Source organism: Agrobacterium sp. (assembly GCF_059499945.1).
Window position 1 is genome coordinate 57,455 of record NZ_JCABZP010000015.1, and the last position, 54,985, is coordinate 112,439.

General features: G+C 60.3%; 59 protein-coding genes (1 of these 59 only partly in view). 32 read left to right on the forward strand and 27 right to left on the reverse strand.

Features of this window, described 5'->3' with window-relative positions; translation table 11 throughout:
- Window positions 1–8: 8 nt before the first annotated feature.
- The 5 genes from AC5I5B_RS17800 to AC5I5B_RS17820 all read right to left on the reverse strand — a co-directional run bounded on the left by AC5I5B_RS17800 (window position 9) and on the right by AC5I5B_RS17820 (window position 5,471).
- Complete coding sequence (locus AC5I5B_RS17800) at window positions 9–2,012, reverse strand: acetyl-CoA carboxylase biotin carboxylase subunit (RefSeq protein ID WP_099087383.1); 2,004 nt, start codon at window positions 2,010–2,012, stop codon at window positions 9–11.
- Window positions 2,013–2,016: 4 nt separating this feature from the next.
- A complete protein-coding gene (locus tag AC5I5B_RS17805) occupies window positions 2,017–2,418 on the reverse strand; it encodes a hypothetical protein (RefSeq protein WP_003509580.1) in 402 nt (133 codons plus the stop codon).
- A gap of 39 nt (window positions 2,419–2,457) precedes the next feature.
- Window positions 2,458–2,835, reverse strand: a complete 378-nt coding sequence (locus tag AC5I5B_RS17810) for a hypothetical protein (protein ID WP_003509581.1) — start codon at window positions 2,833–2,835, stop codon at window positions 2,458–2,460.
- Between the two features lie 104 nt (window positions 2,836–2,939).
- Window positions 2,940–3,836 carry a glutathione-dependent disulfide-bond oxidoreductase gene (gene yghU, locus AC5I5B_RS17815; protein WP_495752775.1) on the reverse strand — a complete coding sequence of 299 codons (897 nt, stop codon included), beginning with the start codon at window positions 3,834–3,836 and terminating at the stop codon, window positions 2,940–2,942.
- Between the two features lie 102 nt (window positions 3,837–3,938).
- Window positions 3,939–5,471, reverse strand: coding sequence for an acyl-CoA carboxylase subunit beta (locus AC5I5B_RS17820; protein WP_080864779.1), 1,533 nt, complete (start codon window positions 5,469–5,471; stop codon window positions 3,939–3,941).
- Window positions 5,472–5,590: 119 nt separating this feature from the next.
- Here AC5I5B_RS17820 and AC5I5B_RS17825 point away from each other — a divergent pair, with 119 nt between their 5' ends.
- Complete coding sequence (locus tag AC5I5B_RS17825) at window positions 5,591–7,009, forward strand: helix-turn-helix domain-containing protein (protein WP_003509584.1); 1,419 nt, start codon at window positions 5,591–5,593, stop codon at window positions 7,007–7,009.
- Window positions 7,010–7,022: 13 nt separating this feature from the next.
- Here the strand turns inward: AC5I5B_RS17825 and AC5I5B_RS17830 are convergent, their stop codons facing one another.
- Complete coding sequence (locus tag AC5I5B_RS17830; protein WP_162695481.1) at window positions 7,023–7,679, reverse strand: DNA-3-methyladenine glycosylase family protein; 657 nt, start codon at window positions 7,677–7,679, stop codon at window positions 7,023–7,025.
- A gap of 39 nt (window positions 7,680–7,718) precedes the next feature.
- On the opposite strand from AC5I5B_RS17830, the gene gluQRS reads away from it, so the two are divergent.
- Window positions 7,719–8,618, forward strand: coding sequence for a tRNA glutamyl-Q(34) synthetase GluQRS (gene gluQRS / locus AC5I5B_RS17835; RefSeq protein WP_111833914.1), 900 nt, complete (start codon window positions 7,719–7,721; stop codon window positions 8,616–8,618).
- On the opposite strand, the gene AC5I5B_RS17840 is transcribed toward gluQRS, so the two are convergent.
- A complete protein-coding gene (locus tag AC5I5B_RS17840; RefSeq protein ID WP_003509587.1) occupies window positions 8,586–9,503 on the reverse strand; it encodes a YihY/virulence factor BrkB family protein in 918 nt (305 codons plus the stop codon). The genes gluQRS and AC5I5B_RS17840 overlap by 33 nt on opposite strands.
- 180 nt (window positions 9,504–9,683) lie before the next feature.
- Here AC5I5B_RS17840 and AC5I5B_RS17845 point away from each other — a divergent pair, with 180 nt between their 5' ends.
- From AC5I5B_RS17845 to AC5I5B_RS17875, 7 genes are all read left to right on the forward strand, one after another.
- Entirely contained in the window at window positions 9,684–10,517 is an 834-nt protein-coding gene (locus tag AC5I5B_RS17845) for an SDR family oxidoreductase (RefSeq protein WP_111780484.1), read from the forward strand.
- Window positions 10,518–10,533: 16 nt separating this feature from the next.
- Complete coding sequence (locus tag AC5I5B_RS17850) at window positions 10,534–10,731, forward strand: twin transmembrane helix small protein (protein ID WP_020812918.1); 198 nt, start codon at window positions 10,534–10,536, stop codon at window positions 10,729–10,731.
- Window position 10,732: 1 nt separating this feature from the next.
- A complete protein-coding gene (locus tag AC5I5B_RS17855) occupies window positions 10,733–11,311 on the forward strand; it encodes a cob(I)yrinic acid a,c-diamide adenosyltransferase (RefSeq protein ID WP_020812917.1) in 579 nt (192 codons plus the stop codon).
- A 32-nt stretch (window positions 11,312–11,343) separates the two neighbouring features.
- Window positions 11,344–12,117, forward strand: coding sequence for a rhomboid family intramembrane serine protease (locus AC5I5B_RS17860; RefSeq protein WP_020012151.1), 774 nt, complete (start codon window positions 11,344–11,346; stop codon window positions 12,115–12,117).
- A gap of 184 nt (window positions 12,118–12,301) precedes the next feature.
- Complete coding sequence (locus AC5I5B_RS17865; RefSeq protein WP_020812916.1) at window positions 12,302–13,048, forward strand: electron transfer flavoprotein subunit beta/FixA family protein; 747 nt, start codon at window positions 12,302–12,304, stop codon at window positions 13,046–13,048.
- 25 nt (window positions 13,049–13,073) lie between these two features.
- Complete coding sequence (locus tag AC5I5B_RS17870; RefSeq protein WP_495752776.1) at window positions 13,074–14,003, forward strand: electron transfer flavoprotein subunit alpha/FixB family protein; 930 nt, start codon at window positions 13,074–13,076, stop codon at window positions 14,001–14,003.
- A 116-nt stretch (window positions 14,004–14,119) separates the two neighbouring features.
- Window positions 14,120–15,001 carry a 3-hydroxybutyryl-CoA dehydrogenase gene (locus tag AC5I5B_RS17875; protein ID WP_003509938.1) on the forward strand — a complete coding sequence of 294 codons (882 nt, stop codon included), beginning with the start codon at window positions 14,120–14,122 and terminating at the stop codon, window positions 14,999–15,001.
- Window positions 15,002–15,038: 37 nt separating this feature from the next.
- On the opposite strand, the gene AC5I5B_RS17880 is transcribed toward AC5I5B_RS17875, so the two are convergent.
- Together AC5I5B_RS17880 and tlpA are read right to left on the reverse strand one after the other, a co-directional pair.
- Window positions 15,039–16,286 (reverse strand): MgtC/SapB family protein, encoded by a 1,248-nt coding sequence (locus tag AC5I5B_RS17880; RefSeq protein WP_087745919.1) that lies wholly within the window; start codon window positions 16,284–16,286, stop codon window positions 15,039–15,041.
- A gap of 133 nt (window positions 16,287–16,419) precedes the next feature.
- Window positions 16,420–17,088: a thiol:disulfide interchange protein TlpA gene (tlpA, locus tag AC5I5B_RS17885; RefSeq protein WP_087745921.1), complete on the reverse strand. Its 669-nt coding sequence runs from the start codon at window positions 17,086–17,088 to the stop codon at window positions 16,420–16,422.
- A 22-nt stretch (window positions 17,089–17,110) separates the two neighbouring features.
- Between tlpA and argH the strand changes: the two genes are divergently transcribed.
- From argH to AC5I5B_RS17905, 4 genes are all read left to right on the forward strand, one after another.
- Window positions 17,111–18,511, forward strand: coding sequence for an argininosuccinate lyase (argH, locus tag AC5I5B_RS17890; protein ID WP_087745924.1), 1,401 nt, complete (start codon window positions 17,111–17,113; stop codon window positions 18,509–18,511).
- Between the two features lie 94 nt (window positions 18,512–18,605).
- Window positions 18,606–18,809 (forward strand): LPS translocon maturation chaperone LptM, encoded by a 204-nt coding sequence (gene lptM, locus AC5I5B_RS17895; protein ID WP_020012158.1) that lies wholly within the window; start codon window positions 18,606–18,608, stop codon window positions 18,807–18,809.
- 13 nt (window positions 18,810–18,822) lie between these two features.
- Window positions 18,823–20,091, forward strand: coding sequence for a diaminopimelate decarboxylase (lysA, locus tag AC5I5B_RS17900; protein ID WP_111833916.1), 1,269 nt, complete (start codon window positions 18,823–18,825; stop codon window positions 20,089–20,091).
- 179 nt (window positions 20,092–20,270) lie between these two features.
- A complete protein-coding gene (locus tag AC5I5B_RS17905; protein ID WP_111833917.1) occupies window positions 20,271–22,970 on the forward strand; it encodes a TIGR02302 family protein in 2,700 nt (899 codons plus the stop codon).
- Window positions 22,971–23,234: 264 nt separating this feature from the next.
- On the opposite strand, the gene AC5I5B_RS17910 is transcribed toward AC5I5B_RS17905, so the two are convergent.
- The 3 genes from AC5I5B_RS17910 to AC5I5B_RS17920 form a co-directional block, all read right to left on the reverse strand.
- The gene (locus AC5I5B_RS17910; protein WP_003509924.1) at window positions 23,235–23,594 is read right to left on the reverse strand and encodes a response regulator; all 360 of its coding nucleotides are present in this window, start codon (window positions 23,592–23,594) and stop codon (window positions 23,235–23,237) included.
- A gap of 142 nt (window positions 23,595–23,736) precedes the next feature.
- Window positions 23,737–24,279 (reverse strand): hypoxanthine phosphoribosyltransferase, encoded by a 543-nt coding sequence (gene hpt, locus AC5I5B_RS17915; protein WP_080864771.1) that lies wholly within the window; start codon window positions 24,277–24,279, stop codon window positions 23,737–23,739.
- A gap of 68 nt (window positions 24,280–24,347) precedes the next feature.
- A complete protein-coding gene (locus AC5I5B_RS17920) occupies window positions 24,348–25,019 on the reverse strand; it encodes a DUF3426 domain-containing protein (RefSeq protein ID WP_065695115.1) in 672 nt (223 codons plus the stop codon).
- A gap of 199 nt (window positions 25,020–25,218) precedes the next feature.
- On the opposite strand from AC5I5B_RS17920, the gene ftsE reads away from it, so the two are divergent.
- The 4 genes from ftsE (at window position 25,219) to AC5I5B_RS17940 (ending at window position 28,633) form a co-directional block, all read left to right on the forward strand.
- A complete protein-coding gene (gene ftsE / locus AC5I5B_RS17925) occupies window positions 25,219–25,878 on the forward strand; it encodes a cell division ATP-binding protein FtsE (RefSeq protein ID WP_003497447.1) in 660 nt (219 codons plus the stop codon).
- Window positions 25,871–26,878, forward strand: coding sequence for a cell division protein FtsX (locus AC5I5B_RS17930; protein WP_003509918.1), 1,008 nt, complete (start codon window positions 25,871–25,873; stop codon window positions 26,876–26,878). Before ftsE ends, AC5I5B_RS17930 begins: the two co-directional genes overlap by 8 nt.
- A gap of 127 nt (window positions 26,879–27,005) precedes the next feature.
- Window positions 27,006–27,722: a YdcF family protein gene (locus AC5I5B_RS17935; RefSeq protein ID WP_003509916.1), complete on the forward strand. Its 717-nt coding sequence runs from the start codon at window positions 27,006–27,008 to the stop codon at window positions 27,720–27,722.
- Window positions 27,723–27,835: 113 nt separating this feature from the next.
- Window positions 27,836–28,633: a lysophospholipid acyltransferase family protein gene (locus tag AC5I5B_RS17940; RefSeq protein WP_003509902.1), complete on the forward strand. Its 798-nt coding sequence runs from the start codon at window positions 27,836–27,838 to the stop codon at window positions 28,631–28,633.
- Here the strand turns inward: AC5I5B_RS17940 and AC5I5B_RS17945 are convergent.
- Window positions 28,606–29,157: a gamma-glutamylcyclotransferase gene (locus tag AC5I5B_RS17945; RefSeq protein WP_003509900.1), complete on the reverse strand. Its 552-nt coding sequence runs from the start codon at window positions 29,155–29,157 to the stop codon at window positions 28,606–28,608. The genes AC5I5B_RS17940 and AC5I5B_RS17945 overlap by 28 nt on opposite strands.
- 49 nt (window positions 29,158–29,206) lie before the next feature.
- Between AC5I5B_RS17945 and AC5I5B_RS17950 the strand changes: the two genes are divergently transcribed.
- A complete protein-coding gene (locus tag AC5I5B_RS17950; RefSeq protein WP_080866936.1) occupies window positions 29,207–30,208 on the forward strand; it encodes a DUF2125 domain-containing protein in 1,002 nt (333 codons plus the stop codon).
- 171 nt (window positions 30,209–30,379) lie between these two features.
- Here the strand turns inward: AC5I5B_RS17950 and AC5I5B_RS17955 are convergent, their stop codons facing one another.
- From AC5I5B_RS17955 to AC5I5B_RS17970, 4 genes are all read right to left on the reverse strand, one after another.
- Window positions 30,380–31,309 carry a prephenate/arogenate dehydrogenase family protein gene (locus AC5I5B_RS17955; protein ID WP_111833918.1) on the reverse strand — a complete coding sequence of 310 codons (930 nt, stop codon included), beginning with the start codon at window positions 31,307–31,309 and terminating at the stop codon, window positions 30,380–30,382.
- Window positions 31,309–32,415 (reverse strand): histidinol-phosphate transaminase, encoded by a 1,107-nt coding sequence (hisC, locus tag AC5I5B_RS17960; RefSeq protein ID WP_003509893.1) that lies wholly within the window; start codon window positions 32,413–32,415, stop codon window positions 31,309–31,311. The genes AC5I5B_RS17955 and hisC (AC5I5B_RS17960) overlap by 1 nt, the downstream gene beginning before the upstream one ends.
- A gap of 149 nt (window positions 32,416–32,564) precedes the next feature.
- A complete protein-coding gene (gene hisC, locus AC5I5B_RS17965) occupies window positions 32,565–33,671 on the reverse strand; it encodes a histidinol-phosphate transaminase (protein WP_111833919.1) in 1,107 nt (368 codons plus the stop codon).
- An 83-nt stretch (window positions 33,672–33,754) separates the two neighbouring features.
- Window positions 33,755–34,516 (reverse strand): class I SAM-dependent methyltransferase, encoded by a 762-nt coding sequence (locus AC5I5B_RS17970; RefSeq protein WP_003509892.1) that lies wholly within the window; start codon window positions 34,514–34,516, stop codon window positions 33,755–33,757.
- Window positions 34,517–34,621: 105 nt separating this feature from the next.
- On the opposite strand from AC5I5B_RS17970, the gene gloB reads away from it, so the two are divergent.
- Together gloB and AC5I5B_RS17980 are read left to right on the forward strand one after the other, a co-directional pair.
- Window positions 34,622–35,392, forward strand: coding sequence for a hydroxyacylglutathione hydrolase (gene gloB, locus AC5I5B_RS17975; RefSeq protein ID WP_003509891.1), 771 nt, complete (start codon window positions 34,622–34,624; stop codon window positions 35,390–35,392).
- The gene (locus AC5I5B_RS17980) at window positions 35,392–35,832 is read left to right on the forward strand and encodes a cupin domain-containing protein (RefSeq protein ID WP_020012174.1); all 441 of its coding nucleotides are present in this window, start codon (window positions 35,392–35,394) and stop codon (window positions 35,830–35,832) included. The genes gloB and AC5I5B_RS17980 overlap by 1 nt, the downstream gene beginning before the upstream one ends.
- Before the next feature lie 207 nt (window positions 35,833–36,039).
- On the opposite strand, the gene AC5I5B_RS17985 is transcribed toward AC5I5B_RS17980, so the two are convergent.
- Complete coding sequence (locus AC5I5B_RS17985) at window positions 36,040–36,813, reverse strand: DUF3108 domain-containing protein (protein ID WP_003509889.1); 774 nt, start codon at window positions 36,811–36,813, stop codon at window positions 36,040–36,042.
- Between the two features lie 35 nt (window positions 36,814–36,848).
- On the reverse strand, window positions 36,849–37,067 hold the full coding sequence (locus AC5I5B_RS17990) for a hypothetical protein (protein ID WP_162695482.1): 219 nt from the start codon (window positions 37,065–37,067) through the stop codon (window positions 36,849–36,851).
- Here AC5I5B_RS17990 and rpmB point away from each other — a divergent pair.
- The 3 genes from rpmB to AC5I5B_RS18005 all read left to right on the forward strand — a co-directional run bounded on the left by rpmB (window position 37,066) and on the right by AC5I5B_RS18005 (window position 38,608).
- Window positions 37,066–37,356, forward strand: a complete 291-nt coding sequence (gene rpmB, locus AC5I5B_RS17995) for a 50S ribosomal protein L28 (RefSeq protein ID WP_003509888.1) — start codon at window positions 37,066–37,068, stop codon at window positions 37,354–37,356. The genes AC5I5B_RS17990 and rpmB overlap by 2 nt on opposite strands.
- 164 nt (window positions 37,357–37,520) lie before the next feature.
- Complete coding sequence (locus tag AC5I5B_RS18000) at window positions 37,521–38,159, forward strand: queuosine precursor transporter (protein WP_003509887.1); 639 nt, start codon at window positions 37,521–37,523, stop codon at window positions 38,157–38,159.
- 113 nt (window positions 38,160–38,272) lie between these two features.
- Window positions 38,273–38,608: a pentapeptide repeat-containing protein gene (locus AC5I5B_RS18005; protein ID WP_020811446.1), complete on the forward strand. Its 336-nt coding sequence runs from the start codon at window positions 38,273–38,275 to the stop codon at window positions 38,606–38,608.
- Window positions 38,609–38,611: 3 nt separating this feature from the next.
- On the opposite strand, the gene AC5I5B_RS18010 is transcribed toward AC5I5B_RS18005, so the two are convergent.
- From AC5I5B_RS18010 to AC5I5B_RS18025, 4 genes are all read right to left on the reverse strand, one after another.
- Complete coding sequence (locus AC5I5B_RS18010; RefSeq protein WP_031234115.1) at window positions 38,612–39,589, reverse strand: esterase-like activity of phytase family protein; 978 nt, start codon at window positions 39,587–39,589, stop codon at window positions 38,612–38,614.
- Window positions 39,590–39,626: 37 nt separating this feature from the next.
- The gene (gene cobT / locus AC5I5B_RS18015; RefSeq protein WP_003509876.1) at window positions 39,627–41,531 is read right to left on the reverse strand and encodes a cobaltochelatase subunit CobT; all 1,905 of its coding nucleotides are present in this window, start codon (window positions 41,529–41,531) and stop codon (window positions 39,627–39,629) included.
- Between the two features lie 106 nt (window positions 41,532–41,637).
- Complete coding sequence (gene cobS / locus AC5I5B_RS18020) at window positions 41,638–42,627, reverse strand: cobaltochelatase subunit CobS (RefSeq protein WP_003509875.1); 990 nt, start codon at window positions 42,625–42,627, stop codon at window positions 41,638–41,640.
- A 68-nt stretch (window positions 42,628–42,695) separates the two neighbouring features.
- Window positions 42,696–43,331 carry a J domain-containing protein gene (locus AC5I5B_RS18025; RefSeq protein ID WP_020012181.1) on the reverse strand — a complete coding sequence of 212 codons (636 nt, stop codon included), beginning with the start codon at window positions 43,329–43,331 and terminating at the stop codon, window positions 42,696–42,698.
- Window positions 43,332–43,445: 114 nt separating this feature from the next.
- On the opposite strand from AC5I5B_RS18025, the gene AC5I5B_RS18030 reads away from it, so the two are divergent.
- Both AC5I5B_RS18030 and AC5I5B_RS18035 read left to right on the forward strand, forming a co-directional pair.
- Window positions 43,446–43,727, forward strand: coding sequence for a BolA family protein (locus AC5I5B_RS18030; RefSeq protein ID WP_003509873.1), 282 nt, complete (start codon window positions 43,446–43,448; stop codon window positions 43,725–43,727).
- A gap of 102 nt (window positions 43,728–43,829) precedes the next feature.
- Window positions 43,830–44,363 (forward strand): P-loop NTPase family protein, encoded by a 534-nt coding sequence (locus AC5I5B_RS18035; RefSeq protein WP_003509872.1) that lies wholly within the window; start codon window positions 43,830–43,832, stop codon window positions 44,361–44,363.
- 21 nt (window positions 44,364–44,384) lie between these two features.
- Here AC5I5B_RS18035 and aroB read toward each other — a convergent pair whose 3' ends face one another.
- Together aroB and AC5I5B_RS18045 are read right to left on the reverse strand one after the other, a co-directional pair.
- Window positions 44,385–45,518 (reverse strand): 3-dehydroquinate synthase, encoded by a 1,134-nt coding sequence (gene aroB / locus AC5I5B_RS18040; RefSeq protein ID WP_003509871.1) that lies wholly within the window; start codon window positions 45,516–45,518, stop codon window positions 44,385–44,387.
- Window positions 45,519–45,522: 4 nt separating this feature from the next.
- A complete protein-coding gene (locus AC5I5B_RS18045; RefSeq protein WP_003509869.1) occupies window positions 45,523–46,104 on the reverse strand; it encodes a shikimate kinase in 582 nt (193 codons plus the stop codon).
- Window positions 46,105–46,292: 188 nt separating this feature from the next.
- Between AC5I5B_RS18045 and AC5I5B_RS18050 the strand changes: the two genes are divergently transcribed.
- The 5 genes from AC5I5B_RS18050 to AC5I5B_RS18070 all read left to right on the forward strand — a co-directional run bounded on the left by AC5I5B_RS18050 (window position 46,293) and on the right by AC5I5B_RS18070 (window position 50,201).
- The gene (locus AC5I5B_RS18050) at window positions 46,293–46,466 is read left to right on the forward strand and encodes a histidine kinase (protein WP_111833920.1); all 174 of its coding nucleotides are present in this window, start codon (window positions 46,293–46,295) and stop codon (window positions 46,464–46,466) included.
- Window positions 46,463–47,449: a site-specific tyrosine recombinase XerD gene (gene xerD, locus AC5I5B_RS18055; protein ID WP_111833921.1), complete on the forward strand. Its 987-nt coding sequence runs from the start codon at window positions 46,463–46,465 to the stop codon at window positions 47,447–47,449. The genes AC5I5B_RS18050 and xerD overlap by 4 nt, the downstream gene beginning before the upstream one ends.
- A gap of 62 nt (window positions 47,450–47,511) precedes the next feature.
- Window positions 47,512–48,465, forward strand: a complete 954-nt coding sequence (locus AC5I5B_RS18060) for an acetyl-CoA carboxylase carboxyltransferase subunit alpha (RefSeq protein ID WP_080864766.1) — start codon at window positions 47,512–47,514, stop codon at window positions 48,463–48,465.
- A 192-nt stretch (window positions 48,466–48,657) separates the two neighbouring features.
- On the forward strand, window positions 48,658–49,956 hold the full coding sequence (locus tag AC5I5B_RS18065) for a L,D-transpeptidase family protein (RefSeq protein ID WP_111784693.1): 1,299 nt from the start codon (window positions 48,658–48,660) through the stop codon (window positions 49,954–49,956).
- A complete protein-coding gene (locus AC5I5B_RS18070) occupies window positions 49,953–50,201 on the forward strand; it encodes a sulfurtransferase TusA family protein (protein ID WP_003509859.1) in 249 nt (82 codons plus the stop codon). Before AC5I5B_RS18065 ends, AC5I5B_RS18070 begins: the two co-directional genes overlap by 4 nt.
- A gap of 209 nt (window positions 50,202–50,410) precedes the next feature.
- Here AC5I5B_RS18070 and AC5I5B_RS18075 read toward each other — a convergent pair whose 3' ends face one another.
- Window positions 50,411–51,541 carry a CobW family GTP-binding protein gene (locus AC5I5B_RS18075; RefSeq protein WP_111833922.1) on the reverse strand — a complete coding sequence of 377 codons (1,131 nt, stop codon included), beginning with the start codon at window positions 51,539–51,541 and terminating at the stop codon, window positions 50,411–50,413.
- Between the two features lie 193 nt (window positions 51,542–51,734).
- Window positions 51,735–52,790, reverse strand: coding sequence for a D-alanyl-D-alanine carboxypeptidase family protein (locus AC5I5B_RS18080; RefSeq protein ID WP_162695483.1), 1,056 nt, complete (start codon window positions 52,788–52,790; stop codon window positions 51,735–51,737).
- Between the two features lie 224 nt (window positions 52,791–53,014).
- Between AC5I5B_RS18080 and AC5I5B_RS18085 the strand changes: the two genes are divergently transcribed.
- Together AC5I5B_RS18085 and AC5I5B_RS18090 are read left to right on the forward strand one after the other, a co-directional pair.
- Complete coding sequence (locus tag AC5I5B_RS18085) at window positions 53,015–54,178, forward strand: M20 aminoacylase family protein (RefSeq protein ID WP_111833924.1); 1,164 nt, start codon at window positions 53,015–53,017, stop codon at window positions 54,176–54,178.
- Window positions 54,179–54,824: 646 nt separating this feature from the next.
- Window positions 54,825–54,985, forward strand: the 5' portion of a protein-coding gene (locus tag AC5I5B_RS18090; protein WP_112356468.1) for a hypothetical protein. The gene runs 139 nt beyond the window's last position; 161 of the gene's 300 nt are visible here — the first part of the coding sequence; it begins with the start codon at window positions 54,825–54,827; its stop codon lies beyond the right edge, outside the window.

Here is a 54,985-nt window from a genome sequence, read left to right on the forward strand (position 1 = left end):
AGCGGCTATCACTCGAATTCGAGAATGACTTCGTCCACCGCGAGGCTGTCGCCCGGTTTTGCCGCCACCCTGGCAACGCGACCGCGTTTTTCCGCGCGCAGGATGTTTTCCATCTTCATGGCCTCCACAGTCGCCAGCGCCTGCCCGGCCTCCACCTCGTCGCCTTCGCCCACCGAAATACCGGTGATGACACCAGGCATGGGGCAGAGCAGCAGTTTCGATGTATCCGGCGGCAGTTTTTCCGGCATCAGCAGCGCCAGCTCCGCCACGCGCGGGCTGCGTACGCGGGCAAGAATATCCATGCCGCCCCAGCGCAGGCGAACCGCCGCGCCGGCAAGATCAACCTTGGCGGCGATAACTTCGCCCGCCACCGTGAACAGACCCAGACTCTGGCCCGGAAGCCAGCCGGTATCGATGGCCAAAGCCGCCCCGTCCTCAAAACGGACCACCGTGCCATCCGGACCGGTTTCAACGCTGACCCTTTGGTGCAATGCGCCAAATGAAACCACCCAGTCATGGCCGACAATGCGGCGGTGATTACCGATGGTGCCGGAAATTTCGACCGCGCGGTTCTGTACGCGCTGGTTGATGATGGCGGCAATGGTGGAAAGCTTACGCGCCTCGGCTTCATCCGGCTCGACGCCGGAAAACCCTTCCGGAAATTCTTCCGCGATAAAGCCCGTCGTGAGCCTTCCGGCCCGGAACCGCTCATGCTGCATGACGGCCGACAGGAAGGGCAGATTGTGGCCGATGCCCTCCACCTCGAAACGGTCCAGCGCCTGCCCCATGGCGTCGATGGCCGTCTCGCGATCCTGGCCCCAGCTGCACAGTTTGGCGATCATCGGATCGTAATACATCGAGATTTCGCCGCCTTCGAAGACGCCGGTATCGTTGCGGATGACCGTTCCGTTCTCCTGCGCACCTTCCCGCGGTGGTCGATAGCGCGTCAGCCGGCCAATGGAAGGCAGGAAGTTGCGATAGGGATCTTCGGCATAAAGCCGGCTTTCAATCGCCCAGCCGTTCAGTTTCACATCCGCCTGTGCGAAGGAAAGCTTTTCACCTGATGCCACACGGATCATCTGCTCGACCAGATCGATGCCGGTAACAAGCTCCGTCACCGGATGTTCCACCTGCAGGCGGGTGTTCATTTCCAGAAAATAGAAATTGCGTTCACCATCGACGATGAATTCCACCGTGCCGGCCGAATGGTAACCGACCGCCCTTGCCAGCGCCACGGCCTGCTCGCCCATGGCCTTGCGGGTCGCTTCATCCAGAAAGGGTGACGGCGCTTCCTCGATGACCTTCTGGTTGCGGCGCTGGATCGAGCATTCGCGCTCACCGAGATAGAGGATGGTGCCGTGCTTGTCGCCCAGCACCTGAATTTCGATATGGCGTGGCTGGGTGACGAATTTCTCGATGAAGATGCGATCGTCGCCAAAGGAGGATTTCGCCTCGTTTTTCGAGGACTGAAACCCCTCACGCGCCTCGGTGTCGTTGAAGGCGATGCGCATGCCCTTGCCGCCGCCGCCGGCGGACGCCTTGATCATGACGGGATAACCGATCTGCGATGCGATCCTCACCGCCTCATCCGCATCCTCGATCAGCCCCATATGGCCGGGAACGGTGGAAACGCCCGCTTCCGCGGCCAGTTTCTTCGAGGTGATCTTGTCGCCCATCGCCTCGATCGCGCCGACAGGCGGGCCGATGAAGGCGACGCCCGCCTTTTCCAGAGCCTCGGCGAAGGCAGCATTTTCCGACAGGAAACCGTAACCGGGATGGACCGCATCCGCCCCGGTCTTCGCGATCGCCTCCAGAATTTTATCGATGACGATATAGGACTGCGACGAGGGAGCCGGGCCGATATGAACGGCTTCATCCGCTTGTCTCACATGCAGCGCATTGGCGTCCGCATCCGAATAGACCGCGACAGTGGCGATGCCCATCTTCTTCGCCGTCTTGATGACTCGGCAGGCAATCTCGCCGCGATTGGCGATGAGGATTTTCTTGATCATGCGGTTATTCTCCCCTCGCATCGTCATCATCGTCGCGGAATTTCTTTTCATAGGGCATCATCAGGATCGCCGAGGCGGTGGCCGCCGCGCCGAACAGGGACGCGATGGGCACGACCACCAGCAATACCGGCACAACCGGATTTGCGGCGCGGCCGATGCGCGCGCCCAAACCGCCAATGTCGAGAAAAATCAGCGCTGCACCGACGCAGACGCCGATCAGCACGCCGACCGCCGCATTGAACGCCATGAAACGCAGCATCTGCCGGTGATCGAGCCGGGCAGCTTCCGGCGTCATCTTTGGCTTTGGATCACGACTGCCCGATGCTCTGCCCGCGTTACCGCCGCGACGTTGCCTCACCCAGCGTCGCAGCCATTGCAGGTCCATATGGAGTATGTCGACAATCATGTTCCTCCTCCCCCTCAGGAAAAATGCCGTCGCCTGCCCTCAAATCTCGAAAAAATTCTCGAATGATTCCGGGAAATTCTGCCGGGCAACGCGCTCATCGATGACCAGCATCGCCTGATAGGAAAGCGGATCGAAATTCTTTTCCGCAGGTATGACCTCACGGCCGAAAAGCAGGTTGAGGCGGGCGGCGTCGAGATTGCCGCGCTCGAAGGGCTCGGCACCAAAATGGTGCCAGAGTGAGTGCAGAAAGGCGGCATCGATGCGATGCTCCTTGGTATCGTTGCGCGCCCGGCGGGGTATCATCTTGATCGGTGTTACCCCTTTGGGGTTGGCGCGACGGATGGTGAACTGGACGCCCGTGCTCGGCATGCCGGAGGGAAATCCCTTGTGTTTGGTCATTTCGGGCAGGTTCGCCATCTTTAGTCCTTCCAGAACATTTCCAGTAAAAGCGGAATCGCTTTTACGTCCGGAAATGCGTCAATTCAAATAGTTAGAGCGCTTTTAGCGCTCTAATCTTTTCGTTATGCCTTGCCGATCCTGTCCTCAGTCTTCGTTTCGAAGTCGGAGGCATCATGGCGTTCATGCAATTGTTCGGACGGATCGCCCGAGGTTTTGTTGACGATCACACCGCGCTTGACCGCCGGGCGCTCGCCGATTTCAAGCGTCCAGCGCATGACGTTCTTATAGCTGTCCGCTTCAAGGAACGCACCGGCATCGCCATAGGCCTGACCGAGCGCGATCTTGCCATACCACGGCCAGACGGCCATATCGGCGATCGTATATTCCGAACCGGCGAGATAACGGTTGTCGGCGAGGTGCCGGTCCAGCACGTCGAGCTGGCGTTTGACCTCCATGGCGTAACGGTCGATCGCATATTTGATCTTCACCGGCGCATAGGCGTAAAAATGGCCGAAACCGCCGCCGAGGAAGGGGGCGGAGCCCATCTGCCAGAACAGCCAGTTCAGCGCCTGCGTGCGGGCATTGCCCTCCTTCGGCAGGAAGGCGACGAATTTTTCCGCGAGATAAACGAGAATGGAGCCACTTTCGAAAACACGCGTCGGCTCAGGGGTTGAATGATCCATCAGCGCCGGGATCTTGGAATTCGGATTGACGCCGACGAAACCGGAACCGAACTGGTCGCCTTCGCCGATCTTGATCAGCCACGCATCATAATCTGCGCCCTTGTGGCCGGCAGCCAGCAATTCTTCCAGCATGATGGTGACCTTCTGGCCGTTCGGCGTCGCCAGCGAATAAAGCTGCAGCGGGTGCTTGCCGACGGGCAGTTTCTTCTCATGGGTGGGACCGGCGATCGGACGGTTGATATTGGCGAACTGGCCGCCATTGCCCTTATCCCAGGTCCAGACCTTGGGCACTTCATATCCGGCGGGGAAATTATCTGCGGAGGAATTTTCGGCCATGAAAAACTGTCCTTGTGCGTTTCGGGAGGACATCCGGAAATCCGGGCGCCTGAACATCCATATAGTAAGGTGGCCGAAGCATTTTTCCAGCCCTGCAGCAAATCAGAGCGGAATGGTGTCGTGTTTCTTCCAGCGGGTTTCGACGCTCTTGTTGCGCAGCGACGCGAAGGCGCGGGCGATGCGGCGGCGTGAGGAATGCGGCATGATGACCTCATCGATGAAACCGCGTTCCGCCGCCACGAAGGGATTGGCGAAACGCTCCTCATATTCTTTCGTGCGCGCGGCAATCTTCTCGGGATCGGCAAGCTCGGAACGATAGAGGATTTCGGCCGCTCCTTTTGCTCCCATCACGGCGATTTCCGCCGTCGGCCAGGCGTAGTTCACATCCGCACCGATATGTTTGGACGCCATCACGTCATAGGCGCCGCCATAGGCCTTGCGGGTGATCAGCGTCACCATCGGCACCGTCGCCTCCGAATAGGCGAAGAGAAGTTTAGCCCCGTGCTTGATGACGCCGCCATATTCCTGCGCCGTTCCCGGCAGGAAACCCGGCACATCCACCAGCGTCAGCAGCGGAATGTTGAAGGCATCGCAGAAGCGCACGAAACGGGCGGCCTTGCGCGAGGCGTCGATATCGAGGCAGCCGGCCAGCACCATCGGCTGGTTGGCGACAACCCCCACCGTCTGGCCTTCGAGGCGAATGAAGCCGGTGATAATGTTGCGGGCAAAGGCTTCCTGCAGCTCGAAGAAGTCTCCCTCATCGGCCAGCGCGTGGATCAGTTCCTTCATGTCGTAGGGTTTGTTGGAACTGTCAGGGATCAGCGTATCGAGACGTGCCTCCAGCCGCGCCGGATCGTCATGAAACGGCCGGACAGGTGGTTTTTCGCGATTGTTGAGCGGCAGAAAATCGAACAGCAGCCGCACATGTTCCAGCGTCTCGATGTCGTTTTCATAAGCGCCGTCAGCGACGGAGGATTTTCTCGTATGGGTGGAGGCACCGCCAAGCTCTTCCGCTGTGACGATCTCGTTCGTCACGGTCTTCACCACATCCGGCCCGGTCACGAACATGTAGGAGGTATCGCGCACCATGAAGATGAAATCGGTCATGGCAGGCGAATAGACAGCACCACCCGCACAAGGCCCCATGATAACTGATATCTGCGGCACGACGCCGGAGGCGACGACATTGCGCTTGAACACATCGGCATAACCGCCGAGCGAGGCCACACCCTCCTGGATACGCGCACCGCCGGAATCGTTCAGCCCGATCACCGGCGCACCATTGCGCACCGCCATATCCATGATCTTGCAGATCTTCTGCGCATGGGTTTCCGACAGCGAACCGCCGAGCACGGTGAAATCCTGCGAGAAAACATAGACCTGCCGGCCATTGATGGTGCCCCAGCCGGTGACGACGCCGTCACCTGCAATCTTCTGGCCCGCCATGCCGAAATCCACCGCCCGGTGGGTGACGTACATGTCGTATTCTTCGAAGGAACCTTCATCCAAGAGCACGTCGATACGCTCGCGCGCCGTCAGCTTGCCCTTGGCGTGTTGCGCCTCAATGCGCTTGACGCCGCCGCCGAGCCGCGCCTCTTCCCGCCGCGTTTCCAACTGCTCCAGAATGCCGGGCATGTTTCCTCCATGCGTTGTCATTACGATCCATAGCCCAGAAAATAGTCTGCCAGAAGCCTTGATCGTGCGCGTATGCGTGCCATAAATATTTGCAATATTTAATTTTGCAAAGTTGCAATATGGCGACGGAAAAACTCTTCATCGGCCGCAAGGTGCGCGGCCTTCGCGAAAACGCCCGCGCCACGCAGGCGCAATTTGCCGAGCGGCTGGGCATCTCCGCGAGCTACCTGAACCAGATCGAAAACAATCAACGCCCGGTTTCGGCCAGCGTTCTGGTGACGCTCGTGGAAAAATTCCAGCTTGATATGGCGGAACTGGCGACGGGCGAAAGCGACCGGCTGGTTTCCGCCGTGCGTGAGGCGCTGAAAGATCCGCTCTTCATGAACTACGAACCGGGCCTTCAGGAACTGAAACTGATCGCCCAGAACGCGCCGGGTTTTGCCCATGCGCTGCTGCGCGCCCATCAGGCCTATCGCCAGAACAGCGAGCAGCTGGTGCAGCTGGATGACCGGCTGGGCCGCGGAACCGCGCAGGTGGAAAGAACCCCCTATGAGGAGGTGCGCGATTTCTTCCACTTCGTCGACAATTACGTCGCCGAGATCGACCTTCTGGCCGAAGAGCTGGCGGAAGAACTGGAGATAGAAGGCGGCGAGACCTACGGCATTCTGGCCGCGCATCTGCGCAACCGTTACGGCATCCATATCACAAGAACGGAGGCGGCAGGCGGGTTGATCCGGCATTTCGACCCCGCCGGCAAAACGCTCGCTCTCAGCTCCTACATGGCCGCGCCGACCCGCTGTTTTCAGCTTGCATTGCAGATCGCCCAGCTTCACGCCGGCGCGACGGTGGACAGGGTGCTGGCCGGTGCCGGATTCCGCAATGTGGAAGCGGCGGAAATCTGTCGTATCGGACTGCACAATTATTTCGCCGCAGCCCTCATCCTGCCCTATGGGCAATTTCATCGGGCGGCTCAGGAACTGCGTCACGATCTGGAGCTTCTCGCCGTGCGCTTCGGCGCGAGCCTTGAGCAGGTGGCCCACCGGCTGAGCACCTTGCAGCGCCCGGGCATGAAAGGCGTGCCGATCTTTTTCGCCAAGATCGACCGCGCCGGCAACATTACCAAACGCCACAGCGCCACGCGGCTGCAATTTGCCCGTTTCGGGGCGGCCTGTCCGCTTTGGAATATCCATCAGGCTTTCGAAAGCTCCGACAGGATCGTGCGGCAACTGGCGGAAACGCCTGACGGCGTGCGCTATCTTTCCATCGCCACGCAAATCGAGAAAGCTGGCGCGGGTTTCGATACGGAAAGACCACGTTACGCCATCGCGCTTGGCTGCGAAATTTCCCATGCGCAGAATTTCGTTTATGCCGATACGCTCGATCTCGGCAATGCGGCATCCTTCAAACCGATCGGCATTTCCTGTCGGGTCTGCGAAAGGGTGGATTGCGTGCAACGCGCCGTACCGCCGTTGAAACGCAAGCTGCATTTCGATCATCTGTCGCGTGGCGCGCTGCCCTACCGGATCGCCGACTTCTAGCGCCGCGGGAACATCACGGCAAAGGCACCATGGCGCGCCGCATAATGTTGGCATAATAGCCCCAGAAAAGCCGGGCGGCGACGGAGCGCCAAGGCGACCAGAGTGCCGCACGCTCCGCCAGCCATTTCGCTTCCGGCCTCACCTCCAGATCAAGCGCGTGGGCCACCGCCGATCTCAGCGCCACATCGCCGACCGGGAAAATATCCGGATGCCCGCCGCAAAACATCAGGTAGACTTCCGCCGTCCACGGGCCGATGCCACGAAGCGCTACCAGCTCGGAGAACGCCGCACCCGCCTCCTGGCGCACCACGCCGTCAAGGTCGATCTGCCTTTCCGTAACGGCGCGCGCCAGCCCTTCCAGCGTCGTCGCCTTGGCCCGGGAAAGGCCGAAGCCAGCGCGCAATTCCTCGGGTGCGCCGAGATAATTTTCCGCCGTGACCACGCCGCCGGTGCCGGTAAGGATACGCGCCCATATGGCGTTGGCGCTGGCGCGCGACACCATCTGCGACACGACGATATGGGCAAGGCCGGCAAAGCCGGGCTCGTGAATGCGCAGCTCCAGCGGACCGGCTTTTTCGATAATGAGGCTGAGAGCCGGATCGAGGTGGGCGAGATGCTCCAGCCCTTCGCTGATGTCATCCATCCCGGTAATGATTTTCATATCCGTCATTCCATATGCCGCCAGCCGGCTGGTGGGGCGCTTTAAAACATGGCAGAAGAAACCATGCCTTCGCCTTTCCGTCAAAAACCGGTTTACCGTTTTGCGCCAAGCCCCAACGGCCTGCTGCATCTCGGCCACGCGCTTTCCGCCTTCCTGAACCATGACATGGCGCAGGACAATGGCGGCCGCTTTCTGCTGCGCATCGAGGATATCGACCAGACGCGCTGCACGCCGGAGCTGGAACAGGCGATCCATGATGATCTCGGCTGGCTGGGACTTTCCTGGGAAGAGCCGGTGCGGCGGCAATCGGAACATTTCGATGAGTATCGCGCGGCGCTGGACATGTTGATCGACGCGGGCCTCGCCTATCCGGCTTTTCTCAGCCGTGGGGAAACCAAGGCCATCGTTCGTATTTTTGAGGCGGAGGGAGGGCTCTGGCCACGCGATCCTGATGACGCGCCGCTTTACCCGGCCATAGACCGGGAGAGGCCAAAGGCGGAGCGGGATGCGCTGCTCGCCTCCGGCCGACCGCACGCCTGGCGGCTCGACATGGAAAAGGCGATGCACGCCGCCGGCATCCCTCTGTTCTGGCAGGAGAGCGGCGACGGCGGGACCGGGCAGATCGAGGCCCTTCCCGCGCTCTGGGGCGATGTGGTGCTGTCGCGTTCCGACGCGCCTTCGAGCTATCATCTCTCCGTTGTGGTTGACGATGCGCTGCAGGGCATCACCCATGTGGTGCGCGGCATGGATCTCTTCCACGCAACCGCCATCCACCGGCTGCTGCAACACCTGCTGGACCTGCCGCAGCCCGCCTATCACCATCACCGGCTTATTTTGGGCGCAGACGGCCGCAAGCTTTCGAAAAGCGAAGGCAGCACCGGCCTTTCCGCCCTGCGGGCGGAAGGGGCGACGTCCTCAGATATCCGCCGGCTTGTCGGTCTCTTCTAGCGCCCGCTCCCGGCGCGCGCCGCTGCCGCCGATATTGCGGCGGATGATCTGCCGCACCTTGTATTTCATCAGCGCGGCATTGACCTCCGCACCGAGCATGAAGATGACGCCGACCATATAAAGAAACACCAGAACCACCATGACGGAGGCAAGACCGGCATAGGTGGCGGCATAATTGGCGAAGGTGGAGAGATAATAGGCGAAGATCGCCGCGCCGATGACCCAGAAGATCATCGTCAAGAGAATGCCCGGCCAGACATCCCAGATACGGCGTTTGCCGGCGGGCAGCCAAAGATGCGCGGCCACCAGCCCCGCCGTCAGAACCACGATGGTGCCGTAAAGACCAAGGCTGGAGATGGTGTTCAGCACATCCGTCAGCCACGGGAACCGCTGCTCGGCAAAAGAGGTGGCAACCGGCACGGCAACAAGCACGATGCTGATGCCGGCAAAGACGACCACGGCGATCAGCACATAAAGCAGGCTGAGCAGGCGGGTGATATACCACCATCGCGTTTCGGTGACACGATAGGCGCGGTTGAGCGAAATTCGGAGCGCCTCGACGCCATTGGAAGCAAAATAGGCGGCGGCCAGCACCGAAATCGTCAGCAGCCCGCCGCGCGGAATGGTCAGCACCTGCTGCACCTGCGCCGCCAGCGGCCCGGCAATCGCCTCAGGCCAGGTGTCGAAAATCAGATGCACCGCCGTTTCGGAAAACTGGTCAGCGCCGAGAAAACCGGCAAGCGCCGTACCGAAGATCAGAAAGGGGAACAGCGCCAGCAGGATGGAAAGCGCCATATGGCTCGCCATCGCCCAGCCGTCATCCTCGGCGAAATGGGAATAGGCATCGAAGGCAACCTTGCCTGCCAGGCGCACTGCGGCAACCATGTCACCTCCATTCATCGGCATTTCATTTGTAACTTCGTCCCGAATATGGGAAATCAGCTTCGCTTTGTACAGCGCGCAAGCCCGGCTTTCGGTTCCGTCACTGAGAAGGATTTTGCGCAATGCGTTTTCCATGGGCCGGTCAAACGGGCCAGAGCGATAGTCGGTTTCCCGGAGCGGCAGATGTCTGAAAAGCCCGTCATCATCATCACCGGATGTTCCTCGGGCATCGGCGCTTATTGCGCCGGCGCGCTCCACCGGGACGGCTGGCGGGTTTTCGCCACCGTGCGCCGTATCGCCGACATGGCCGCGCTTGAAAATCAGGGCATCGAAACCCTGATCATGGATTACACCAAGCCCGAAACCATCGCCGCGCTGGTGGATACCGTCGCCGCCCGAACCGGCGGCCGCATCGATGCGCTTTTCAACAACGGCGCCTATGGCCAGCCGGGCGCGGTGGAGGACCTGCCTGTCGAAGCGCTGAGAGCCCAGTTCGAAACCAATGTCTTCGGCTGGCACGATCTGACACGGCGGGTCATTCCCTTCATGCGCGCCCGCGGCGTCGGCCGCATCGTGCATTGCTCCTCCATTCTCGGCCTCGTGCCCTATCGTTATCGCGGCGCTTACACCGCTTCGAAATTCGCGCTTGAGGGGCTGGGCGTCACCTTGCGCATGGAGCTTCAGGGCAGCGGCATCCATGTGAGCCTGATCGAACCCGGTCCCATCACCTCGAAATTCACCACGACGGCGCTTGCCCATATCAACGAGCATATCGATCTCGAAAATTCGGCCCATGCGGCGGAATATAAACGCCAGCTGGCGCGCATGGATGGCTCCGGTCCCGTCAACCGTCACAAGCTTGGTCCCGATGCGGTTTATGCCGTGCTGAAACACGCCCTGACGGCGGCAAAACCGAAGCCGCATTATCCCGTCACGGTGCCAGCCAAACAGGGGCTTATCCTGAAACGGCTCTTGCCTGCCGGACTTTTCTATCGTCTGCTGCGCAGATTCGATTGAGGAGGAGTAATACCGCATGTCCGGCTTCACCACCGTTCTGGCCCTTATCGTCATGGGCCTCGTCGTCATCGTGCTGATACGCGGCCTCTTCAACATGCTGAAGGGGCAGGATGCCAACCGGTCCAACAAGCTGATGCAGCTTCGCCTTCTCCTGCAGGCCGTCGCCATCGTGCTGATCATGCTCACCCTCTGGCTCACCGGCGGTGGCCGTTGACATGGTGAAACTGAATAAGATCTACACCCGCACCGGCGACAAAGGGACGACCGCGCTGGTTTCCGGCCCGCGCCGGCTGAAGCACGATCTTCGCGTCGAGGCCTACGGCACGGTGGACGAGACCAATTCGGCCATCGGCGTCGCGCGACTGCATACGGGCGGGCTGGAACGGCTGGATGCCATGCTCTTCCGCATCCAGAACGATCTGTTCGATCTCGGCGCCGATCTCGCCACGCCTGATAGTGGAGAGCCGCTTTCTTATGAGCCGCTGCGCATCGTCGAAAGCCAGGTCACCCGGCTGGAAAATGAAATCGACGAACTCAATGCCGCCCTCGAACCGCTGACCTCTTTCGTGCTGCCGGGCGGCAGCGCGGCAGCGGCCAATCTGCACTTGGCGCGCACCGTCTGCCGCCGGGCGGAGAGGCTGATGGTAGAGCTTTCCGTTTCCGAGAATGAGATCGTCAGCCCGGCGGCGCTGAAATATGCCAATCGCCTGTCCGATTTCCTGTTCGTCGCGGCCCGTTTCGCCAATGATGCCGGCAAGGCCGACATATTGTGGGTTCCGGGCAAGAACCGCTAGATCGCATCACTTGCGCAAATGAAGGACGTTCCATGTTCATACCGCTGCACGATGCGAACTCCCTCAAACATATCCGGCTGCAATATGTCACCATCGGCCTGATTGTGGTCAATGTGCTGGTCTGGCTGTTTACCGGCGTGCTTGCCAGCGATACCGAGGCCAATGCCGCAGCGCTCGGCCTTGGTTTCATTCCGGCCGTGGTGTTCGACTACGCCTATCTGGAACCGGCCCTGCAGGTGGTGCCCGACGATCTGACCGTTGTCACTTACGCATTCCTGCATCTCGATTTCTGGCATCTGGCCGGCAACATGCTGTTTCTCTGGGTCTTCGGCGACAATGTCGAGGACGCGCTTGGCCATTTCCGTTTCCTGATCTTCTATCTTGCCTGCGCCATTGTCGGCGCGCTGTTTCACGGCGTCGTCTCACCCACATCGGAAGGGCCGCTGATCGGCGCTTCGGGTGCGGTTTCCGGTGTCGTCGCGGCCTATTTCCTGCTGCATCCCAGGGTGCGTGTCTGGGTGCTGGTTCTCATGCGTATTCCGCTTCCTTTGCCCGCCTTCATTCCGCTGGCGCTGTGGATTGGCCAGCAGTTCCTGATGCTGGCGCTGGGGCTTGAAGAAAACGTCTCCTGGGGCGCCCATGTCGGCGGCATAATTGCAGGTGCGATCCTGGTGGTTTTCATGCGCAGGCGAGGCGTGCCCCTGTTTGACCGAACCATTGTTGCGCCGAGGGCGGCGCAGTTCAAGAATACGTCGCAAACAACAGGGTTGTCGCAAATCGAACGGGGCTATGACGGGGGTAGATGAGACCCTGCGTCAGAGATAGAGTATTTACGTTAACGTCAACGTAAGATATGCCTTACGTGCATGTGATAATGAAGATTGCTCCGTTGTATTTGCGGGAAAAATGCTTATCCATGTCGCCAACCTGTTTTTGGAGGTCCGCGCGGTCAACTGGCCAAAGCGGACAGGAGTTTGAGGAAAGCCGCCGATGAAAATCCTTGTCCCCGTTAAACGAGTCGTCGATTACAACGTGAAAATCCGCGTGAAAGCGGATGGTTCTGGCGTTGAGCTTGCCAATGTGAAGATGTCGATGAACCCGTTCGACGAAATCTCGGTGGAAGAGGCCCTTCGCTTGAAGGAAGCCGGCAAGGCCGAAGAAGTCGTGGTCGTCTCCATCGGCCCGGCCAAGGCGGAAGAAACGCTGCGCACCGCGCTCGCCATGGGTGCCGACCGCGCCATCCTCATCGAGACCGACGAAACGGTTGAGCCGCTCGCCGTCGCCAAGCTGCTGAAGGGTGTCGCTGAGGCTGAACAGCCCGGTCTCGTCATCGTCGGCAAGCAGGCGATCGACGACGACAGCAACCAGACCGGCCAGATGCTGGCCGCCCTTCTCGGCTGGGGCCAGGGCACGTTTGCCTCCAAGGTCGTACCATCAGATGGCAAGGTCGCGGTCACCCGCGAAGTCGATGGCGGTTTGCAGACGATCGAGCTGAAACTTCCCGCCGTCGTCACCACCGACCTGCGCCTGAACGAGCCGCGTTACGCCTCGCTGCCGAACATCATGAAGGCGAAAAAGAAGCCGCTCGACAAGAAGGCTCCGGCCGATTTCGGCGTCGATGTTTCGCCGCGCCTGAAGGTGCTGAAGACCGAAGAACCTGCGGGCCGCAAGGCCGGCATCAAGGTTGGCTCGGTTGCCGAGCTGGTCGAAAAGCTTAAAGCCGACGGCGTCCTCTAAGGTTTCGGAAAAGGGAGATATTCTTATGGCCATTCTTCTTCTGGCAGAACACGACAACGCAACCCTTTCCGACCTGACGGCGAAGACGCTGACGGCGGCAGCGCAGATTGGCGGCGACGTCCATGTGCTGGTTGCCGGCGCCAATGCCAAGGGCGCTGCCGACGCTGCCGCGAAACTCTCCGGTGTGTCCAAGGTGCTGCTTGCCGAAGACGCATCCTATGCCAACGCGCTCGCCGAGCCGCTGGCGGCGCTGGTTGTTTCGCTCAGCCCCTCCTATGACGTCATCATCGCCCCGGCGACGGCATCCGCCAAGAACGTGACGCCGCGCGTTGCGGCCCTTCTCGACGTGGCCCAGGTCTCGGAAATCATCGAGGTCGTCAGCCCTGATACCTTCAAGCGCCCGATCTATGCCGGCAACGCCATCCAGACGGTGCAGGCAACCGACGCCAAGAAGGTCATCACCGTGCGTCCGACCGCCTTTGCGGCAGCGGCAGAAGGCGGTTCGGCAGCGGTCGAAACCATCGGCGCGGCCGCAAACCCCGGCCTTTCCAGCTTCGTTTCCGATGCCCTGGCGTCGTCCGACCGTCCGGAACTGACCTCTGCGAAGATCATCATCTCGGGCGGCCGCGCGCTTGGTTCTTCCGAGAAGTTCAGGGAAGTCATCCTTCCAGTCGCCGACAAGCTCGGTGCAGCCGTTGGCGCATCGCGCGCAGCCGTCGATGCCGGTTATGCGCCGAACGACTGGCAGGTGGGCCAGACCGGCAAGGTGGTTGCCCCGCAGCTTTACATCGCCGCAGGCATTTCGGGCGCCATCCAGCATCTGGCCGGCATGAAGGACTCGAAGGTTATCGTCGCCATCAACAAGGATGAAGAAGCGCCGATCTTCCAGGTTGCGGATTACGGCCTCGTCGCCGATCTGTTCGAAGCCTTGCCGGAACTCGAAAAATCGCTGTAATTTAAGCATAAATTGGAGGCGGCGCGTTTTTTAAACGCGCCGCCTTCTCTTTTTCGGCGATATGCGTAACATCGCCGGCAATAACGCAGACAAAATCCCTGAGAGGAGACCAACCTATGACCGCCCCCTTTAAAAACATCGGTGTCATCGGAGCCGGTCAGATGGGATGCGGCATTGCACATGTCTCCGCCATCGCCGGTTACAGGGTCCATATCTACGATCTTTCCAAGGAAGGCATCGAGGCCGGTCTCGCCACGATCAACGGCAATCTCGCCCGCCAGGTCACCAACGGCAAGCTTTCGGACGACGCCCGCAAGCAGGCGCTGGCGCTGATCAGCGGATCGACTGATATCAATGATCTGGCAGCCATGGATCTCGTCATTGAGGCCGCGACGGAAAATGAAGAGATCAAGCGCAAGATTTATGCGCAGGTCTGCCCGGTCCTGAAGCCCGAAGCGCTGCTCGCCACCAATACGTCTTCGCTCTCCATCACTCGCCTTGCATCCGCCACCGATCGTCCCGAGCAGTTCATGGGCATCCACTTCATGAACCCGGTGCCGGTCATGAAGCTGGTGGAACTGGTGCGCGGCATCGCCACCAATGAAAAGACTTTCGACGCGGCAAAGGATTATGTGCGGACGCTGGAAAAGGCGATCACCGTCGCCGAGGATTTCCCGGCCTTCATCGTCAACCGCATCCTGCTGCCGATGATCAACGAGGCGATCTACACGCTCTATGAAGGCGTCGGCTCGGTGGAAGCCATCGACACCGCCATGCGCCTCGGTGCCAACCACCCGATGGGACCGCTGCAGCTTGCCGATTTCATCGGTCTCGACACCTGTTTGTCGATCATGCAGGTACTGCATGACGGTCTCTCCGACAGCAAATACCGTCCCTGCCCACTGCTGGTCAAATATGTCGAGGCCGGCTGGCTCGGCCGCAAATCAGGCCGCGGATTCTACGACTATCGCGGCGAGACGCCGGTCCCCACGCGCTGAGCCCGGACCAATATCGTCTCTGCCTTCGGCTGAACTCTCAGGCAATCAGCAGATAAGTGACCGCTCCGGCGCCGGCGGCGAGGACGGATGCGGCCGTGAGCAACCCGCAATAAACGAGCGTTCCGGAAACGGCCGCGACGAATACGCGGCCTACCGCGTTTGCGGCGAGAGCGGCGAGAATTGCGCTCGCCACGATATCAGGCGAAAGATTCTGCGCGTTGGCTCGCAACGCACTGAGAACGGCGACATCGGCATCGAATATGGCCGACAAAGCCGTGAGGGCGATGAAACCACCCGTGCCGATCCAGACGAGAAGAACGGCATTCAGCGTTCGCGTTGCAGCAAAGAGCGCGGCGAAGATGGCAAGGGGCACCAAGTCGAACGGATTTTTTGCGTCGATTTCCTGTCCGGGCTGCGTGTCCTGCAGTCTTATCAGGCCGGCGCCGCTCAATCCGAGAACCAGTGCAGCGGTCAGCGTTGCCGGTGCGATGAGGGAAAACGTCGTCAGCGAGAGGGCGAGGACGATAGCGAGAACCCGAAGCAGCGATACAGCCGCGGCCAGCGCCGCCACACCGGCAAGAGGCCAGACGTTTTCGCCGCTTTTCGCCTTCTGCCCGAAGCTGGCGGTTACGGCGGTCGATGAAACCAGAGCACCCGCCAGCCCGGTCACCAGCAGGCCGCGGGTTGAGCCGAGCAACCGCACGGCAATATAGCCGCAATAGGAAATCGTGGCGCTGAGCACGGTGAACAGCCATATTTCCCAGGGGTTGAAACCGCCCCACGGATCGATTGTCCGGTTTGGAAGGATCGACAGGCCGACGGCGGTCATCACTGCAAGCACCAGTGCGGAGCGCAGCTCGATCCATGTCAGCCGTTTCAGCAGACGGTGGAGAACTTCCCTGCCCGCAAGCAATGCCGCAAGGGCCGCGCCACCAGCAGCCGCCGCCTGATATTGCTCCGTTACCGCAAGCCCGCCGAGGGCAAAGACGCAGAGCGCCGCAACCACGCCGGTGACACTGAAATCATTGTCATGGCGCGCCTCACGCAGCTTGAACCACGAAAAACTGAATGCGAAACCCAAAAAACCCGCCGCAAAGGCGAAGGCATTGCCCTGCTCATCGGCCAAGATGCCGAAGATGCCACCGAGCAAGCCGGCAATGCCATAGGTCCTGATCCCGGCGGTACGGCTGCCCGACGGCGCATCACGCTCCCGCCAGCCGCGCTCAAGGCCGACGAGCAGGCCGATGGCAAGGGCAAGACCAAGCCGGGGGATAAGCAACTCCATGTCGGCACCTATTCCATGGCGGAAGCAGGATCATTATACGGGGCGGACGCTGGCTTGTCTGCACCGGCCCATCCTGGACAGGCCTGTCTTGAGGGCGGTTGCGGCTCTCAACTCATGGATCCAGCCACCGGCATCATTTTCCCGTCGCGGCGGTCACCAGCGCCTTGGCATCCTCGCTGTCCCACGCCGCCGGGCCGTTCATGGCCGCGAGCAGGCAGCCATTTTCATCCAGCAGCAGGGTGGCCGGCAGGCCAAAAGCGAGGCCTTCCTTTTTCAAAACGTTGAAGACGTCCATGGAACTGTCGCGGTAGTGTTTCAGGGCGTCGATCTTGTATTCATCCATGAAGGCTTTCGGTTTTTCATCCGCGCCGACATCGATATTGACGGCAACGACCTCAAAATTCTCGCCGCCCTTTTCCTTCTCCAGCGCGTTCAGAGCCGGCATCTCTTCCCGGCAGGGCACGCACCATGTGGCCCAGAGGTTGAGAAGGACCGCCTTGCCCTTGAGGTCGGCAAGCGTCATGTCCTTAGCCTCCGGTCCCTTGAAGGACAGCGGGATGACGCGCGGCTTGTCCGCCGCCGACATGGCCGCCACCTGCCCTTTCAGAAACGGCTTCAGCGAAGCGATGCGGTTTGCCGCACCTTCACATAAACCGCCCTCGGCCACCGCTGCCCCTTGAACCGGGCTCTCAGACCCAATATGCCTGAACCAGACCGCGCCAGCACCGGCGAGCACACCGGCCACGGCAGCAATTGCAACCAATTTGGCGGAAGGAAGCCTGAACGGCCTTTTTTCTGTCATCGAATACTCCAGGGCACTTAACATGGCTGACGGCACAGATCAGAAATCCTCCAACCAGATGTGGGGCGGACGTTTCGCTTCCGGGCCATCTGCCATCATGGAAGAGATAAATGCCTCCATCGGCTTCGACAAGAAGCTTTACGCCCAGGATATCCGCGGCTCTATGGCGCATGCCGCCATGCTGGCATCTAAAGGCATTATTTCGCCGGAAGATAAAGACAAGATCACCGATGGCCTGAACACGATCCTGTCAGAGATCGAAACCGGCAGCTTCGAGTTTTCGCGCAAGCTCGAAGATATTCATATGAACATCGAAGCGCGGCTCGCAACGCTCATCGGCACGGCAGCCGGCCGCCTGCACACCGCCCGCTCGCGCAACGACCAGGTGGCGCTCGATTTCCGCCTGTGGGTGAAGGAAGAATTGCAGAAGACCGAGGGCATGCTGACCGCGCTCATCGCCGCCTTCCTCGATCGCGCCGAAGAAAATGCCGATACGGTCATGCCCGGCTTCACCCATCTGCAGACAGCCCAGCCCGTCACCTTCGGCCATCATTGCATGGCCTATGTGGAAATGTTCGGCCGTGACCGCGCCCGCGTGCGCCACGCCATCGAGCATCTGGATGAAAGCCCGATCGGTGCTGCCGCTCTTGCCGGCACCGGCTACCCCATTGACCGCCACATGACGGCGAAGGCGCTCGGCTTCCGCGAGCCGACCCGCAACTCCATCGACACCGTCTCCGACCGCGATTTCGCGCTGGAATTCCTGTCGATCGCCTCGATCTGCGCCACGCATCTGTCGCGTCTCGCCGAAGAAATCGTTATCTGGTCGACGCCGCAATTCGGCTTCATCCGCCTGTCGGACGCTTTTTCCACCGGCTCGTCGATCATGCCGCAGAAGAAGAACCCTGACGCAGCCGAACTGGTGCGCGCCAAGACCGGCCGCATTAACGGCTCGCTGGTGGCGCTTCTGACGGTCATGAAGGGCCTGCCGCTCGCCTATTCCAAGGACATGCAGGAAGACAAGGAACAGGTTTTCGATGCTGCCGAAAGCCTGGAACTGGCGATTGCCGCCATGACCGGCATGATCCGCGATCTCGAAGTGCGCAAGGACCGCATGCGCGCGGCCGCCGGTTCGGGATATTCCACCGCCACCGATCTCGCCGACTGGCTGGTGCGCGAGGCGGGCCTGCCCTTCCGCGATGCCCACCATGTGACCGGCAATGCCGTGGCTCTGGCCGAAAAGAAGGGCTGCGATCTGGCCGATCTTTCGCTGGAAGACCTGCAGGCGATCCATCCGGCCATTACCAGCGGCGTTTTCGACGTTCTTTCGGTCGAGGCATCGGTCGCCAGCCGCACCAGTTTCGGCGGCACGGCCCCTTCGGAAGTGCGAAAGCAGATCGCCTGGTGGCGTGGACGCAACTGATAAATCTGCGTTACGCTGCGATCACAAGAAACAGGGTGCACAAGCGCCCTGTTTTTCGTTATCAGAGAGGCACATATTTCCTTTGGACAGGCTCATGCTTTCAAAAACCGCGCGCAAAATCATCGTTCCCATCGGCATGACGCTCGCCGTCAGCCTTGCTCTCAGCGCCTGCGGGCGTAAGGGCGATATCGATCCACCGAGCACGCCGGTCGAAATGCGCAACAAACGCGCCGCCGATGGAAGCGAGCCGAAGCCGGCAACGGCTGAGCGTCCGTTCATTCTCGACAAGCTCCTCTGACGGGTAAAAAGCCGTGAACCATTTTGGCTATATCGACGGCGTGTTGCACGCCGAAAACGTGCCCGTGCCTGAGATCGCCAAGGCGGTGGGCACGCCCTTCTACGTCTATTCGACCGCGACGCTGGAGCGCCACTACAAGGTGTTCTCAGGCGCTTTTGCCGATGTGGACGCCATGGTCTGTTACGCCATGAAGGCCAATTCCAATCAGGCGGTGCTGAAGACGCTGGCGAAGCTCGGCGCGGGCATCGACGTCGTCTCCGGTGGCGAATTGCGCCGCGCGCTTGCAGCCGGCGTGCCGGCAAGCCGCATCATGTTTTCCGGCGTCGGCAAGACCGTGGCGGAAATGGATTACGCGCTGGATGCCGGCATCTACTGCTTCAACATCGAATCCGAGCCGGAGCTGGAAGTCCTCAACCTGCGCGCCGTCAAGGCCGGCAAAAGGGCGCATGTCTCCTTCCGCATCAATCCTGACGTGGATGCGCGCACCCACGCCAAGATTTCCACCGGCAAGAAAGAAAACAAGTTCGGCATCTCCTATGAACGCGCCCGCGCGGTCTATGCCCATGCCGCCACCCTGCCCGGCATCGAAGTCACCGGCATCGACATGCATATCGGCAGCCAGATCACCGAATTGCAGCCTTTCGAGGATGCCTTCCGGCTGCTGCGCGAACTGGTCGAGGCGCTGCGCACCGACGGACACACGATCAGTCATGTCGACATCGGCGGCGGTCTCGGCATTCCCTACCGCGACGACAACAACCCGCCGCCGCTGCCGGATGCCTATGCACATATCGTCAAGAATGAACTGAAGAGCCTCAACTGCAAGATCATCACCGAACCTGGACGCCTGATTGTCGGCAATGCCGGCATTCTGGTGACGGAAGTGATCTATGTGAAGGATGGCGGCGAAAAGACCTTCGTGATCGTCGACGGCGCGATGAACGATCTCATCCGCCCCACGCTTTACGAAGCCTATCACGGCATTCGCCCGGTGGTGCAGCCTGCGCTGGATGCCCCTCGCATCAAGGCCGATATCGTCGGTCCCGTCTGCGAGACGGGTGACTACCTGGCGCTGGACCGCGAGATGGCCGCACCGCAGCCGGGCGATCTCATCGCCGTCAGCTCCGCCGGCGCCTATGGCGCGGTGCAGGCCGGCACGTATAATTCGCGCCTGCTGGTGCCGGAAGTGCTGGTGAAGGGTGACAAGTTCCACGTCATCCGCCCGCGCGGCACCTATGAAGAGCTGATCGCTCTCGATTCCGTACCCGTCTGGCTCGATTGATTTCGCCTGTCGCACCGCGTGACCGATCACAATCAAGCGAAGTTGCCTAAAAAATGGGGGTGAGCATCCGCTTGCCCTCGTCTTCGCCACAAAGAATGTTATCCTTGCGCCTCAGGATACAAGCAGCTCGCCGTTCCGGGAATGGCGTTTGACGTGGCCAGAACCGGGAGAACGGATTGATGACCACAACCGGAGAGGACAGGACAGGCAGAAAGCGCCCGACCGGCGCATTCGCACAGCGGCCGGACCTTGCCCGTCTGGTTGCCGCCAAGCGCTTCTTCGCGAAAATCGTGCTGCTCTGCGAGAAAATCGCACCGAAAACCCTGTGGCCGCTCTCCATCGCCGCCGTGTTTCTGGCGCTCGCCTGGTTCGGCCTTTACCGGCACATGCCGGATTTCCTACGGCTTGGCATCGTTTTTGTGCTGGTTTTCAGTTTTATCGCCACGCTTCTGCCGATCCTCAGGCTGAAATGGCCGACGGATAATGATGCGTCGCGCCTCCTCGAGGATCGGAACGGTCTCGCGCACCAGCCAGTCGGCGTGCAGGAAGACGAACCTGCCTTTGACACACCATTTTCCCGCACACTCTGGAAAGAACACCAGATTCGCATGGCGGAGCGCATCGCCGCGCTCAATGCCGGCCTGCCGAAACCCGATATCGCCCGTTATGACCGACTGGCGCTGCGCGCCATTCCGGCACTGCTTCTGGTCACTGCTTTCGGTTTTTCCTATTCCAACGGCGCGGGCACCGTTGCCGATGCTTTCCGCAGCCGGCCGGTCGTCGGTCCGCTCAATCCGGATATTCGTCTCGATGCCTGGGTCACGCCGCCCGCTTATACCGGCCGCGCACCGATTTTCCTGACCGGGCGTGACGCAACCAACCGCGACGCGGTTTCCGTGCCGCAATCCTCCAAGCTGACGATCCGCATGACCGGCGGCGATGGCGGCGAGGAGGTGACCTTCGAACCGGAAATGGCAGGCGCATTGCAGAAGCTTGCACCGGAAGCGGCGCGCGCCGACAGTGCAAGCGGCGAGGTCGCCGTTCAGGCGCCGGTGCGTTCGGCGGATCAGCCCGTCGCGCCGCGCACCTTCGCTATGGATGTCACCGAAAGCGGCATGATTACCGCCAATGGCGAGCAATGGGTCTTCAACGTCATTCCCGACCAGCCGCCCAGCATCGCCTTCGACAACATGCCGCGCCGGGCCGTCAACGGCGCGCTGGAAGTGGGCTTCACGGCCAAAGACGATTACGGCCTGAAGGAAGCCCATGCGATCATCGAGCCGCTTGGCGTAGCGGAAGGCGCAACCGCACTTTACCCGGCGCCGGAATTCAAGCTCGATCTGCCGCGGCAGAACAATCGCGAAATCAAGGGCCTGACCAGCCGCAACCTGACCGAACATCCGATGGCGGGCAAGCGCGTGCGCATCACGCTGGTGGCGACCGACGGCGCCGGCCAGACCGGCCGCAGCCCCGCGCATGAAATGGTGCTGCCGGGCCGTAACTTCTCCGAACCGCTGGCGGCCTCCATCGCCGAACAGCGGCAGATTTTCTCACTGGACACGCGCCAGATGCCGAAGGCCATCGCCTATAACGAGGCGGTGGGCCTGCGCCCGGAAGAGACCATTCCCAACACCACGCATTATCTCCTGCTGCAATCGGCGCAGACCCGCATGCGGCTCGCCTATAATGAGGAGATGCTGAAGGATACAGCGGATTACCTCTGGGAAATTGCGCTCGGCATCGAGGATGGCGACCTTTCGCAGGCAGAAAAACGCCTGCGCGATGCGCAGACCGCGCTTTCGGAAGCGTTGCAGCGCAATGCCTCCGACGAGGAGGTCGCCAAGCTGATGCAGGAACTGCGGGAAGCGATGCAACAATTCATGAACGAGCTTGCGCAGCGCATGCAGAACGCGCCGCAAGCCAACATGAACCAGCAGGCGCAGAACGTGCTGCGCCAGCGCGATCTGGAAAACATGATGAACCAGATCGAGAACCTCGCCCGCTCCGGCAACCGCGACGCGGCGCAGGAAATGCTTTCGCAGCTGCAGCGCATGATGAACAATCTGCAGGCAGGCAGGCCGCAGCGTCAGGGCCAGCAGGGGCAGCAGCAGAGCAGCAAGATGCGCCAGCAGATCGACAAGCTGGGCGAAATCCTGCAGCAGCAGCAGAAGCTGATGGACGAGACCTTCAAGCTCGATCAGGCGCTGCGCGACCGCATGCAGCGCGGCGACCCGCAGCAGGGCGGCGAAAGCGAAGACGAGCAGCAGATGGGCGAAAACGGCCAGCCGCCGCAACAGGGACAGCAGGGCCAACAGGGCGAAAATGGCCAGCAGGGTGGGCAGCAACAGTCTGACCAGATGACTGCGGAGCAATTGCGCGAAGCACTGAAAAACCTGCGGGCGCAGCAGGATGCACTCGGAAAGCAGCTCGGAGAATTGCAGCAGGGTCTTCGTGATCTCGGCATGGAACCGGGCGAAAACTTCGGCAAGGCGCAGCAGGAAATGCAGGGCGCCGGTGAAGCGCTGGGCAAGGGCCAGGGCGAACAGGCCGTCGAAGGCCAGGGCAATGCGCTGAACGCTCTGCGACAGGGCGCGCAGGACATGATGGGCCAGATCATGCAGGCCATGCGCCAGCAGGGTCAGCAGCCCGGGCAAGGTCAGGAAGGCATGGCCGGACAGGGTGGCCAGAACGGTCGCGACCCGCTCGGCCGTCCGCGCAGCACCACCGGCCCGGATTTCGGCGATCAGGTGAAGGTGCCTGACGAGATCGACGTGCAGCGTGCCCGCGAAATTCTCGAGGCTATCCGTGAAAAGCTCGGCAACAACCCGCCGGGGGAAATCGAGCGGCGTTATCTGGAGCGGTTGCTGGATATCAAGTGAGGCGCATGCCCGGTTTACTCCGTGCGCTCCAGTACAGCCAGTTTTAAAGGGTAAAGTTTCTCGGTCATGCCGGACTTGATCCGGCATCCAGCAGACGCGCGTCTGCGCGGCGAGACGACTCTTTTCAGCCCAAGTCCTTGGGCTGGCTGGATCCCGGCTCAAGGCCGGGATGACGGAAGTGGAAGCGGAAAGACCATCGGGTAAGTCTGGTCAACAAAAAAGGCGGCCCGACGGCCGCCCTTTTTAAATTTCTATGACCTTCGCTCAGGCCGCGAGCGCACGGGCGACAGCCTTGCGGATATCGGGAAGCGCGAAGGGTTTGGAAACCACATCGACAATCTTTTCGGCCAGATCGTCGGCGCGTTCGCGCTGTTCGGCATAACCGGTCATCAACAAAATGCGCATGGCCGGGAAGCTTTCGGCGGCGCGGTGCGCCAGCTCGATGCCATCCATGACCGGCATGCGGATATCCGAAAGAAGAAGATCGAAACTGGTTTCCTGGAGCTTCTCCAGCCCCTGCTCGCCGTCTGCCGCCTCATGGGTCTCGTGACCGTCGAGACGCAGGGCGCGGGCGACAAAAGCCCGCAATGCATCCTCATCTTCGGTAATCAGAATCTTCGCCATCAATCATTGCTCCTGGGCATCATTTCCAGCCGTGAGCAACATCGCAGGCTCCTCTTTTCAAGAGGTAAACACCCAGGCTTTGGCTGGGTGAATGGTTAATGAGGCGTCTCCGCCCTGTGCCGTTCCGGCACGGGAGAAGTAGTCAGGCGTCGCCGGTCACGACGCCGACGAAAGGCAGTTCGCGGAAGGCATAGGCCACGTCCATGCCGTAACCCACGACGAAATAATCTGGACATTCGAAACCGACATAGTCGGCCTCCAGATCTTCCTTGCGCTTCACCTTCTTGTCGAGCAGCACGGCGATGGTGACGTGGCGCGCGCCGCGCTCATAGAGCAGTTCCTTGGCGAAACGCAGCGTGCGGCCGGATTCGAGAATATCGTCGATCAGGAGCACATCACGGTCTTTCACGTCGCTGTCGATATCCTTGACGATCTTCACGCCCTGCGAAACCGTGCCGGTGCCGTAGCTCGACAGCGTGATGAATTCGACTTCGGGCGCAAGGCCGCTGTCATGCAGCGCGCGGATAAGATCGGCCGCGAAAATGAACGATCCCTTGAGCACGGCAATGACCAGCAAATCCTTGGTCGGGCCGCTGGCAATGTGCTTGGCCATGTCGCGATTGCGCTCGGCGATCTGCTCGGCGGTATAAAGCGGCTCGATATTTTTTCCACGGACGACGGGCATTCTTACTCCTGTGCTGCGCCTTGCCGATTTTACCTTTCAGTAAAAATAGAAGACAGGCGTTAGCACAGTCAGCGTTCGGACGCACCCGCCTCGACGAAGGAAAGCTTGATCTCTGGCGTTTTTCCACCGGGATGGCGCAGTTTTGCCGAAAAACCGTGGCTGAAACCGGGCTGCATCTCTTTCACCGGCGGCTCGATGACCATGCTGGCCACCAGCTGCCCCTTGGCGGCGAAGAGATCGGCGCGAAGGGCCGGCACCTCTTCCAGATTGCCGCCATTGTTTTCCACGATGCCGTTGATGAGCAGAATATCCATGCCGCCCGCTTCCTGCGGGGTCACGGTAACATGGGAAATGGCGAGCGGGCTGACCGGGGCCGCGGCGGCCGTCTTTTCCGGTACTACGACCGAGAGACCACCCGAGCATACGAAGACAAAAATAGCGAGGCCGGCCACCAGTGCCGAATAGGCATCCGCCGAAAGGCGCGACAATCTGCGATCCACCCAGCCGATGAAGGCGAGGCCCAGCATGGGGAGGGTAATGGGCGGCTTTACCGCCTGCCGGCGCGCTGCGCCACGATTGTCATTTCCGGGCTGGCGCGCACGGTTTTCCTTGATGGTGACAAATTCAGCGTCTACCACGTCGCGGTCGGGATTTGCCGCCCGCGCCGAACGACGCACCGGCGTTTCCGGCATCAGGAGGTCAAAATCGAATGCCGCTTGCCGGCGAGATGAACGGAACATAGCCATAGAATTCCCCGGTCAGGTTTTCCGGCCCGCAAAACTGGGCATTGCAACGAATCCTGCCAAGTTTTAAATTTAATTGGTTAATGCTTCGCAAAAACGGCTCGCACGGGTCACCGGATCCGGGTTAACCCCCGACACCGAACCCAACGCGCCAGCGGCTTGCGAACCACCACGAAACGAAGAGACTGGAAGTCCGTTGATCCATTTCGAAAATGTCGGGTTGCGTTACGGCATGGGACCCGAGATCCTGAGGGATATGACCTTCGACATTCCCAAGGGGTCATTCCAGTTTCTGACCGGCCCGTCGGGCGCAGGCAAGACGACGCTTCTGCGCCTGCTTTTGATGTCGCTGCAGCCGACGCGCGGCAATATCCGCATGTTCAACCGCGACGTGTCGCGCATTCCGCGCAGCGAACTGCCCATGCTGCGCCGCCGTGTCGGCATCGTGTTTCAGGATTTCCGGCTGCTGGATCATCTGACGACCTATGAGAATGTCGCCCTGCCGCTGCGTGTGCGCGGCAAGGAAGAGAGCGCCTATCGCAACGACGTGATCGAGCTTCTGAAATGGGTCGGGCTCGGCGAGCGCATCAATGTGCTGCCGGCCATTCTTTCCGGCGGGGAAAAGCAGCGCGCCGCCATTGCCCGCGCGCTGATGGACCAGCCGGAAATATTGCTGGCCGACGAACCGACCGGCAACGTCGATCCGCCCATGGCCAAACGCCTGCTCAACCTCTTCCTGGAGCTCAACCGGCTGGGCACGGCCGTCGTCATCGCCACCCATGATTTTGGCCTGATGGACCAGATCGATGCGCGCCGGATGATCCTCACCGAAGGGCGGCTCGATATCTATGAATGAGATCAACCGCAAACAGCTGAAACCGGAAGCCGCGCAGCCGAAGCGCCCGCCCATGCGCATCCGCCCCATGGCGCCCATCCTGCCGCCCTCCAACATTCAGGGCAATGCGCTGATGGTGGTGATCGCCATCATGGCCTTCCTTGCCTGTCTGACGCTCGGCGCGGTCTCCATGGTGCGCGCCACCGCCGCCACCTGGCAGAGCCAGATTTCCCGCGAGATTACCATTCAGATCAAGCCCGAGGACGGGCTGGACATGAATGCGGCACTGAACAAGGCGCGTAATCTGGCGCTCACCTTTGTCGGCACGCGGGATGGCACGATCCTCGACGATGCAGCGACATCGCGCCTGCTGGAACCATGGCTCGGCAGCGGTCTCGACCTTTCCGAACTTCCCATTCCGCGTCTCGTCGTCATCACCATCGATGAAAGCAATCCGCCCGATTTCCAGGCCATGCGGGATATGCTGAAAGCGGAAATCCCGCAGGCTTTTCTCGATGATCACCGCACCTGGGTCGACAGGCTGGTCTCCATGGCCAGAACTACAGTCATGATCGGCGTCGGCGTCCTCATCCTCGTTTTCACGGCCATGGTGCTGACGGTGGTGTTCGCCACGCGCGGCGCGCTTTCCGGCAACCGGCATATTGTCGAGGTGCTGCATTTCGTCGGTGCCGAAAGCAGCTTCGTGGCGCGCGAATTCCAGAAGCACTTCCTGAAGATCAGCCTCAAGGGGGCAGCGGCAGGCAGCGCACTGGCAGCCGCCGTGTTCCTGGTCGCCGGCTTCTGGCAATCGAGCACGGTCGCCACACCGCAAAGCGATCAGGCAAGCGCGCTTTTTGGCTCGTTTTCGGTCGGACTCGGCGGTTATCTCGGCATCGCCATGACGATGATCATCATCGCGCTTCTCACCACCATCACGGCGCGCATGACCGTTATCCGCACCATCGATGATATTGACCGCGTCCGCTCCGATCCATCGAAAAGTGACGGCCTCGCGTCGTGAGGATACCACCGGACTCCTGCGGTAAAACTGAAACGTCACAGGCCGGATGTAACCTGCAGACGGTGGACAAAAATGCCTGTCCCTTGCCTTAATCGGCGAGTATTCAGGAGGAATGTTTGTGAGTCGGATGGACCAGGATCAGACGACGGCGCGGCCGGCCAGAAAGGGCCTGTTGTCGCGGCGTGGTCCTTTGCGCCGTTTTATTCGCGGCTTCATCCTGCTCTGCGTCGTTCTTCTTGGTGTTTTTTCAGGCGGCTTCCTGTGGTTTGCCGATTCCGTCGCCTCCATGCGCCCGCCGGAAGGGGCGAGAGGCGACGCCATCATTGTGCTCACCGGCGGCTATCAGCGTATCGAACAGGCGGTCGGCCTGCTCAGGGACGGCGTGGGCAAGCGGCTTTTGATATCAGGCGTCAACCCCGCCACCACCCGCTCGCAGATTCGCAAGATGACTCAAGGGTCATCCGACATGTTCTCCTGCTGTGTGGATATGGGCTACAAGGCCATCGACACGATCGGCAACGCCAATGAGGCGGCAAGCTGGATACGTGACCACAACTATTCCTCCATCGTCGTCGTCACCAACAATTATCATATGCATCGCAGCCTGCATGAATTGCGCAGCGCCAGCCCGCAGACGGAATTCATCGCCTATCCCGTCATCAGCGCCGATCTCGCCCGCACCAACTGGTTCGTGGAGCCGGATGTGGTGAGAACCATGCTCTACGAATATCTGAAGTTCGTGGCTGCGGCCGGGCGCGACCTCACCGGCTTCGGCAAGGGCGACGGGCTGCGCAAGGCAGCCGCCGACCACTCCACCCCGAAGGTGGCGACCGCTTCGCCCTGACCCGCGAGAACACCCTTGCTGCGGCCCCTTGTTTTCGTGTAGGCGTCTGGCATCGGCATCCGGCATCGAGGCGCTCAAAGTTTCGGAACGGCTGCATCCCGGGAAGGCTGTTGATGCTCAAGCTGCGCTCTTTTCTTTTCAATACGCTGTTTTATCTCAACCTGATTGTCCGCATGATCGTGCTGACGCCGATCTATTTCATCCTGCCCCGCAAGATCGCATTCGAAATTCCCAAGAATTGGGCGCGGTCCAACCATTGGCTGATGAAAACCATCGTCGGCACCACCTTCGAGATCGAGGGGCTGGAGAACATTCCCGAGACCGGCTGCATCTTTGCGCCGAAGCACCAGTCCTTCTGGGATACCTATGCGCTGCTACCCAATCTGCCGGACCCCGTTTACATTCTGAAGCGGGAGTTGATGTGGATTCCGCTGTTCGGCTGGTATGTGATGAAACAGCGCATGATACCGGTCAACCGCGCCGCACGCGGCAAGGTGATGCTGAAGGTCATGGAGCGGGCGAAAGAGGAAATGGCCGCCGGCCGCGAACTCATCATCTATCCCGAAGGCACGCGCCGCCCGCCGGGCGCCGAGCCTGAATACCGTTACGGTATCGCCCGGCTTTACCGCGATCTGCAGGTGCCGGTCATTCCCGTTGCCATGCATCCCGGCCTGTTCTGGCCGCGCCGTTCCACGATGCGCTATCCCGGCCATTTCAAGGTGCGTATCCTGCCGGCCATCGAGCCGGGGCTGGACCCCGATGTGTTCTTCAAGCGTCTGATCGATGTGACGGAAAAGGCGAGCGACGAATTGCTGCTGGAAACCGTGCGCAACAATCCCCACCTGCCGCTGCCGCCGACTGCCGTAAAGCGGATCGCTGAACTTCAGGGCAAGGAAACCACGGCCGGCTGAGCGGCGAGCGTGCCGACATTTTTGGCAATGCTTTCCAGCAGTGAGTCGCGAATGCCCATCTCCTGCAGATGCTGCACGGTGTTGAAGACATAATCCGTATTCGGCCCGGACCGGCCCGTTGCCGCCGCGACGATGGTCGCCGATTCGGCAACGCCGAGACCGCCGATATATTGCTCATGCGCGGGGTCGGCCACATAGGTCACGGCGCTGCCGCGCCTGCCATCTGACAGTGCGATGGAAACCATCCGCTCCTTGTAGACATTGGTCACCAGTTCGCGCTCGCGCAGATAGACCATCACGGGGTCGCGGTCTTGTCCGCGCACGCGGAAGGCGACGCCGAGGCAGGAGCCGCCGCGCTCCAGACCGAGAACGAGACCGGGCTTTTCTTCCGTACCTCTATAGAAGTTGGAACTGATGCAGAGCGAGCGCCGATAACCGTGCAGCCGCGCCTGCTGCCTCTCCTCGAAGGCAAAGCCGGGGTTCCACATCAACGAACCGTAGCCAAAGACCCAAAAATCGTCCATATCCCAAGCCAAATCAAAATTCCCTGAAGTCTGTTCATCGGAGATCAATATGGCAGCGTCAAGCCAATCCGGCACGACCAAAAAATTCCTCTGGCTCGCCATCGCCATTGTGGTGGTCATCGGACTTTACACTGCCGGATGGTTTTATGCCGCCGACAGGCTGAAACAGACGGTGCTGAACGTCATTTCTCCTTCGCAGGCCCGCAGCGTCAGCGGGGAATGCGGCGATATCGCCTTCAAGGGTTATCCCTTCCGCATCGGCCTCTTCTGCTCGAAGGTGACGGTGGATGACAGCCAGAACGGCGTTTCCGCTTCCTTCGGCGAACTTCGCTCGGCGGCGCAGGTCTATAATCCCGGCCATATCGTCTGGGAACTCGATTCGCCCGCGGAAATCCGTTCCGCCCACGGCCTGACGATTTCGGCTGCCTGGAAGAACATGCAGTCCAGCATCGTCACCAAACTGAAGGGCATTGACCGCAGCTCGCTCGTCATCGACGGACTGAAGGCGCAGGCGGTTTCCTCGGTCACCGGCCAGACCATCGATTTTGATGCCGTCAAGACGGAAATGCATCTGCGCCAGAACGGGGCCGATCTCGACGGCGCAATCACGCTCACCGATTCGGCGACCGTCATCAAGGACTGGCCGCAGGTTCTTCCCCGCCTCGATGCCATCGTTGATGTCACGCTCGCGGGCAAGGCAGGCATGGTGGATGGCAGCGACAAGTCGGGTCTCTATGGCGCAAGCGGCGAGCTTCGCCGCCTGGTGGCCGATATTGGCGAGGGCCGCACCATGCGCATCAGCGGCCCCTTCTCTTTCGACAATGAGGGCTATCTCTCCGGCCAGTTCAAGCTTGAGATCGAAAAGCTCGGCTCATGGTCTGATAATGCCAAGCAGGCCTTTCCGCAGCTGCAATCCACCATCGATACGGCCCGCAAGCTGCTCGGCGCGCTCGCCGGAGGTGGTGACCGGGCGTCCGTCGATCTCGTGGTGGACCGCGGCCGCGCCACGGTCAGCGGCTTTATCCCGCTTGGAAAGATTCCGCCGATCTGAGGGATTGATTTATACTCGACGTCATCCTCGGGCTTGACCCGAGGATCCATGCGCGTCGGATCGTGGATCCTCGGGTCAAGCCCGAGGATGACGACGGGGAGGCTTTGGCACTTTGCCGGCGGGCGTTATGGGCCGGATCAAATCCCACCACGACTATAAGCGAAATGCGCCTTACTTCTTCTGATCCAGCGCATGACGCCCGAAGTCCGGCGCATCGACATCCTGACCGGCCTGCACGATAGAGCGGCGGATGGCGCGAGTGCGGGAAAACAACTCGAACAGCTTGTCGCCCTCTCCCCAGCGGATCGCCCTTTGCAGGGAGGCGAGGTCTTCGGAAAACCGCGCCAGCATTTCAAGGATGGCATCCTTGTTGTGCAGGCAGACATCGCGCCACATGGTGGGATCGGAGGCGGCCAGACGGGTGAAGTCACGGAAACCAGAGGCGGAATATTTGATGACTTCCGATTCGGTCACCGTCTCCAGATCATCCGCCGTGCCGACGATATTGTAAGCGATGATGTGCGGCAGATGCGAAACGATCGCCAGAACCTTGTCATGGTGTTCGGCATCCATTTCATCGACACGGGAGCCGAGCGCGCGCCAGAAATCCTTGAGCTTTTCCAGCGCCGCCGCATCCGTGCCCGGCAGCGGCGTGAAGATGCACCAGCGGTCGCGGAAGAGGCCGGCAAAACCGGCATCCGGGCCGGATTTTTCCGTACCCGCCAGCGGGTGGCCGGGAATGAAATGCACGTTATCAGGCATATGCGGAGCCATCTGCGCGATAACCGAGGCCTTGGTGGAGCCGACATCGGTAACGATAGCGCCCGGTTTCAGATGCGGCGCGATCTGCTGCGCCACGCTTTCCGACGCGCCAACCGGCACCGAGACGATGACGAGATCGGCGTCCTTGACCGCCTCCGCCGCCGAAACGCTGTAATCCGTGCCGAGCGCCAGTTCTTCCGCCCGTTTCAGCGTCTCTTCGCTGCGCGTGGAAATCGTCACATGGCGGGCAAGACCCAGTTCCCTGATATCGCGGGCAATAGACGAGCCAATCAGGCCGATGCCAATCAGCGCGATGCGTTCAAACATGATCTCAGCCATCACGCCTGCCCCATGAACTCGGTAAGAGCAGCGATGACGCCGAGATTGGCCTCTTCAGAACCGACGGTCATTCTCAGCGCATTCGGGAAGCCGTAACCGCGCACTGCACGCAGAATATAACCGCGGCGGCTCAGGAACTCGTCGGCATCCGTTGCCCGCTTGCCGTCCTGATCCGGGAAATGGATGAGGATGAAGTTGGTGACGGATGGTGTGACGGTGAGACCAAGGCCGGTAAAGGTCGTGACCAGCTTTTCCATCCACAGCGCGTTATGCGCCACGGCCTTCTCTACGAAGGCCTGATCGCGGATCGCAGCGGCACCGGCAGCAATGGCCGGCGCGCTCATGTTGAATGGGCCGCGCACGCGGTTCAGCGCATCGATGATGGCGGCGGGACCATACATCCAGCCGACGCGCAGGGCGGCGAGACCATAGACCTTCGAGAAGGTGCGGGTCATCACCACGTTGCGGTTGCCGGATACCAGCTCAAGCCCGGCCTCGTAGTCGTTCTTGCGGACATATTCGGCATAGGCCGCATCCAGCACCAGCACGACATGTTTCGGCAGGCTGGCCTGCAGGCGGCGGATTTCCGCAACGGGAACATAGGTGCCGGTGGGATTGCCGGGATTGGCGACGAAAACCATCTTCGTCTTCGGCGTCACGGCGGCGAGGATCGCATCCACGTCCACCGCGCAGTCCTTTTCCTTCACCGTCACCGGGGTCGCGCCCGCGCCCATGATCTGGATCTTGTAGACGAGGAAACCATGTTCGGTGATGATCGCCTCATCGCCCGCGCCCAGATAGACGTGGCAAAGCATGCCGAGCAGCTCGTCCGAACCGTTGCCGCACATGATATTCGCAATGTTGAGACCATGCACGTCGGCAATCGCCTGGCGCAGCGCAATCGCCTGTCCGTCCGGATAGATTTCCAGATGGCTGGCCGCGGTGCCGAAGGCCTCTATGGCTTTCGGGCTGGGCCCAAGCGGCGTTTCATTGGAGGAGAGCTTATAAACCTTCGCAACACCGTCCACATGTTCCTTGCCGGGAACATAAGCAGCGATATCCAGAATACCCGGACGCGGAACAGGTTGGCTAAGCTCTGCACTCATTTGATCGACCTTTGGAAAAACGCCGGAGAACCCGGCAAAAGCAATGCCGGAGGCATTAGACCGGAATGGGTGTTTTGTCGAGGGTCAGAGGCTTTCCCTGTTTCGCGACAATGCCAAACAGTGCGATCCGCTCGAACGGGATCTGTTCGTCAGGCCTGCCCCATGAACTCTGCAAGGGTCGCCATGACGCCGAGATTGGCCTCTTCCGAACCGACGGTCATTCTGAGAGCATTGGGGAAACCGTAGCTGCGCACCGCACGCAGAATATAACCGCGGCGGCTCAGAAACTCATCCGCATCCGCCGCACGCTTGCCGTCCCGGTCGGGGAAATGGATTAGCAGGAAATTGGCGACGGACGGCGTGACGGTCAGGCCGAGCGCGGTGAACGCATGGGTCAGCTTATCGCGCCAGAAAAGATTATGCTCGATGGTCGTTTCCACAAAAGCCTGATCGCGCAAGGCAGCAGTGCCGGCGGCAATCGCGGGTGCATTCAGGTTGAACGGGCCACGCACACGGTTAAGCGCATCAACGATGTCCGCCGGGCCGTACATCCAGCCGATACGCAGTGCGGCAAGACCGTAAGCTTTGGAAAGCGTGCGGGTCATAACGACGTTGGGCCTGTCCGACACCAGCTCAAGGCCGGTTTCATAGTCGTTCTTGCGCACATATTCGGCATAGGCCGCATCGATCACCAGAAGAACATGCTTCGGCAGGCTGGCCTGCAGGCGGCGAATTTCCGCGACAGGAACATAGGTGCCGGTGGGATTGCCTGGATTGGCGACGAACACCATCTTCGTCTTCGGCGTCACCGCCGATAAAATAGCGTCCACGTCGACGGTGCAATCCTTCTCCTTGACCGTAACAGGTGTTGCTCCCGCTGCAATGATCTGGATTTTGTAGAGGAGAAAGCCGTGCTCGGTAACGATCGCCTCGTCACCCGCGCCAAGATAGACCCTGCAAAGCAGTTCCAGCAACTCGCCCGAACCATTGCCGCAGATAATATTGGCGAGGTTGAGACCATGAACCTCAGCGATGGCGCAGCGCAGCGCAGCCGCGTGACCGTCCGGATAAAGTTCCAAATGGGCGGAAGCCGTGCCGAAAGCCTGTATCGCCCTGGGGCTCGGCCCAAACGGCGTTTCGTTGGCGGAAAGCTTATAAACCTTGGCGACGCCATCGACATGTTCCTTTCCGGGAACATAAGCGGCGATATCGAGAATACCCGGACGCGGAACAGGTTGGCTTAGCTCTGCGCTCATTTTTATCGGCCTTAAAAAAAGTCGGAGAACCCGGCAAAAGCAATGCCGGAGGCATTAGACCGGAATGTGCGTTTTGTCGAGGGTTAGCGCGGCTTTCCCTGCTGCACGGCGGCGCGGGTGGTGGGCACCCCCTGCGGCGCCAGAACCGGCACGAAAACCCGACGCGAAGCACGCTGCGTGACAGGCAATCCCTGATAGAGGCGTTTTTGCGCTTCCACCACGATGACACCGGAAAATAGCGGCCACAGCCGGCGACCGGTATGCTCGAGATAACGACGGAATTTCAGCACCGGCCGGCTTGTGGTCGGCGGGAAGAACAGCGCCTCGGCGGAGGCGCCCGGTGTGAAATTGGTTTCTCGCAAAAGAGCCGTCAGCTGCCCGCGCGAATAGGGCCTTCCGGAACCGAAGGGCGTATGTTCCATGCGCGCCCAGACGCCGCGGCGGTTCGGCACCACGATGACGAGGCGGCCACCCGGCGCCAGCACCCGCCACAGTTCCTTGAGGCTTTCGCGCGGATTTTCGGCAAATTCCAGCGCATGCACCATCAGGACACGGTCTATCGACGAATCAGGCAGCGGCAGTTCCTCATCGAACACCAGCGCGGTGGAAGAAAGCTCGCCCGCCGGCCAGTTCACCGCCCCCTGCCCCGCCGGCATGAAGGCGAAGGTGCGCTCCGTATCGTGGCGGAACCGCTCCAGAAACGGCACGGCATAACCCAGCCCGACCAGACGCTCTTCCGGCAAAGGCGGCCAGAGCGTCGAAAGCGCCATGGTGATCGCCTGCTCGGCCGAACGGCCAAGCGGAGAATGATAGAATTCGCGCAGATCGACGATATCGGTATTCATGGCGAGAATGTAGCATCAGGCGGTTGGACTTCAAGGCGTCTGCCCTTACATTGAAGGTCAGGCGGGCGAATGCGCCGGTTTTGGCCGGCAAATGGAGAGGATAAGATGAAACCTTTGGAAATAGACGTCTTTCTTTGCCGCAGCGACAATTTCGGGGTTCTCCTGCATGACCCCGAAAGCGGGGCGACCGCCGCCATCGACGCCCCGGAAGAAAGTCCTATCCTGCATGCTCTCGACGGCCACGGCTGGAAGCTCACGCATATTTTCACCACCCACCACCATCAGGACCACGTGGAAGCCAATCTGGCGCTGAAGGACAAGTTTCAGTGCGAAATTCACGGTCCCTATGATGAGGCTGTTGCAATACCCGGGCTCGACCGCTCGCAGGCCGATGGCGACGAATTCGAATTCGCCGGTCGCCGCGTTCAGATCATCGCCACACCCGGTCATACGGCGGGACATATCTGTTATTATATGCCGGATGACGGGCTGCTGTTTGCCGCCGATACGCTGTTCGCCATGGGCTGCGGTCGCCTGTTCGAACGCCCGGCGGCGGATATGTGGCACTCCTTCCAGAAACTCATTGCCCTGCCGGATGAGACCAAGGTCTATTTCGGCCATGAATATACGCTGACGAATGCCCGTTTCGCCTTGACCGTCGATCCCGACAATACCGTGCTGCGCGACCGCGCGGAGCAGGTGGAAAAGGCGCGGCAGGCGAATGAATTTACCATTCCCACCAGTATCGGGCTCGAAAAACAGACCAATCCCTATATGCGGGTGGCCGATCCCGGCATCCGCAAATATCTTGGCCTGGAAAGCGCCACCGATGCCGACGTCTTCGCGGAAATCCGCACGCGCAAGGACAATTTCTGATGGGAACGGATATATCCGCGCAGGCGATCATTCGTGAACTGGGGCTGGAGCCGCATCCCGAGGGCGGTTTTTACCACCAGACTTTCCGTGACAAGGCCGGCGGCGAGCGCGGCCACTCCACGGCGATCTATTATCTCCTGGAAAAAGGCGACCGCTCGCACTGGCATCGGGTCACCGATGCGGTCGAGGTCTGGCACTATTATGCCGGCGCGCCGATTGCGCTGCATCTTTCGCAGGACGGCCGGGAGGTGCAGACCTTCACGCTCGGCCCCGCCATTCTGGAAGGCGAGCGCCCGCAGGTGATCGTTCCCGCCAATTGCTGGCAATCGGCCGAAAGCCTCGGCGATTTCACCCTCGTCGGCTGCACCGTCTCGCCGGGCTTTGCCTTTTCGAGCTTCGTCATGGCGGAACCCGGCTGGTCGCCGGGTGATGCGGCGTAACCCTGAGAGCAATCAAAAGCCCGGTCGTGCTCCGCTTGTTTCTTCTCCCCGCCGGGGAGAAGTCCGCGGCAGCGGGATGAGGGGGAAACGGTAGCGATATTCGGAGAGGGTGCCCCCTCATCCGACCCTTCGGGCCACCTTCTCCCCGAACGGGGAGAAGAAATACGCGGCAACGCCTGCTTTCAATTGCCCTGCCATCAATCTTGGTCAGCCGCCGTATTTCGTGGCGGTAATATAGACCTGTCCCACCCGCGTCGGAATGATGGCGTAGACCGGCGCATAGACATCCATGTTGTTGGATTTCGCAAACCAGATCTCCATCGAAATGGATTTCAGATATTCGATATCCTTGCGTCCCTGCCGATAGCCCGACTTCGGCACATAACGCGCCTTGCAGACGATGGCGTCGCCATTAAAACCATTGGTCTTGAACGGCTTGGTGCCGCTGGAGCTCAAAACGAGATCCAGCCGCGATTCGCCGTCATAGATCGGCAGGCGAGTCGGGCAGATGCGGCCGCCCGCGGGAATGATGAGACCGGAAATCGGATCGAGAACCGAGCGCAGATCGCGGTCCTTCACGTCAACCCAGTTGTCCGGCCGCGCCTTAGGCTCGGGTTTCACTGTCGTCGATGTGACGTTGCCGTTGCGATAGACGACGTCATAGGTGCGCACCCGCTTGCCGTCCTTGTAGACCAGCGAATATTCATTGGCCTGCAGCCGGTGGCCGCGCTTGGCGCCGGAAACCGTCGTTTTGCCGGAAATATCCTTGAGGATGCTGGCAAGGCCGGCGGCGCTGAAGGAACCGGAGATCGAATAATTCGGCCCATCCATGCGAGTCGAAAAACTTGCCCGCGCAATCGGCAAAATGCCGAGATTGATGCTGTATTCGCTTGTGTGGCGCGCTTCGGCGGCGAGCGAGGGGGAGACACCCGCAAGCGCCATGGTAGCGGCCATGAAAATGCTTTTTCCTCTGGCAATCATTTCGATATCACCTTAAAAGAGGCGCGGAAGCGGCCTTATCGGGCGACCATATACGCTGACTTGTGGCAATAAAAAAGCGGACGACGGTTGAAAACGCCGGAATTTCCTTTGATTTGCTCGCGGGCGGCTTGACTGTTAAGTCCCGTCTGACTATAGAACCGCAACTTTCCAATCATGGCCAGTTGGATTGCCACCCCGGTTTTGCCGGTGGCGAGCCAGTGGTGAAACAGACGAAACGAAATAGGTGTACCCATGTCCCGTGTATGCGAATTGACCGGCAAGGGCGTCCAGACGGGCAACAACGTCAGCCACGCCAACAACAAGACCAAGCGCCGGTTCCTTCCGAACCTCTGCCAGGTCACGTTGATCTCCGATGCTCTCGGCCAGCGCTTCCGCCTGCGTGTTTCCGCAGCCGCTCTGCGCTCCGTTGAACACCGTGGCGGCCTCGATGCCTTCCTTCTGAAGTCCGGCGAAAACGAACTGAGCATGCGCGCTCGTCTCCTGCGCCGCCAGATCGCCAAGAAGACTGCTGAAGCTGCTTAATAGCGGTTTCGATATCATCTGATATTCAGAGGGCTTGAATGGCTTTTGCCGCTCAAGCCTTTTGTTTGTTTTAGATTTTCGTTGCATCGAGTTTTGCGGAAACCGTTTGAGACGTTTCGCGCCGATGCTTGGCTCCAACTGGTGGCATCACCCAGGATAAAAAAATGCCCTATCTGCGCTATACGCTTATCTATGTTCTGCTGATGACGCTCGTCGTCGTCGCGTCCAATATTCTGGTGCAATACCCGCTCTCCGGCTCGCTGTTCGGCGTCAATCTCGGCGACCTCCTGACCTGGGGCGCCTTCACCTATCCGATCGCGTTCCTTGTTACAGACCTGACCAACCGCCAGTTCGGCCCGTCCATCGCGCGTCGCGTCGTGCTTGCGGGCTTCGTCGTCGGCGTCACGCTGTCCTTCTGGACATCCATCCCGCGCATCGCTGTTGCTTCCGGCACCGCCTATCTCATCGGCCAACTGCTGGATATTTCCGTGTTCAACCGCCTGCGCCGCCAGCGCTGGTGGCATGCGCCGCTGGCCGGCTCGATGCTGGGCTCGGTGCTGGATACGGCTCTGTTCTTCTCCATCGCCTTTGCAGCAAGCTTCTCCTTTGTCGGCCCCAATGATGCCTTCGCCATCGAAAACGCGCCGCTGCTCGGCATCTTCGCTCTGGAAGCCCCCCGGTGGATTTCCTGGGCGCTGGGCGATCTTTCGGTGAAGGTCCTTGTCGGCCTCGTCATGCTGCTGCCTTATGGCGCGCTGATGAACACGCTGAAGCCCATGCCAGGCACCGCCAAACCGAGCTGATACTTTCCGTCAGCGAGATTTGAGGCCGGGGGATGCATGATCAGATCACGCTTGCAAACCCACGGGTGGCGTTGCAATCTGCCGTCCGTGGCAAAGCTCGGAGGCGGATCGGCATGCAGATCAAGGACGTTATCGACATTGTGGATGCGACGAGCGCCACGCTTTCGGGCTCCAGCTTCGATAACGTCAATCTGTCGGGGACGGTCTTCAACAATGTCAATCTGGCCGGCACACGCTTCAATGACATCAACTTTTCCGGTGCGTCGTTTACGGACAGCAACATGTCCGGCTGGTCGATCGATGACGTCAATTTTACCGGACTGAAGCTGAGCAACACGAACCTCTCCGGCGCGCAGATAACCGCGTGCCGAATGACCGGCATGAAGATCGACGGCATTCCGGTCGAGGATCTCCTGGCTGCCTACAAGGCGGCACAGGAGCAGGCCTGATATTCACTCCACCAGCTTGAATTCCAGCATCAGATTGCGCTGGAGAAACGAGTGGTTGTCATCGGAAACGATGATGAGGCGCGTGGAACCGTCCGGCCCCTTCACCACATCCATGCCTTCCATATTGTCGATCTGGTAGGCCATGCCCGCTTCCATGAGGATTTCGCCATCCACCACCGCGCCCGGCCGGATATCCGCCCCGCGGATGCGGCGGATGCGCATGCCCACACCTTCGGCGAAGTTGAAGCGCCGCTCGAGAAGCAGCAGATCGCCGTTTGGCAGGAAAGCGCCATCAGTCACGTCGAATGAGGGGTGATGGGTAACGGCAAATGTGCCCTTGAGCGGGCCTTCCAATATGGCGGCAAGAAGATTGCCGTCGGTATCGATGCTCTTTTCGGCCACCACGACGAGAGCGCCGGCGAGCGGCGAATCGGCCGGCGATACAGCAAGCGCCTCCATGCCGCCATTATGGCGCAACTCGTTATTGGGGATGAGATGCGGCAGGCGGTCGAGCGGTTTCGAGGTAGCGAAGCCTGGATCGGGATAGATATCGATCCTGTGACGTTGCTCGTAACTGACCAAAACCTTGCCGTCGCGTAGCGCCAGCCCTTCGGCATCCATCTCCATCTTGCGCGGCGGTTCGCGGCCGCTCATATCCAGCATGGGGGTGATACGGACTTCAGCAAGGCCAGACAGCGCCCCGACAGCGTCACGCGTGACTCTGCCCGTCAGCCAATGGCCGGTATCCAGCACCGCAATAAAATCCTCACCGTTTGGGCGGAAGCGGATGGAGGATATGGCCCCGAACAGTTTTTCCGGCGCGCTCATCACCATGCCGCCGACAAATTCCAGCTTGCCGAAACGTTTCTCGCTGGTGCCGACTTCGAAAGAAGACAGAAGACGCGCACTCACCGGCACATCGATGGTCGAAGCGCCGATGGAAACCGGGAACAGCGATGCGGCCGCCAGAATGGCGGCCATTGAGAGCGTTTTACAGGCGGAGAAAACCCGGCCCCGCTTATCCCGCACGGCGAACCCTGCGGGACGAACCGGAAGCGTTGCTCGTATCCTCGAAGAGCGCTGCGAGCTGCTCGGTCATCGCGCCCGCCAGTTCGTCGGCATCCACGATGGTCACGGCGCGACGATAATAACGTGTCACGTCATGGCCGATACCGATTGCCAGCAGTTCCACCGGCGACCGTGTCTCGATCTGCTCGATGACGGCGCGCAGGTGCCGTTCCAGATAATTGCCCGGATTGACCGACAGGGTCGAATCGTCGACCGGCGCACCGTCCGAGATCATCATCATGATCTTGCGCTGCTCGGGGCGACCGATCAGACGGTTATGCGCCCACATCAACGCCTCACCGTCGATGTTTTCCTTCAGCAGGCCTTCGCGCATCATCAGGCCGAGATTGCGTCGCGCGCGCCGCCACGGGGCATCCGCCGATTTGTAGATGATGTGCCGCAGATCATTGAGACGGCCGGGCGAAGCCGGCTTGCCGCTGGCCAGCCATTGCTCACGCGATTGCCCGCCCTTCCACGCCTTGGTGGTGAAGCCCAGAATTTCCACCTTCACGCCCGAGCGCTCCAGCGTGCGCGCCAGAATATCCGCGCAGGTGGCCGCAACAGTGATGGGCCGGCCGCGCATCGAACCGGAATTGTCGATGACGAGCGACACGACGGTATCGCGGAACTTGGTGTCGCGTTCCTTCTTGAAGGAGAGCGGCTGCATGGGATCGATGATGAGCCTGACGAGGCGAGCCGGATCGAGATAACCCTCTTCCAGATCGAAGTCCCAGGAACGGTTCTGCTGCGCCATCAGGCGGCGCTGAAGCCGGTTCGCTAAGCGCCCGACCGCACCCTGAAGATGGGCGAGCTGCTTGTCGAGGAAGGCGCGCAGACGGTCCAGTTCGGCCTCGTCACACAATTCCTCGGCGTGGATTTCCTCGTCGAATTCCTGCGTGAAGATGCGATAATCGACCTTTTCATTAAAGTCGTCGAAGGGGCTGTTGGGGCGGCGGGTCTCGCCGGGCGTTTCGGAATCCTCGTCGAGATCGTCGGACATTTCTTCGTCCGACATCTCGGCGCCGTCCATCTCGCCTTCTTCCATTTCCTCCTGCGAGGCCTCGTTTTCATCGGCGGGCGTCGCGTCCGAGCCGGCCTCTTCCTCGACCTGCTCTTCTTCCGTCTCGTTGGTGCGCGGCTGGTCCTCGTTGGACTCCGCTTCCTGACTGTCAGGCTCGTTATCCTCGTCGCCGAAATCTTCCGCCATCTGCATGGAGGTCAGCATCTTGCGCACCAGCCGCGAAAACGCCTTCTGGTCGGTGATGACGCTGGAGAGATCCTTGAGGTCGCCGGCGGCCTTGTCCTCGATGAAATCGCGCCACAGATCGACAACCTTGCCGGCGCTTTCCGGCGGCTTTTCGCCCGTCAGCTTCTCGCGCACCAGAAGCGCCACGGCTTCGGCGAGCGGCGCGTCGTCCTTGTTGGTGATGCCGGCGAAGTTGGCCTTGGCGTATTTTTCCGTGTTCATGGCCTGGATGTTGGAGGCCATGCCCGGCATGCGCAGCGCGCCGATCGATTCCACGCGCGCCTGTTCAACCGCGTCGAAGATCAGCCGCGCTTCGGCGCCCTGCGGCGACATCACCGCATGCGTGTCGGCGTCATGGCAGGCGAGGCGCAGCGCCATGGAATCACCGAGGCCGCGGGTGATCGCGATTTCCTGCGCGGTCGGTTTCTTGGAGATTTCCGGCAGGCGCATGCGCTCACCGGCAAGGCCCGGCCGCTCATTGGCGAAAACGACCTCGACTTCGGCATCGCCGGCAACGGATCGCACGCATCCGGCAATCGCCTGACGCAACGGCTCCGTATCAACAGCCGTACCCGGTTTTGCTCTGGAATTGTCGCCGCGCGCTGCCATTGTCTTTCCTGTCATTTGCCGACGCGTGGAGACCGCCCATCGATATGTGCGCGGTCTGCCGGCGTCTTCAAGTCATCGAAATCGTCTCCGGACAAGCCGGGGACGATCAGGCGCTGAGAACGATGTTCGCAGCGCTTTCCTTCAGCTCGACGCCAAAGGCCCGCTGATATTGTTCGGCCACCAGCGTGCGCTCAAGCTCGTCGCACTTGTTGAGGAAGGTCACACGGAAGGCAAAGGCGAGATCGCCGAAGATTTCCGCATTTTCCGCCCAGGTGATGACGGTACGCGGGCTCATGACGGTGGAAAGATCGCCATTGACGAAGGCCGAACGGGTGAGATCGGCCACGCGCACCATCTTGGAAACGGTTTCGCGTCCCTTCGGATTGTCGAGGCTCTTCACCTTGGCGGCGATGATGTTCACTTCCTGCTCATGCGGCAGGTAGTTCAGCGTCGTGACGATGGACCAGCGGTCCATCTGCGCCTGGTTGATCTGCTGCGTGCCGTGGTAAAGACCCGTCGTATCGCCAAGGCCGACCGTGTTGGCGGTCGCGAAAATGCGGAAGGCCGGGTGAGGACGGATGACGCGGCTCTGGTCGAGCAGGGTCAGGCGGCCCGAGGATTCCAGCACGCGCTGGATAACGAACATGACATCCGGACGGCCGGCATCATATTCGTCGAAGACGAGCGCGACATTGTGCTGGTAGGCCCAGGGCAGAATGCCGTCCTTGAATTCGGTAACCTGCTTGCCGTCTTTCAGGACGATGGCGTCTTTGCCGACGAGGTCGATACGGCTGACGTGGCTGTCGAGGTTGACGCGCACGCAGGGCCAATTGAGGCGGGCAGCCACCTGCTCGATATGGGTGGACTTACCGGTGCCGTGGAAACCGGAGACCATGACACGTCGGTTGTGAGCAAAACCGGCAAGGATCGCGAGTGTCGTATCGCGGTCGAACAGATAGTCGGGATCAAGGTCAGGCACATAGGCGTCGCCCTGCGAATAGGCGGGAACCCGCAGATCCGTATCAATGCCGAAAACCTCCCGCACGGACACCGTCGTGTCGGGCAGGTTGGAAATATCAAGGTCGATTTTGCTCATCACGTCTCCAAGGCGGGCGGCAGCCACCCGGCCACATCATCAATCAGGCGGTAAACACGTAAGTTGGCTTAGCAGAAACCTGACTGCTTTAACAATTGATATGCTTGAACAACAGCCCGAAAACGCTCTTCCGAACCACGATCGCCACCATTAGCATCAGGATGATGCTTTTTGACAAGCTCCTTGTAGCGCCTTTTTATGTCTTCCTGCTTTGCGCTGGAAGAAAGACCGAGCGTATCGAAGGCTTTTGCCTCCAGCGTCTTCAATTTGCGGTCCTGCTGCAGGCGGGTGCCGCCTGCCTTTGCGCCGCCCGCAAAACCGCCGGCAAAGCCGAAAGGATCGCGGATACGGGCATTGCCGCTGGCCGTGCCGGAACGCAGCGTGGAATGCAGCGGGCTGTCGCGGGCCGTCTTGTTGACGCCGACCGTCCAGGTGGGGCGATGACCGGTGATCGCTTCCTTCTGGTAGCGGGCAATCTCGCTGTCGGAGAGGCCGGAAAAATAATTATAGCCCTTGTTGTATTCCTTCACGTGCTCAAAACAGAACAGGAAGAATTGCCCCTCGGCATTGCGGCCGACGGGTGCCCGGTGAATGCCCGGTTTATCGCATCCGTCCCACTGGCAGGTGGGGGCCTGAACCTCAGGTTCCCGCTCCCTTTTCCGGCGCGTGCGGATGCGATCGAAATATTTCGAATCCAGTTTCATGATGCCCTGATTATGGGGTGCGAAAAGCTGCACAACAAGAATTGACAAAGCGGAATGTTGCTGGCTTTTAGGTAGCCCCCTTCAAGACCAGCCAACGAGAATGGAGCCCGTCGCATGTCCCTGCGAGAACGCATAGAAACCAAGCTCCGGGAGAGCTTTTCACCCGAGCGCCTGAGGGTCGTCGATGAAAGCCAGATGCATGCGGGCCACCAGCCGGATATGACCGGCACAGGCGAGACGCATATGCGTGTTCAGATAGTATCCGAAAGCTTTTCCGGCAAGTCTCGCGTCGAACGCCACCGGGCGATCAACGCACTTTTGAAGCCGGAACTCGACGCGGGGCTGCATGCGCTGGCGATCGAGGCGGCGGCGCCGGGGGAAGCGGTGCGGTTCTAGTTTTAACCACGCAACATTGCTTTCGTATTTCCGGGCTAAAAATCCAGTTGGTGCAAAGATTCTGCATTTCAAGAGAGAACCTTAACTCGACGGATTACCCAAATGTCGATAGCAGCCAGCCCTTCGCTCCGCATCGCCATCATCGGCAACAGCGGATCCGGCAAAAGCAGTCTCGCCGCAAAAGCCGGTTCGGCGCTGAAATTGCCCTTTTACGATCTCGATCGCCTTCACTGGGAGGAGGATGGCCGCAAACGGGACGAGGCGGAAGCCAGACTTCTGGTGGCCCGGCATGCCAATACCAGCGACTGGATCATCGAAGGGGTCTATGGCTGGCTGGTTGAAACGGCGTTGCCGCGCGCGAAGGTGCTGATATGGCTCGACCTCCCCTGGGCAGAATGCCGCGAGGGCCTGTTGCGGCGCGGAGCGCAGCACGGCGAGACCGAAAGCGATCAGGCGGCACTTCTGGCTTGGGCAGGAGATTATTGGACGCGGACGACGTCATCCTCCTTTGCGGGACATTTGCAGCTTTATGAAACCTTCGGCGGCGGCAAAATCCGATTTCAAAGGCGTGCAGATGTGTCGACGATGCCGCTGCAAACGATAGGACGCCTTGCCAGCGAGACCGGCGCCTTTTGACCGCGTGGCGCCGGGGATAACTTAACCCGGATGCTTCTCCGACAGGAAGGACTGCACCTCGGACGCCGCAACATCGTCAGCCACGAAGGACTGACCAATACCGTGGGTGAGGATGAAGGTGAGCTTGCCGCCCTTGACCTTCTTGTCCTGCCCGATCGCCGTCATCAGCGTTTCGACCGGCGGCAGTTCACCGGGAATATCCTTCATCGTTGTCGGCAGGCCAACTGCCTTCAGATGCGCTTCGACGCGGGCCGCATCATCAGGGCTTGCGAGGTTCAGGCGTGCGGAGAACTGGTGCGCCAGCACCATGCCGATGGCGACGCCTTCGCCGTGAACCAGCCGCTTGCTGTCATAATTGGTCGCCGCTTCCAGCGCATGGCCGAAGGTGTGGCCGAGATTGAGAAGGGCGCGCACGCCGTTTTCTTTCTCGTCGGCCACCACCACATCGGCCTTGGCCTGGCAGCTGGTCGCAATCGCCTGGATGCGGGCAGGGCCGCCGGTGCGGATTTCATCCCAGTTCTTTTCCAGCCAGAAGAAGAAATCCGGCTTGTCGATCAGGCCATATTTGACGACTTCGGCATAACCGGCGCGGAACTCCCGCGGGCTCAGCGTATCGAGCACCGCCGTATCCGCCAGCACCAGATCGGGCTGGTGGAAAACGCCGACGAGGTTCTTGCCGTGGCGGGTGTTGATGCCGGTCTTGCCGCCGACGGAAGAATCGACCTGCGCCAGCAGCGAGGTCGGTATCTGCACGAAGCGCACACCGCGGCGCACGATGCCCGCCGCAAAACCGGCGAGATCGCCGATAACGCCGCCGCCGAGTGCGATCACCGCATCGTTACGCTCCACTCTTGCTGCCAGAACCGCATCGCAGACGGTGACCAGATGCTCGAAGCTCTTGGTCTTTTCGCCAGCCGGCAGGGTGAGCGAAACGGCCTCGATGCCATCAGTCTGCAGGCCATCCATCAGACCTTCGAGATAAAGCGGCGCGACATGTTCATCGGTGATGATCGCCGCGCGCCTGCCCTTCAGCCGCGCCGAAATTTCACCGCCCGCCCGGCCGATCAGGCCAGGCCCGATCAGAATGTCATAGGCGCGCTCGCCGAGCGGCACATGGACGAGACGTTCATCGGCGTGGATTTCGGAAGGCGTCATGGTGTCAGTCTTTCTGTTCGATGCCGGCTATGGCGGTCAACACTTCGGTCACGATGATTTCCTTGCGGACATCACGGGATTCGATGGTCATGTCCGCTTCCGCATAGATCGGGTAGCGCTTCTCCATCAGCGCCGCCAGGGTGGCCTTGGGATTTTCGGTCTTGAGAAGCGGACGGTGGTCGCGCTTGTTGACCCTTTCCCACAACACCTCGAGATCGGCCTTCAGCCAAAATGAAATGCCGCCGCGCGTAATGTGCCGGCGGGTATTGTCATTGATGAAGGCGCCGCCGCCGGTGGAGATGACCTTGGGGCCTCCGCGCAGCAGGCGCTTGATGACCCGCGTTTCCAGCGCCCGGAACTCCTCTTCGCCATAGGTGGCGAAAAGTTCCGATATCGTCATGCGCGATACGCGCTCGATTTCGACATCCGTATCAATGAACGGAACCTTGAGCTGCTGGGCGACCATGCGGCCCACCGCCGACTTTCCAGCCCCCATCAGCCCGACGAAGACGATGTTGCGCCGTCCGAGCTTTGCCCGCGCTTGCTCCCCGAGTGTGGCCGGGACGGATAAATTCGTTTCATTCATAAATTTGAAAGCCCGTTTGGCATGGATATCTGCAAATGTTTACGAAGCGTCAAGCCAAATTGCTGACTGAATTGCGGTGAATCACAATCATCGCCGCATGCGGCACGGGGCGGAGCGGCCATTTTGATCTTGTCGCCGCTTTCGCCGCACCGCATATAGATTTCGACCGCCACCCTTACGGAGCCGCCATGCCCACCCTCTTCCGCTTCACGATGATACTGGCGACCATCGGGGGGCTGATCTATGGCGGCATGGTGCTGCTCGTCATGGTCGTCAAGCCGCGCGACCGCGAGGTGACTGTGCGCATCCCCTCCGAGCGGCTGAACCCGCCGGCGACAGAACCGGCAAGGCGCACCCCATGAACGGGCAACCGACGACAGGGCGCGACGGCGCGCGGCTCGAAAGTTTTCTGGAAATGATGAGCGCCGAGCGCGGCGCCGCCGCCAACACGCTCTCTTCCTATGAGCGCGACCTTGTCGATCTCAGTGAATTTCTCAGCCACCGCGGCCAGTCATTGACCGATGCCGCAACACCAGACCTTTCCGCCTATCTGACCCACCTTTCCACTCAGGGCTTTGCCGCAACCTCGCAGGCAAGACGCCTTTCCTCCATGCGGCAGTTTTATCGCTTTCTTTATTCGGAAGGGCTGCGCGGTGACGACCCGACCGGCATCATCGATGCGCCCAAGAAAGGCCTCGCCCTGCCGAAAACGATGAGCGTCGCCGATGTGAACAGGCTACTTGGGCTCGCGGCGCAAGAGGCTGCAACCGCAGGTCCCGGCCAGCTTGCCCGCATCCGCATGCATCTGCTGCTTGAGTTGCTTTATGCCACCGGCATGCGTGTCAGCGAACTCGTCTCCTTGCCCGTCAAGGTGCTACGCCAGGAAGGCCGCTTCCTGATGATCCGCGGCAAGGGCAACAAGGACCGCATGGTTCTTCTTTCCCGTGCCGCCATCGAGGCGATGGAAAAATACGAGGCAGCCCGAAAGGCGCTCGTACAGGAAAAAGACAAGGCGCCGAAAAAGGCCGCAGCCACGGAGAGCCCATGGCTCTTTCCTTCCAGCAGCAGGCAAGGGCACCTGCCCCGCCAGGTCTTCGCCCGCGACCTCAAGGACATCGCCATTCGCGCGGGTCTGACCCCGTCCGTGATATCGCCGCATGTCCTGCGTCACGCCTTTGCCAGCCACCTCCTGCAGAATGGTGCGGATCTGCGCGCGGTGCAGGAACTGCTCGGCCATTCCGACATTTCAACGACACAAATCTATACACATGTGCTGGAAGAACGCTTGCAAGAGCTGGTACAAACACATCACCCCCTTGCCAAACAGGGCAAAAACCTTGATTAGAGCGACCGGAACCGCCGGATAATCCGGTCAAACCTTGCGCAAAACGATCGGAAACGGATCTCATGCACAATTATCTCGACTTCGAAAAACCTATCTCGGACCTTGAGGGCAAAATCATCGAGCTGAAGAAGCTTGCCGATGAAGACGAGAGCATAGACACCTCGGAGGAGATCAACCGTCTGGAATCGCGCGTCAACGACGCGATGCAGGACATCTATTCCAAGCTGAACGCCTGGCAGAAAACGCAGGTCGCGCGTCATCCGCAGCGCCCCCATTTCGTCGACTACGCCAAAGCGCTGTTCACGGATTTCACGCCGCTCGCCGGTGACCGCAAATTTTCCGAAGACGCCGCCATTCAGGCGGGCCTTGCCCGTTTCAACGGTCAGCCCGTCGCCATCATCGGCCAGGAAAAGGGCAACGACACCAAGAGCCGCCTGAAGCATAATTTCGGCAGCCCGCGCCCGGAAGGTTACCGCAAGGCGATCCGTGTGCTGGAACTGGCCGACCGTTTCTCGCTGCCGGTCATCACCCTCATCGATACGGCTGGCGCTTATCCCGGTGTTGGCGCGGAAGAGCGCGGCCAGGCCGAAGCCATCGCCCGCTCGACGGAAATGTGCCTCAACGTGAAGGTGCCGATCGTCTCCGTCGTCATCGGCGAAGGCGGCTCGGGCGGCGCAATCGCGATCGCCACCGGCAACCGCGTCTACATGCTCGAACATGCGATCTATTCGGTGATCTCGCCGGAAGGTGCCGCCTCCATTCTCTGGCGCGATTCGACCCGCGCCAAGGAAGCCGCGACCAATATGAAGATCACTTCGGAAGATCTGAAGTCGCTCGGCGTCATCGACGGCATCATTCCGGAGCCGATCGGCGGCGCGCATCGCGCCCCGGAAACCGTCATCAATGCAACCGGTGACGTCATCGCCAAGGCTTTGGCCGATCTTTCCCAGCGTTCCGGCACACAGCTGCGCGCCGAACGCCGCCAGAAATTCCTGGATATCGGCCGGAACCTTTAAGCCCGGCCTTATTTTCCTTGAATATCGCCCCAACTCGGCCATAGTCCGGTCACATCAAAAGATGTATCGGTGGCCGCGGGGGCGGATCCGATTTGAGTTAAGAAGATGTAAACGGTTAATACCGTATTTAAAATACACACGGGACGGTGTAGAACTGCCGCCGCTTCGTGCCATCGTCTTTCGGATCAGATCATGCGTTTGACACATTTTGCACTTCTTGCCTGCACCGCGCTCGTTCTTGCCGGCTGCAACGATACGCTCGAAACCGTTGAGCGCGACGTCTCACACGTCAAGAACAAGGTCGATTACCCGCTGTCTCCGTCCATTCTGGCCGAGATCGACAAAAGGGGCATGGACCGTACCTCACCGATTATGATCCGCATCTTCAAGGAAGAAGGTGCCTTGGAAATCTGGAAAGCGAGGCGCGACAACCGTTTCGAGAAGATCGCCGGCTACGAGATTTGCGCATGGTCCGGCAAACTCGGCCCCAAGGTGAAAGAGGGTGACCGGCAGGCGCCGGAAGGTTTCTACAACCTGACGCCCGCGCATCTCAATCCGAACTCCAAATATTATCTCGCCATCAATACCGGCTTTCCGAACCGTTACGATGCCGCTAATGGCCGCAACGGCACCAATCTGATGATCCATGGCGCCTGCTCGTCCTCTGGCTGCTATTCGATGACGGATGCACAGATTCTTGAAATCTACGGTTTCGCGCGCGACGCCTTCAAGGGCGGCCAGAAAACCGTGCAGCTGCAGGCCTTCCCCTTCCGCATGACGGCGGAAAACATGGCTCGCCATCGCCAGAGCGAGCATCTCCAATTCTGGAAGATGCTGAAGGTCGGTTACGACAATTTCGAAGTCACCAAGCGCCCGCCGGAAGTGAATGTCTGCGAGAAGAAATATGTCTTCAACCAGCAGACCGAAGGCGGCAGTTTCAATGCCGCCGCCCAGTGCCCGCCGATGAGCACGCCGCCGGCACTCGCAAGCGCGCTGTCGAGCTACGAAAAGACCTACGATCTCGCCTATGCAACGGCGATGAAGAAATATGACGGCATGGCCTGGTACGACCCGAGCGAGGCGGAGCGCAAGGCGCTGGTGGCCGAAAAGCGCAAGGGCCGCGAACCCGCCTATGCGCCGACCGGCTCGGCGCTGAAAGCTGGCAAGCTGATGAAGGAAACGGAATATGCCGCGCTGATGGAGAAGAAGGCGCAGCAGGTGACGTCGTCCTCACCGGCCACAACCGCAACCGCCTCGGCCCTGCGCGGTCCGCGTCCTTCGGCTGTCCAGCCCGCCACGGCACCGCAATCGAACCCGGCGCCCGCGGCACCGACGATGGTTGCCTCGGCCACCCCGGCCGCAGCCGGTCAGACCGGAGCTGCCGCCCAGAGCGTCCCCGTTCCGGCCATGAACCCGCTTGCCTATTCCGCCGCACCGGCACCGGAAGCGCCGGAAAAGAAGCCGTTCTGGAAGTTTTGGGCCAAGGAATGAGCGAAACGGCCGAGATCGCTTATGATTTGAGGGGGCTTAAATGCCCCCTTCCGGTTTTGAGAAGCCGCAAGAAACTCGCAACCCTGAAGAGGGGCGATGTTCTGACCGTCGAGACGACCGATCCGCTGGCGGTGATCGATATTACCCATATGTGTAATGAAGATGGGCATAGTCTGGTTGAGACCACTGCGCTGGATAAGGGGCATCGGTTTCGAATTGTGAAGGGCGGGGAAACCGACATTTGACGGTGTCGCCGGTGGTTCACCCCCCTCTGCCCTGCCGGGCATCTCCCCCTCAAGGGGGGAGATCAGCAAGATGCGCCGTCGCCACTACATTCGCAACGGTTAAGATGGGCGAGACCTAGCCGCAAGTCGATCTCCCCCTTAAGGGGGAGATGTCCGGCAGGACAGAGGGGGTGAACTACACCCATCGACCTAGGCCATCACGGCGCGACCTAAAACCGCAACCCGGAAACCGCCAACGGATTATCCGTCATCGCCTGCCTGTCCGGCCGGTCAATGCCCGGTGCACTTGTGAAGGCGGCGAACAGGTCTTTTACAAACGCCTCCGGCAAATCCTTCGTAATCAGCACCATGCGCGTACGCTGATCGGCCGGGTCCGGCCATGCCGAAAGGCGCTCGGGCGTGTGGAAAATATTCTGCACCCCATGGAGCACCAGTGGCCGGCCCGGATTATCCGACAGCTTGACGATCGCCTTCATGCGCAGGAGCTTTTCACCATGCGCCGAGCGCAGCAAATCCACGAACATGTCGATCGCCATCGGGCTTACCGGCTGGTCGTGGATGATTGAGAAGGACCGGATGGATGCATCGTGCCGGTTCACATCGTGATGATGGTGATGGTCGTCGTGGTCGCCATGATGGTGGTGATGGTCATGGTGGTCGTGATCGTGCGCCGCCTCTTCGCCCAGCCAGCGGCCGACATCGGCATTCTTGCTGCCGGCATCGTAAAGTCCGTTGTCGAGAAGCCCCGCAGCGCTCCAGTCGGTTTTGTCACCATCCTCAATTGTCGCACGCGGATTAATGGCCTGAAGGCGAGCTGTCAGCGCGGAAATCGTGGCGGCATTGGCAAGCGCGCGCTTGGTCATCACCAGACGGTCGGCCACGGCCGCCTGTTTCACCGCCTCCTGATGGTTATCCAGAGTGGAAAGGCCATTCACGGCATCCACCACCGTAATCATGCCGTTCAGCACGAAATTCTGTGCGATAACGGGGTTGCCCATGACCGACTGCATGACGGGGGCGGGATCGGCAAGACCCGTGGTCTCGATGACCACCCGTTTTACCGGCTTCAGCTTGCCTGTCTGGATACCATCCATCAGTTCCGCCAGCGTATCCACCAGCTCGCCACGTACCGTGCAGCAGAGGCAACCCTCCGCCAGTTCGATGATGCCCTCGCCGGCGCTTTCGACCAGCATGTGATCGATGCTGACATCGCCGAATTCATTGATGATTATCGCCGCATCGCTCATCGCGGGATCCTTGAGAAGCCGGTTGAGCAGCGTCGATTTTCCGGCGCCGAGAAATCCGGTGATGATGGAAACCGGGATGCGATCGCGAGACATGACTTGCCTGTATGTTGATGGCCGCTCCGGCAGGTCACTGGACGACGCGAAACCCGGAGCCGCATGGAGCTAAAAGAAATCGCCCGAGGCTGGAAGCCACGAGCGACATTGTAATATCATAACATCATTGGCCTGCGAATACACAAAGTGCATCGCCACCCCGGCACTGGCCCCTCAAGGCCACCACCGACGATCAGAATGTCGGGCGCGGGATCGGGATCGGCACGTTCGCGAGTTCACCCTTGCCAGCTCCCTTGGCGGCATTCACCGCCACCGTCTCGCTGCCCGGAATGAGACCGGCGAAGGAATATTCCGGCGGGCGGGTCATTTCCTGCACGTAGGGCGAATGGATGACCATGCGGCCAGCCTCGTCGCGGCTTTCGCTGCGCACCTTGGCGGCCTTCGGATTGCAGATCTCGGCGCTGACATCATTCACGTCGCCGGTATCGCCATAGGGCGCCAGCGAGGCAAGCGAAACACCCTGGCCGGAAGGCGCAGTCAGCCCCATCTGCAGCAGATCGGCCGACTGGTCGGTGCGCCCGGCAAGGCTGTCCGCACCCAGCACGACCGTGATGACCGAGCGGCCATTGCGCACGGCTGACGATACCTGGTTGAAGCCGGAGGCACAGATGAAACCGGTCTTCATGCCGTCAGCGCCATCAAAGCGGCCAACCAGCATGTTGAAGTTGGCGTAGTTCTTCTTGCCGGTGCTGACGCCCTCCAGCGAGAAATAATGGGCATATTCCGGGAATTCCCGCTTGATGATCAGCGCCAGCAGCGCCAGATCCCGGGCGGTCGTATATTGCCCCTTGCCGGGCAGGCCATTGGCATTGATGTAACGGGTGGAACTCATGCCCAGCCGCTGCGCCTGCGCATTCATCTGCGCCACGAAATTGTCGCTGGTGCCGCCGATGGTCTCGGCGATCGCCACGGCGATGTCATTGGCGGATTTGATGAGCAGCAGCTTCAAGGCGCTGTCCATCGTCAGCTTCTGGCCCGGCTTGAAGTACATTTTCGAGGCCGGCTGGTCGGCGGCCTTCTTGCTCATCACCACTTCCGTCTGCGGGCTGATCTTGCCGGCCTTCATCTGTGAAAAGGCGATATAGGCGGTCATCAGCTTGGTCAGCGAAGCGGGATACCACTTGCGGAAGGCTTCCTGGTGGGAAATCACCTTGCCGGTTTTGACATCGACCACCATTTTCGGATTGGCATTTGCCACGGGCACCACGGCCACGAGGCCCGCGGTCATGATGGCAATAGCTGCGGAGAGCCGCCGGGCGGCGTTTGGCGATTTAAAAGTCTGTGGCAAGGCTAGTCCTCGAATTCCCGTCTTCGGTCGGGGAATGGCAATATTCACCATATATGTCCTAGCAATGGCAAAGTACATTGATTACGTCAATTATGCGGCGCACTATCCACCACGGAGGATAGGATTTTACGACACGCCGTACCGATGAACCCAGGAATGAACGAATGCCGATTTTGAACAGAGCCGCCGAACTCCAGCAGGAAGTCAGCGAATGGCGGCATCACCTGCATGAAAATCCCGAGATTTTATATGATGTCGACAACACCGCAGCCTTCGTTGCGGAGAAGCTGAAATCTTTCGGCGTTGACGAAATCGTGACCGGTCTCGGTCGCACAGGTGTTGTCGGCGTCATCAGGGGCAATCTTCCGGGCAATCGCACCATCGGCTTTCGCGCGGATATGGACGCTCTCCCAATTCTGGAGGAAACCGGCAAGCCCTGGGCCTCCAAAACCGCAGGCGCCATGCATGCCTGCGGCCATGATGGCCACACGGCCATGCTGCTTGGCGCGGCCAAATATCTCACCGAGACCCGCAACTTCGCCGGCTCCATCGCCGTCATCTTCCAGCCGGCGGAAGAAGGAGGTGCCGGCGCGCTTGCCATGGTCGAGGACGGCCTGATGGAGCGTTTCGGCATCAACGAGGTCTATGGCATGCACAACATGCCGGGCATTCCGCTCGGCGCCTTCGCCATCCGCAAGGGCGGCATCATGGCCGCACCCGACAAGTTCTCGATCACGGTCAAGGGCCGCGGTGGCCATGCGGCCCAGCCGCACCGCACCATCGATCCGATTACCATCGGCGCGCAGATCGTCGGCAACCTGCAGATGATCGCCTCCCGCAACGCCGATCCGATCCGTTCCGTCGTCGTCTCCGTCACCCGTTTTCACGCCGGCTCCAGCCACAACATCATCCCCAACGAGGCCTTGATCGCCGGCACGGTGCGGAGCCTGGATGAAACGGTGCGCGATCTGGCGCAGGATCGCATCAAGCAGATGGCGGAAGGCATTGCCCTTGCCAACGGAGCGGAAGCGGAAGTCGTCTACGAGCGTTATTGCCCGGTGACCTTCAATCACGCCACCGAGACCGACCACGCCATCCTTGTTGCCCGCGATGTGGCGGGCGAACCGAATGTCGACGCCGATGTCGATCCTTCCATGGCGGGTGAAGATTTCTCCTTCATGCTGAAAGAAAGACCGGGCTGCTTCATCTTCATCGGCAACGGCGATTCGGCAGGCCTTCACAATCCCGGCTATGATTTCAACGATGAGGCCATCGCCTACGGCATTTCCTATTGGGTGAAACTGGCTGAACAGCGCCTGACGAGCTGATTGCCGGCGAAAGTGAAGAAAGCCGAGGAGGAGATCAGCCGCGATAAAGATCGCGGTTGATCCGCAGGCATCGTCAGGTTAAAGAGCAATTCAGTGTCCACGTAGCTCAGCAGGATAGAGCACAGGATTCCTAAGACAAATTGGGGGTTGCGCCCGGAAACGACGCAATCGATCTGCTCAAAGTCGGGGAAAGCTTCGCTGGTCTTCCAGCATGCCAATCCCGAGCCAAGCTCCGGAGAAATCCGGTGAAGGTGTAGAGACTGGATGGGCAGCACCTAAAGGCCTGACGGCCCATGGTGAAGGGACAGTCCAGACCACGAACGTTTTGCCCGGCAACGGCGGGACGGCGGCGAAAGCCGAAGCGGTATGAATCCTGGGGTCGGAGGTTCGAATCCTCTCGTGGACGCCATTTTTCCTGTAAAATCTTGTAAAAACAACGATGTAGATTGAGCGCAGCCTCACCCGGCGCAGCCGCCGGCCATTTGACACGTCTCTGCCTCGACCGAAGTATCGGCGACATCCTTCACGAACACGGAAAATTCAAAGCTTCAAAAGGGAACGTTGAAAGCCGGCAATTGCTTCCTATTTCCTATCAGTGATGATGAGGCGCCTGTCAGAATTGTTTGCGCTAGAGGAAGGAGATTTGATGATCGACGAATATGGTCCATATGCACAGGTATCTACGCTTGGGGAACAGATGGCTGCCTGCTACCAGACGGATGCAAATCTCGTATTGGAGCCGCATCTGGCGCATTACATGGACGAGGTAGAGGTCAATATCGCCGCCGATAGTTTCAATCACGTTGG

Coding starts and splice junctions, on each gene's coding strand:
- hisC (WP_003509893.1), bottom strand. CDS start 32,415: ATGAGTGCAGAGCTTAGCCAACCTGTTCCGCGTCCGGGTATTCTGGAT.
- AC5I5B_RS17805 (WP_003509580.1), bottom strand. CDS start 2,418: ATGATTGTCGACATACTCCATATGGACCTGCAATGGCTGCGACGCTGG.
- AC5I5B_RS17935 (WP_003509916.1), top strand. CDS start 27,006: ATGGACCAGGATCAGACGACGGCGCGGCCGGCCAGAAAGGGCCTGTTG.
- AC5I5B_RS17990 (WP_162695482.1), bottom strand. CDS start 37,067: ATGGGTACACCTATTTCGTTTCGTCTGTTTCACCACTGGCTCGCCACC.
- AC5I5B_RS17850 (WP_020812918.1), top strand. CDS start 10,534: ATGTCCGGCTTCACCACCGTTCTGGCCCTTATCGTCATGGGCCTCGTC.
- AC5I5B_RS17845 (WP_111780484.1), top strand. CDS start 9,684: ATGTCTGAAAAGCCCGTCATCATCATCACCGGATGTTCCTCGGGCATC.
- AC5I5B_RS17810 (WP_003509581.1), bottom strand. CDS start 2,835: ATGGCGAACCTGCCCGAAATGACCAAACACAAGGGATTTCCCTCCGGC.
- AC5I5B_RS18085 (WP_111833924.1), top strand. CDS start 53,015: ATGCCGATTTTGAACAGAGCCGCCGAACTCCAGCAGGAAGTCAGCGAA.
- AC5I5B_RS17930 (WP_003509918.1), top strand. CDS start 25,871: ATGAATGAGATCAACCGCAAACAGCTGAAACCGGAAGCCGCGCAGCCG.
- AC5I5B_RS17970 (WP_003509892.1), bottom strand. CDS start 34,516: ATGAATACCGATATCGTCGATCTGCGCGAATTCTATCATTCTCCGCTT.
- AC5I5B_RS18025 (WP_020012181.1), bottom strand. CDS start 43,331: ATGAAACTGGATTCGAAATATTTCGATCGCATCCGCACGCGCCGGAAA.
- cobT (WP_003509876.1), bottom strand. CDS start 41,531: ATGGCAGCGCGCGGCGACAATTCCAGAGCAAAACCGGGTACGGCTGTT.
- cobS (WP_003509875.1), bottom strand. CDS start 42,627: ATGAGCAAAATCGACCTTGATATTTCCAACCTGCCCGACACGACGGTG.
- hpt (WP_080864771.1), bottom strand. CDS start 24,279: ATGCCCGTCGTCCGTGGAAAAAATATCGAGCCGCTTTATACCGCCGAG.
- AC5I5B_RS17985 (WP_003509889.1), bottom strand. CDS start 36,813: ATGATTGCCAGAGGAAAAAGCATTTTCATGGCCGCTACCATGGCGCTT.
- AC5I5B_RS17920 (WP_065695115.1), bottom strand. CDS start 25,019: ATGTTCCGTTCATCTCGCCGGCAAGCGGCATTCGATTTTGACCTCCTG.
- AC5I5B_RS18050 (WP_111833920.1), top strand. CDS start 46,293: ATGCCCACCCTCTTCCGCTTCACGATGATACTGGCGACCATCGGGGGG.
- hisC (WP_111833919.1), bottom strand. CDS start 33,671: ATGAGCGCAGAGCTAAGCCAACCTGTTCCGCGTCCGGGTATTCTCGAT.
- AC5I5B_RS17830 (WP_162695481.1), bottom strand. CDS start 7,679: ATGACGGATATGAAAATCATTACCGGGATGGATGACATCAGCGAAGGG.
- AC5I5B_RS18080 (WP_162695483.1), bottom strand. CDS start 52,790: ATGACCGCGGGCCTCGTGGCCGTGGTGCCCGTGGCAAATGCCAATCCG.
- yghU (WP_495752775.1), bottom strand. CDS start 3,836: ATGGCCGAAAATTCCTCCGCAGATAATTTCCCCGCCGGATATGAAGTG.
- gluQRS (WP_111833914.1), top strand. CDS start 7,719: ATGGCAGAAGAAACCATGCCTTCGCCTTTCCGTCAAAAACCGGTTTAC.
- AC5I5B_RS18065 (WP_111784693.1), top strand. CDS start 48,658: ATGCGTTTGACACATTTTGCACTTCTTGCCTGCACCGCGCTCGTTCTT.
- AC5I5B_RS17875 (WP_003509938.1), top strand. CDS start 14,120: ATGACCGCCCCCTTTAAAAACATCGGTGTCATCGGAGCCGGTCAGATG.
- AC5I5B_RS17980 (WP_020012174.1), top strand. CDS start 35,392: ATGGGAACGGATATATCCGCGCAGGCGATCATTCGTGAACTGGGGCTG.
- AC5I5B_RS18000 (WP_003509887.1), top strand. CDS start 37,521: ATGCCCTATCTGCGCTATACGCTTATCTATGTTCTGCTGATGACGCTC.
- AC5I5B_RS18035 (WP_003509872.1), top strand. CDS start 43,830: ATGTCGATAGCAGCCAGCCCTTCGCTCCGCATCGCCATCATCGGCAAC.
- AC5I5B_RS17860 (WP_020012151.1), top strand. CDS start 11,344: ATGTTCATACCGCTGCACGATGCGAACTCCCTCAAACATATCCGGCTG.
- AC5I5B_RS18005 (WP_020811446.1), top strand. CDS start 38,273: ATGCAGATCAAGGACGTTATCGACATTGTGGATGCGACGAGCGCCACG.
- xerD (WP_111833921.1), top strand. CDS start 46,463: ATGAACGGGCAACCGACGACAGGGCGCGACGGCGCGCGGCTCGAAAGT.
- AC5I5B_RS18060 (WP_080864766.1), top strand. CDS start 47,512: ATGCACAATTATCTCGACTTCGAAAAACCTATCTCGGACCTTGAGGGC.
- AC5I5B_RS17905 (WP_111833917.1), top strand. CDS start 20,271: ATGACCACAACCGGAGAGGACAGGACAGGCAGAAAGCGCCCGACCGGC.
- AC5I5B_RS17820 (WP_080864779.1), bottom strand. CDS start 5,471: ATGCCCGGCATTCTGGAGCAGTTGGAAACGCGGCGGGAAGAGGCGCGG.
- AC5I5B_RS18075 (WP_111833922.1), bottom strand. CDS start 51,541: ATGTCTCGCGATCGCATCCCGGTTTCCATCATCACCGGATTTCTCGGC.
- AC5I5B_RS17855 (WP_020812917.1), top strand. CDS start 10,733: ATGGTGAAACTGAATAAGATCTACACCCGCACCGGCGACAAAGGGACG.
- AC5I5B_RS17825 (WP_003509584.1), top strand. CDS start 5,591: ATGGCGACGGAAAAACTCTTCATCGGCCGCAAGGTGCGCGGCCTTCGC.
- AC5I5B_RS17940 (WP_003509902.1), top strand. CDS start 27,836: ATGCTCAAGCTGCGCTCTTTTCTTTTCAATACGCTGTTTTATCTCAAC.
- gloB (WP_003509891.1), top strand. CDS start 34,622: ATGAAACCTTTGGAAATAGACGTCTTTCTTTGCCGCAGCGACAATTTC.
- AC5I5B_RS18045 (WP_003509869.1), bottom strand. CDS start 46,104: ATGAATGAAACGAATTTATCCGTCCCGGCCACACTCGGGGAGCAAGCG.
- rpmB (WP_003509888.1), top strand. CDS start 37,066: ATGTCCCGTGTATGCGAATTGACCGGCAAGGGCGTCCAGACGGGCAAC.
- lptM (WP_020012158.1), top strand. CDS start 18,606: ATGCTTTCAAAAACCGCGCGCAAAATCATCGTTCCCATCGGCATGACG.
- aroB (WP_003509871.1), bottom strand. CDS start 45,518: ATGACGCCTTCCGAAATCCACGCCGATGAACGTCTCGTCCATGTGCCG.
- AC5I5B_RS17865 (WP_020812916.1), top strand. CDS start 12,302: ATGAAAATCCTTGTCCCCGTTAAACGAGTCGTCGATTACAACGTGAAA.
- AC5I5B_RS18030 (WP_003509873.1), top strand. CDS start 43,446: ATGTCCCTGCGAGAACGCATAGAAACCAAGCTCCGGGAGAGCTTTTCA.
- AC5I5B_RS18070 (WP_003509859.1), top strand. CDS start 49,953: ATGAGCGAAACGGCCGAGATCGCTTATGATTTGAGGGGGCTTAAATGC.
- AC5I5B_RS17880 (WP_087745919.1), bottom strand. CDS start 16,286: ATGGAGTTGCTTATCCCCCGGCTTGGTCTTGCCCTTGCCATCGGCCTG.
- AC5I5B_RS17945 (WP_003509900.1), bottom strand. CDS start 29,157: ATGGACGATTTTTGGGTCTTTGGCTACGGTTCGTTGATGTGGAACCCC.
- AC5I5B_RS17870 (WP_495752776.1), top strand. CDS start 13,074: ATGGCCATTCTTCTTCTGGCAGAACACGACAACGCAACCCTTTCCGAC.
- tlpA (WP_087745921.1), bottom strand. CDS start 17,088: ATGACAGAAAAAAGGCCGTTCAGGCTTCCTTCCGCCAAATTGGTTGCA.
- AC5I5B_RS17950 (WP_080866936.1), top strand. CDS start 29,207: ATGGCAGCGTCAAGCCAATCCGGCACGACCAAAAAATTCCTCTGGCTC.
- AC5I5B_RS18010 (WP_031234115.1), bottom strand. CDS start 39,589: ATGGCCGCCATTCTGGCGGCCGCATCGCTGTTCCCGGTTTCCATCGGC.
- AC5I5B_RS17800 (WP_099087383.1), bottom strand. CDS start 2,012: ATGATCAAGAAAATCCTCATCGCCAATCGCGGCGAGATTGCCTGCCGA.
- argH (WP_087745924.1), top strand. CDS start 17,111: ATGGCTGACGGCACAGATCAGAAATCCTCCAACCAGATGTGGGGCGGA.
- AC5I5B_RS17955 (WP_111833918.1), bottom strand. CDS start 31,309: ATGGCTGAGATCATGTTTGAACGCATCGCGCTGATTGGCATCGGCCTG.
- AC5I5B_RS17840 (WP_003509587.1), bottom strand. CDS start 9,503: ATGGTTGCCGCAGTGCGCCTGGCAGGCAAGGTTGCCTTCGATGCCTAT.
- AC5I5B_RS17910 (WP_003509924.1), bottom strand. CDS start 23,594: ATGGCGAAGATTCTGATTACCGAAGATGAGGATGCATTGCGGGCTTTT.